This is a genomic window from Mesorhizobium sp. WSM2561 (assembly GCF_000513915.1).
Classification (GTDB): Bacteria; Pseudomonadota; Alphaproteobacteria; order Rhizobiales; family Rhizobiaceae; genus Mesorhizobium; species Mesorhizobium muleiense.
This window is the reverse complement of record NZ_AZUX01000005.1, coordinates 167,501-225,171: the sequence shown is the minus strand read 5'-3', so window position 1 is coordinate 225,171 and position 57,671 is coordinate 167,501. Positions and strand designations below refer to the sequence as shown.

47 protein-coding genes and 1 pseudogene (2 of these 48 running past the window's edge) are annotated in these 57,671 nt (G+C 60.6%); 20 read left to right on the top strand and 28 right to left on the bottom strand.

Annotated features, from left to right (window positions below; genetic code table 11):
- From cysQ to M727_RS0108965, 14 genes are all read right to left on the bottom strand, one after another.
- Positions 1 to 228, bottom strand: the start of a protein-coding gene (gene cysQ / locus M727_RS0109030; RefSeq protein ID WP_027152411.1) for a 3'(2'),5'-bisphosphate nucleotidase CysQ. It extends 558 nt beyond the left edge of the window; 228 of the gene's 786 nt are visible here — the first part of the coding sequence; it begins with the start codon at positions 226 to 228; its stop codon lies beyond the left edge, outside the window.
- A 10-nt stretch (positions 229 to 238) separates the two neighbouring features.
- Positions 239 to 2,176 carry a sulfate adenylyltransferase subunit CysN gene (cysN, locus tag M727_RS0109025; RefSeq protein WP_027152410.1) on the bottom strand — a complete coding sequence of 646 codons (1,938 nt, stop codon included), beginning with the start codon at positions 2,174 to 2,176 and terminating at the stop codon, positions 239 to 241.
- Between the two features lie 2 nt (positions 2,177 to 2,178).
- Positions 2,179 to 3,084 (bottom strand): sulfate adenylyltransferase subunit CysD, encoded by a 906-nt coding sequence (gene cysD / locus M727_RS0109020; RefSeq protein ID WP_027152409.1) that lies wholly within the window; start codon positions 3,082 to 3,084, stop codon positions 2,179 to 2,181.
- A 244-nt stretch (positions 3,085 to 3,328) separates the two neighbouring features.
- On the bottom strand, positions 3,329 to 4,642 hold the full coding sequence (locus M727_RS0109015; protein ID WP_027152408.1) for an O-antigen ligase family protein: 1,314 nt from the start codon (positions 4,640 to 4,642) through the stop codon (positions 3,329 to 3,331).
- Positions 4,639 to 5,898, bottom strand: a complete 1,260-nt coding sequence (locus M727_RS0109010; protein ID WP_036261858.1) for a hypothetical protein — start codon at positions 5,896 to 5,898, stop codon at positions 4,639 to 4,641. The genes M727_RS0109015 and M727_RS0109010 overlap by 4 nt, the downstream gene beginning before the upstream one ends.
- Positions 5,786 to 8,158, bottom strand: coding sequence for a polysaccharide biosynthesis tyrosine autokinase (locus M727_RS0109005; RefSeq protein WP_027152406.1), 2,373 nt, complete (start codon positions 8,156 to 8,158; stop codon positions 5,786 to 5,788). The genes M727_RS0109010 and M727_RS0109005 overlap by 113 nt, the downstream gene beginning before the upstream one ends.
- A gap of 52 nt (positions 8,159 to 8,210) precedes the next feature.
- On the bottom strand, positions 8,211 to 8,936 hold the full coding sequence (locus M727_RS0109000; protein ID WP_245268511.1) for a polysaccharide biosynthesis/export family protein: 726 nt from the start codon (positions 8,934 to 8,936) through the stop codon (positions 8,211 to 8,213).
- A gap of 65 nt (positions 8,937 to 9,001) precedes the next feature.
- Positions 9,002 to 9,811 carry a CpsB/CapC family capsule biosynthesis tyrosine phosphatase gene (locus M727_RS0108995; RefSeq protein ID WP_027152404.1) on the bottom strand — a complete coding sequence of 270 codons (810 nt, stop codon included), beginning with the start codon at positions 9,809 to 9,811 and terminating at the stop codon, positions 9,002 to 9,004.
- A 360-nt stretch (positions 9,812 to 10,171) separates the two neighbouring features.
- Positions 10,172 to 10,687 carry a hypothetical protein gene (locus tag M727_RS0108990; protein WP_027152403.1) on the bottom strand — a complete coding sequence of 172 codons (516 nt, stop codon included), beginning with the start codon at positions 10,685 to 10,687 and terminating at the stop codon, positions 10,172 to 10,174.
- A 331-nt stretch (positions 10,688 to 11,018) separates the two neighbouring features.
- Entirely contained in the window at positions 11,019 to 11,492 is a 474-nt protein-coding gene (locus M727_RS0108985) for a hypothetical protein (protein ID WP_156941504.1), read from the bottom strand.
- 113 nt (positions 11,493 to 11,605) lie between these two features.
- Positions 11,606 to 13,846: an AGE family epimerase/isomerase gene (locus tag M727_RS0108980; protein WP_027152401.1), complete on the bottom strand. Its 2,241-nt coding sequence runs from the start codon at positions 13,844 to 13,846 to the stop codon at positions 11,606 to 11,608.
- Positions 13,843 to 15,018, bottom strand: coding sequence for a glycosyltransferase family 1 protein (locus M727_RS0108975; protein ID WP_027152400.1), 1,176 nt, complete (start codon positions 15,016 to 15,018; stop codon positions 13,843 to 13,845). Before M727_RS0108975 ends, M727_RS0108980 begins: the two co-directional genes overlap by 4 nt.
- Entirely contained in the window at positions 15,015 to 15,989 is a 975-nt protein-coding gene (locus M727_RS36105; protein WP_051505567.1) for an SDR family oxidoreductase, read from the bottom strand. The genes M727_RS0108975 and M727_RS36105 overlap by 4 nt, the downstream gene beginning before the upstream one ends.
- A gap of 4 nt (positions 15,990 to 15,993) precedes the next feature.
- Positions 15,994 to 16,773 carry a class I SAM-dependent methyltransferase gene (locus tag M727_RS0108965; protein ID WP_245268510.1) on the bottom strand — a complete coding sequence of 260 codons (780 nt, stop codon included), beginning with the start codon at positions 16,771 to 16,773 and terminating at the stop codon, positions 15,994 to 15,996.
- A 763-nt stretch (positions 16,774 to 17,536) separates the two neighbouring features.
- Here M727_RS0108965 and M727_RS0108960 point away from each other — a divergent pair.
- From M727_RS0108960 to M727_RS0108920, 9 genes are all read left to right on the top strand, one after another.
- Positions 17,537 to 18,148 carry a cupin domain-containing protein gene (locus M727_RS0108960; RefSeq protein ID WP_027152398.1) on the top strand — a complete coding sequence of 204 codons (612 nt, stop codon included), beginning with the start codon at positions 17,537 to 17,539 and terminating at the stop codon, positions 18,146 to 18,148.
- A gap of 119 nt (positions 18,149 to 18,267) precedes the next feature.
- Positions 18,268 to 19,206: a substrate-binding domain-containing protein gene (locus M727_RS0108955; RefSeq protein WP_027152397.1), complete on the top strand. Its 939-nt coding sequence runs from the start codon at positions 18,268 to 18,270 to the stop codon at positions 19,204 to 19,206.
- Positions 19,207 to 19,281: 75 nt separating this feature from the next.
- Positions 19,282 to 20,079: an ATP-binding cassette domain-containing protein gene (locus M727_RS0108950; protein WP_027152396.1), complete on the top strand. Its 798-nt coding sequence runs from the start codon at positions 19,282 to 19,284 to the stop codon at positions 20,077 to 20,079.
- Positions 20,076 to 21,086, top strand: a complete 1,011-nt coding sequence (locus M727_RS0108945) for an ABC transporter permease (protein WP_027152395.1) — start codon at positions 20,076 to 20,078, stop codon at positions 21,084 to 21,086. Before M727_RS0108950 ends, M727_RS0108945 begins: the two co-directional genes overlap by 4 nt.
- 4 nt (positions 21,087 to 21,090) lie before the next feature.
- Positions 21,091 to 22,182, top strand: a complete 1,092-nt coding sequence (locus M727_RS0108940; RefSeq protein ID WP_036261853.1) for a phosphotriesterase — start codon at positions 21,091 to 21,093, stop codon at positions 22,180 to 22,182.
- Between the two features lie 37 nt (positions 22,183 to 22,219).
- Positions 22,220 to 22,990, top strand: a complete 771-nt coding sequence (locus M727_RS0108935; RefSeq protein ID WP_027152393.1) for a glutamine amidotransferase — start codon at positions 22,220 to 22,222, stop codon at positions 22,988 to 22,990.
- A gap of 3 nt (positions 22,991 to 22,993) precedes the next feature.
- Positions 22,994 to 23,902: a PfkB family carbohydrate kinase gene (locus M727_RS0108930; RefSeq protein WP_027152392.1), complete on the top strand. Its 909-nt coding sequence runs from the start codon at positions 22,994 to 22,996 to the stop codon at positions 23,900 to 23,902.
- On the top strand, positions 23,899 to 24,729 hold the full coding sequence (locus tag M727_RS0108925) for a BtpA/SgcQ family protein (protein ID WP_027152391.1): 831 nt from the start codon (positions 23,899 to 23,901) through the stop codon (positions 24,727 to 24,729). Before M727_RS0108930 ends, M727_RS0108925 begins: the two co-directional genes overlap by 4 nt.
- A gap of 417 nt (positions 24,730 to 25,146) precedes the next feature.
- Positions 25,147 to 26,376 carry a Fic family protein gene (locus M727_RS0108920; RefSeq protein WP_027152390.1) on the top strand — a complete coding sequence of 410 codons (1,230 nt, stop codon included), beginning with the start codon at positions 25,147 to 25,149 and terminating at the stop codon, positions 26,374 to 26,376.
- A gap of 117 nt (positions 26,377 to 26,493) precedes the next feature.
- Here the strand turns inward: M727_RS0108920 and M727_RS0108915 are convergent, their stop codons facing one another.
- The 4 genes from M727_RS0108915 to M727_RS0108895 form a co-directional block, all read right to left on the bottom strand.
- On the bottom strand, positions 26,494 to 27,477 hold the full coding sequence (locus M727_RS0108915; RefSeq protein ID WP_027152389.1) for an NAD-dependent epimerase/dehydratase family protein: 984 nt from the start codon (positions 27,475 to 27,477) through the stop codon (positions 26,494 to 26,496).
- 165 nt (positions 27,478 to 27,642) lie between these two features.
- On the bottom strand, positions 27,643 to 31,101 hold the full coding sequence (gene smc, locus M727_RS0108905; RefSeq protein ID WP_027152388.1) for a chromosome segregation protein SMC: 3,459 nt from the start codon (positions 31,099 to 31,101) through the stop codon (positions 27,643 to 27,645).
- A gap of 117 nt (positions 31,102 to 31,218) precedes the next feature.
- On the bottom strand, positions 31,219 to 31,965 hold the full coding sequence (locus tag M727_RS0108900) for a DsbA family protein (protein ID WP_091595939.1): 747 nt from the start codon (positions 31,963 to 31,965) through the stop codon (positions 31,219 to 31,221).
- A 130-nt stretch (positions 31,966 to 32,095) separates the two neighbouring features.
- Positions 32,096 to 32,596 (bottom strand): DUF721 domain-containing protein, encoded by a 501-nt coding sequence (locus M727_RS0108895; RefSeq protein WP_023802726.1) that lies wholly within the window; start codon positions 32,594 to 32,596, stop codon positions 32,096 to 32,098.
- 55 nt (positions 32,597 to 32,651) lie between these two features.
- On the opposite strand from M727_RS0108895, the gene mutY reads away from it, so the two are divergent.
- Both mutY and M727_RS0108885 read left to right on the top strand, forming a co-directional pair.
- Positions 32,652 to 33,764: an A/G-specific adenine glycosylase gene (gene mutY / locus M727_RS0108890; protein ID WP_027152386.1), complete on the top strand. Its 1,113-nt coding sequence runs from the start codon at positions 32,652 to 32,654 to the stop codon at positions 33,762 to 33,764.
- A gap of 46 nt (positions 33,765 to 33,810) precedes the next feature.
- Positions 33,811 to 34,422 (top strand): HAD family phosphatase, encoded by a 612-nt coding sequence (locus tag M727_RS0108885; protein ID WP_027152385.1) that lies wholly within the window; start codon positions 33,811 to 33,813, stop codon positions 34,420 to 34,422.
- 73 nt (positions 34,423 to 34,495) lie between these two features.
- Here M727_RS0108885 and M727_RS0108880 read toward each other — a convergent pair whose 3' ends face one another.
- Both M727_RS0108880 and M727_RS0108875 read right to left on the bottom strand, forming a co-directional pair.
- Positions 34,496 to 35,287 carry a transporter substrate-binding domain-containing protein gene (locus tag M727_RS0108880; RefSeq protein WP_027152384.1) on the bottom strand — a complete coding sequence of 264 codons (792 nt, stop codon included), beginning with the start codon at positions 35,285 to 35,287 and terminating at the stop codon, positions 34,496 to 34,498.
- 220 nt (positions 35,288 to 35,507) lie between these two features.
- Positions 35,508 to 36,026, bottom strand: coding sequence for a DUF1579 family protein (locus tag M727_RS0108875; RefSeq protein ID WP_156941503.1), 519 nt, complete (start codon positions 36,024 to 36,026; stop codon positions 35,508 to 35,510).
- A 254-nt stretch (positions 36,027 to 36,280) separates the two neighbouring features.
- Between M727_RS0108875 and M727_RS36100 the strand changes: the two are divergent.
- Positions 36,281 to 36,412 (top strand): annotated as a pseudogene (locus M727_RS36100) (PIN domain nuclease); the annotation flags it as partial.
- Between the two features lie 36 nt (positions 36,413 to 36,448).
- Here the strand turns inward: M727_RS36100 and M727_RS0108860 are convergent.
- Entirely contained in the window at positions 36,449 to 37,582 is a 1,134-nt protein-coding gene (locus M727_RS0108860; protein ID WP_027152382.1) for a site-specific DNA-methyltransferase, read from the bottom strand.
- Between the two features lie 175 nt (positions 37,583 to 37,757).
- Here M727_RS0108860 and M727_RS0108855 point away from each other — a divergent pair, with 175 nt between their 5' ends.
- Positions 37,758 to 38,447 carry an HAD family phosphatase gene (locus M727_RS0108855; protein ID WP_027152381.1) on the top strand — a complete coding sequence of 230 codons (690 nt, stop codon included), beginning with the start codon at positions 37,758 to 37,760 and terminating at the stop codon, positions 38,445 to 38,447.
- A gap of 39 nt (positions 38,448 to 38,486) precedes the next feature.
- On the opposite strand, the gene M727_RS0108850 is transcribed toward M727_RS0108855, so the two are convergent.
- A complete protein-coding gene (locus M727_RS0108850) occupies positions 38,487 to 39,161 on the bottom strand; it encodes a hypothetical protein (protein ID WP_027152380.1) in 675 nt (224 codons plus the stop codon).
- Between the two features lie 127 nt (positions 39,162 to 39,288).
- Between M727_RS0108850 and thrC the strand changes: the two genes are divergently transcribed.
- The 6 genes from thrC to M727_RS42975 all read left to right on the top strand — a co-directional run bounded on the left by thrC (position 39,289) and on the right by M727_RS42975 (position 47,845).
- Entirely contained in the window at positions 39,289 to 40,686 is a 1,398-nt protein-coding gene (gene thrC / locus M727_RS0108845) for a threonine synthase (RefSeq protein ID WP_027152379.1), read from the top strand.
- Positions 40,687 to 40,700: 14 nt separating this feature from the next.
- The gene (locus M727_RS0108840; protein WP_027152378.1) at positions 40,701 to 41,993 is read left to right on the top strand and encodes a pitrilysin family protein; all 1,293 of its coding nucleotides are present in this window, start codon (positions 40,701 to 40,703) and stop codon (positions 41,991 to 41,993) included.
- A 15-nt stretch (positions 41,994 to 42,008) separates the two neighbouring features.
- Complete coding sequence (locus M727_RS0108835; RefSeq protein ID WP_027152377.1) at positions 42,009 to 42,605, top strand: GNAT family protein; 597 nt, start codon at positions 42,009 to 42,011, stop codon at positions 42,603 to 42,605.
- Positions 42,606 to 42,607: 2 nt separating this feature from the next.
- Complete coding sequence (locus M727_RS0108830; RefSeq protein ID WP_027152376.1) at positions 42,608 to 45,496, top strand: EAL domain-containing protein; 2,889 nt, start codon at positions 42,608 to 42,610, stop codon at positions 45,494 to 45,496.
- Between the two features lie 253 nt (positions 45,497 to 45,749).
- Positions 45,750 to 47,003 (top strand): UvrD-helicase domain-containing protein, encoded by a 1,254-nt coding sequence (locus M727_RS42980; RefSeq protein WP_245268509.1) that lies wholly within the window; start codon positions 45,750 to 45,752, stop codon positions 47,001 to 47,003.
- On the top strand, positions 46,973 to 47,845 hold the full coding sequence (locus tag M727_RS42975) for a 3'-5' exonuclease (RefSeq protein ID WP_245268508.1): 873 nt from the start codon (positions 46,973 to 46,975) through the stop codon (positions 47,843 to 47,845). The genes M727_RS42980 and M727_RS42975 overlap by 31 nt, the downstream gene beginning before the upstream one ends.
- Here the strand turns inward: M727_RS42975 and M727_RS36090 are convergent.
- The 4 genes from M727_RS36090 to zorA are packed head-to-tail and all read right to left on the bottom strand — an operon-like array spanning position 47,838 to position 55,195.
- The gene (locus M727_RS36090; RefSeq protein WP_051505566.1) at positions 47,838 to 50,768 is read right to left on the bottom strand and encodes a DEAD/DEAH box helicase; all 2,931 of its coding nucleotides are present in this window, start codon (positions 50,766 to 50,768) and stop codon (positions 47,838 to 47,840) included. The two genes, M727_RS42975 and M727_RS36090, sit on opposite strands and share 8 nt — an antisense overlap.
- Positions 50,769 to 52,187, bottom strand: a complete 1,419-nt coding sequence (locus tag M727_RS0108815) for an EH signature domain-containing protein (protein ID WP_156941502.1) — start codon at positions 52,185 to 52,187, stop codon at positions 50,769 to 50,771.
- Positions 52,177 to 53,040: an OmpA family protein gene (locus M727_RS0108810; protein WP_027152374.1), complete on the bottom strand. Its 864-nt coding sequence runs from the start codon at positions 53,038 to 53,040 to the stop codon at positions 52,177 to 52,179. The genes M727_RS0108815 and M727_RS0108810 overlap by 11 nt, the downstream gene beginning before the upstream one ends.
- Before the next feature lie 13 nt (positions 53,041 to 53,053).
- Positions 53,054 to 55,195 (bottom strand): anti-phage ZorAB system protein ZorA, encoded by a 2,142-nt coding sequence (gene zorA / locus M727_RS0108805; RefSeq protein WP_245268512.1) that lies wholly within the window; start codon positions 55,193 to 55,195, stop codon positions 53,054 to 53,056.
- A gap of 476 nt (positions 55,196 to 55,671) precedes the next feature.
- Between zorA and M727_RS0108800 the strand changes: the two genes are divergently transcribed.
- Positions 55,672 to 56,079 (top strand): DoxX family protein, encoded by a 408-nt coding sequence (locus tag M727_RS0108800; protein ID WP_027152372.1) that lies wholly within the window; start codon positions 55,672 to 55,674, stop codon positions 56,077 to 56,079.
- A gap of 154 nt (positions 56,080 to 56,233) precedes the next feature.
- Here M727_RS0108800 and M727_RS36085 read toward each other — a convergent pair whose 3' ends face one another.
- A complete protein-coding gene (locus M727_RS36085) occupies positions 56,234 to 57,262 on the bottom strand; it encodes an oxygenase MpaB family protein (protein ID WP_084646674.1) in 1,029 nt (342 codons plus the stop codon).
- Positions 57,263 to 57,412: 150 nt separating this feature from the next.
- Positions 57,413 to 57,671 carry the 3' portion of a DUF4242 domain-containing protein gene (locus M727_RS0108790; protein ID WP_027152371.1) on the bottom strand. 5 nt of this gene lie beyond the right edge of the window, so only the last 259 of its 264 coding nucleotides appear in the window; its start codon lies off the right edge, out of view; the stop codon is at positions 57,413 to 57,415.

Genomic DNA, 57,671 nt, shown 5'->3' with positions numbered 1-57,671 from the left:
GTCGTCGAGGTCCGGCGGCACGATGCCGGCCGATGCCTCTTCCTCAGCCACGCAAGGGATATCAGGGAACGCCGCGCGCAGCCCGGCGAGAATGATCTTTTCGCTCTCGCGATCGGCTTCGGTCACTGGCGAGCTGTCAGATTTCTGGTCGACCGCGCAGCCGGCATCAAAAACACGCATCACCTCTCGCCCCGCCGCCAGGGCAAGGCGCTCGAACACGCCGAGCATCGCTTCGTCGTCAGATACCGCCGCCGCTGTCGTATTGGTTTTCGGCAATGTCGCGCTCGTTCAGCCAGAGTTCCAGGGCTTCTACCATCTCCTCGGCCGACTTGCCGAGTGTCTTGAGATGGATTTCGGGATTTTCCGGGGCTTCATACGGTGAATCGACGCCGGTGAAATTCTTGATTTCGCCATTCAACGCCCGCGCATAGAGGCCCTTCGGATCGCGTCTGGCGCATTCCTCAAAGGGTGTGTCGACAAACACCTCGACGAATTCACCGCTGGCCATCAATTCCCTGGCCATCCGCCTTTCGGCGCTGAATGGCGAAATGAACGAAACGATGACGATCAGCCCGGCATCGGCCATCAGGCGCGCCACTTCGGCCACGCGGCGAATGTTTTCGACGCGGTCGGCATCGGTGAAGCCAAGATCGCGATTGAGCCCGTGGCGGACATTATCGCCGTCCAGGATGTAGGTGTGGCGGCCGGTGGCGAACAGCTTCTTCTCGAAAAGGTTGGCGATGGTCGACTTGCCCGACCCCGAGAGCCCGGTGAACCAGAACACGGCAGGCCGCTGGTTCTTCAGATCGGCGCGGCCATGCTTGCCGACATCGAGCGATTGCCAGTGGATGTTTTCGGCGCGGCGCAGCGAATGCAGGATCATGCCGGCGCCGACAGTGGCGTTGGTGATGCGGTCGATCAGGATGAAGGCGCCGGTCGTGCGGTTCTCGGCGAAAGTATCGAAGGCGATCGGCGCCCGCGACGAGATGTTGCAAATGCCGACCTCGTTCATTTCCAACGACTTGGCCGCCTCATGGGCAAAATCGTTGACGTTGACGCGGTATTTCAGGTCGGTGACGGTAGCGCTGGTCTGATCGGTCTCGGTCCGCAGGATATAGGAGCGGCCCGGCAGCAGCGCGTGCTCGTCGAACCAGACGATGTTGGCGGCGAACTGGTCGGCGACCAGCGGCCGCGCCGCCGGCGACACCAGCATGTTGCCGCGCGAGACCTCGACCTCGTCGTCGAGAACTAGGGTGATGGCCTGGCCGGCCACCGCCTGGCTCAGATCGCCGCCATGCGAGACAATGCGCCTGACATGAGCGGACTTGCCGGATTTGGCGACAACGACCTCGTCGCCTGGTGAGACCGAGCCGGACGCAATCGTGCCGGCAAAACCGCGAAAATCGAGATTTGGGCGGTTCACATACTGCACCGGAAAACGGAACGGCAGTTCGACAACGGCTTCATCGACTGACACGGCTTCCAGATGTTCGATCAGCGTCGGGCCGGAATACCACGTCGTCTTATCCGAGCGGCTGGTGACGTTGTCGCCGTAACGGGCAGACATCGGGATTGGCACGATCGTCTCGAAGCCAAGCTTGTGCGAAAATTGCCGATAGTCCTCGATGATCCGTTCGAACACCGCCTTGTTGAAGCCGACGAGATCGATCTTGTTGACGGCGAGCACAATGTGCCGGATGCCGAGCAGCGAGGCAATGATCGAGTGGCGCCTTGTCTGGCGCAGCACGCCCTGCCGGGCGTCGATCAGCACAATGGCCAGATCGGCGGTCGACGCGCCCGTCGCCATGTTGCGCGTGTATTGTTCGTGGCCGGGTGTGTCGGCAACGATGAATTTGCGTTTTGGCGTGGCGAAAAAGCGATAGGCGACATCAATGGTGATGCCCTGCTCGCGCTCGGCCTCGAGGCCATCGACCAGCAGCGCGAAGTCGACGTCGTCGCCCGTCGTCCCGTGCTTGCGCGAATCACGCTCGAGTGCAGCAAGCTGGTCCTCGAAAATCTGCTTGGTGTCCGAAAGCAGGCGCCCGATCAACGTCGACTTGCCGTCGTCGACGGAACCGCAGGTCAGGAAGCGCAGCAGCGATTTTTGTTCCTGCACCGCCAGATAGTCGCGAATGCCGTCGGTGGGGGCGAGGCTCTCGGCCGTGATGTGGCGCATGCTCAGAAATACCCCTCGCGCTTCTTCTTTTCCATCGAGCCGGCTTCATCACGGTCGATCAGGCGGCCCTGCCGTTCGGAGGTGCGCGCCGTGAGCATTTCGCCAACAATGGCCTCCAGCGTGTCGGCGGCCGATTCGATCGCGCCGGTCAGCGGATAGCAGCCGAGCGTGCGGAACCGTACCAGCCGGTTCTCCACCGTCTCGCCGGGACGCAATTGCATGCGGTCGTCATCCCTCAGAATGAGCATGCCGTCACGTTCGACGACCGGCCGCTCCTTGGCGAAATAGAGCGGCACGATCGGGATGTCTTCCTGGAGAATGTACTGCCAGATATCGAGTTCGGTCCAGTTCGACAACGGAAAGACCCGGATCGATTCACCGGTCGCGACGCGGGTGTTGAATATCCTCCACATCTCCGGCCGCTGGTTCTTCGGATCCCAGACGTGGTGGGCATTGCGGAAAGAGAATATCCGTTCCTTGGCACGCGATTTCTCCTCGTCGCGCCGCGCCCCGCCGAAGGCTGCATCGAAGCCGTATTTGTCGAGCGCCTGGCGCAGCGCCACGGTCTTCATCACATGCGTATGGGTGTTGGAGCCATGGTCGAAGGGGTTGATATTGTCGCGCACACCATCGCCGTTGACATGGACCAGGAGATCGAAGCCGAGCTTTTGCGCCATCTGATCGCGAAAGGCGATCATCTCGCGGAATTTCCAGGTCGTGTCGACGTGGAGAAAGGGAAAGGGCGGCTTGGCCGGATAAAACGCCTTCATCGCAAGATGCATCAGCACGGAGGAGTCCTTGCCGACCGAATAGAGCATGACCGGCTTGGCGAAGGTCGCCGCAACCTCGCGAAAGATATGGATGGATTCGGCTTCAAGCCGCTGCAGATGCGTAAGCGCGATGTTCATGGACTTTAAGCGTTCTCTCGTGCCGCCCGGATCTTGCATCGATGCATCAGGCGCAATTTTTCAGCAGCCCGTCCAAGCTTCACCTCTGGACGATGTTCTTTTCGTGCAGGGGTTCTAGCAGATCGCCATTATCTATAACAATGCAAGACAGGCCTGCGCTGGAATGGTTCGAGAAAGAATTTTCCACGCAGGGACCAGAACCCGGAAATTCCTGCCTAGATCGCAGGGCCGTCGCCAGGAGGCGCTAGGACGGCGTTCCGAAGGGAACAAGTAATTTTTCACCGTTGTGGTCGATCTCGATCAATTCACTCTTCTGGCGGGCTGCAAATCCTTTGTGGAAGATAATGGCGTTCATAAAGGCAAAAGTCATTGCAAGCGCCTCGGTCCGCAACGGATAATCGACGAGTGAATGAATGAGAAGAAAAAACACGGAGAGAAACGCCGCCTTTTGAAGGGGATCGCGACGAACTCTCGCAAGCGCCATAAAAAGAATCACGAAATAAAGCGCCATCAATAGAACAGCAAGAACTCCGCCTTCGAAAGCGATTTCAAGATACTCGTTGTGAGCATGATTTACATACTGCCTGAAAATCATCCCTTCCTTTTCATATATCTGGTAGGTCTTTTGAAAATTTCCAAACCCGACGCCGGTTGCCCAATTCTCTTTGATCCCCTCAATGGTGGTGCGAGCAATCTCTCCTCGTCCGAAATCGGGGTCGATAGCTTCGGCCTCGATCTTCGTCCACGCGCCTATCGTAAACACCGAGAGTCCTATGAAAACTGCAAGGATGCTGAGTCCACCCACCCTGGAACGCGTTGAAAGGAAGACTATGGATAGCACGGTGATCGCTAACCCGATCAGAACGCCGGCACGCGAACCGACGGCCAAAAGGAGCAGCAAAAGCGTGGCCAGCCCGAGCGATCCCGACAAAAGATGTCCGCGGAATAGACCGTAATAAACGACGAAGGGAATAGATACAAAAAGTAACGCCGCAAAATGATTCTCGTTGGCAAAAAGCCCGGCGTTTATCGTGAACGGCAATAATCCCTTTATGGCAATGTCGTCCGAGAGCGAATATTGAATCGCGCCTGCCAAGCCGTTACAGATAACACCCATAAAAAAGAACGGCAGAAGCGCAGGGACTTGCTCGGCACGCAAACGCAAAACGCTCAAAAAAAACGCCGCCAACGCCACCAGATACAACAGACATTCGATCGTCCGTCCAACGCCGACACTGACGAAACGAAATTGGGATTCCCCTACAAGCTCGGAATCTGCGAGCAACAGTTCCGGTCGCAATCCGCTGAATATCGCCGCAGGCAGGGGAACGATTTGCAAAACCACCAGCGCCACAGCGAAGATAAGCAGCCACAGAACAGAATGGGGGGTCCTTTGGCCAGAGGCCTGTGAAAAGACCGCCGCTGCCGAGACAATTGCCGCAACCTCGATCAGCGTGTCCGTGTAAAGGCCACTCGCAGTGCCGCCGCCGGTCAGCAGCGCTATAAACAGAACCGATCCGAGGAGATATTTGTCCCATTCCGACGGACGGTCGCTCAAGATGAAAGTCTCTCGATGCTCAATTTGTGCATTACCAATGTGCCGACGTAGCGAAAGCGCCAGCTCTCGGCAATGGCGGCAGTTTCCAGCTTCAATAATTGCATGGGGCACCCAGCCGATCCAACCGAAAAATCCTGACTGAGCGCCTGACGATTATATGTACCCTCCGGAATATTGAACCGCGCTATTTCGCCGGCAGGCCCCACGCACCTAATCGACCAGAACAACTCCTTTGGAAGCTTCAGGTTTCTTGCGGACGCAGCCAAAGAAATCTTGTAGGAGCCTGGCGGCAGCTGGATATACTGCTGAAGAGCTGCGTTCTTGACCGGTGTATTCAGGAAGCGGACCGTCGCCCCCCCCTCACCTTCAACCGTATTTTGAGCCGTTGCAAGCGTAACTTCGAGACCCGACTGATCGCCGACCTGCCAATCAAAAGGCTTGCCGCTGGACACAGGCTCAAATGTGCTGTTGAAAATGTATCCGCCCAATTTCCGTTCTTGATCGGACAGACTGAAAAGAAACAACCGATACGCTTGTTCATATTTTTTCTGACCAAAATAGCTGTGGATCAGATGGGACACCTCGCTCGAGTTTGGTGGCGCACTTGACCCAGTCAAATCGAGCAGCAGCCGATTTGCGAAATCGAGCCCGTCGGGGGTTTTCGCGAGCGTGACCAACAGATTGGACCTCCAGGGCGCCGCGGCCCTGATGGCTGCCAGCACGGCCTGGTATCCATCGGGGTTCGAGAGGATTGTCGGCAGCCCCTCGGCGATCGCCGGAAATTGATCTGGCCATCGCCGCAGCAAAATATCGATCTCGCGGACGGCCCCGGACAGATCGCCTGTTTCGATGGAGCGGCCTATCGACCTCTGGAGCGCGAGGATTTCGGTCTTGGATAAATTTCGAGCTTGATCGAAAAACTCATAGGCTTGGTCTTTTTCACTCTTTCGGTACTTGATCTCGCCGATCAGGCTGTAGAGACGTGCGTCCGCAAGGTCAAAACGCAGCGCGCTTTCGGCCTTGACAAGCAATGCGTCGAGATCGGGAGCATTGCTTGTATCGTTCAGGTCGTGGGTAATCTCGCCTATCAAGGCATTGACGTTCAACGGATCCAGCGCGAGGGAAACGGTTGGCGTCTCGTTTTCAAGAAACCGACTTAGCCCGATCGACGAAGCCGCCAACACTAGAACGGATGCGGCGAACCAAACGCCTGAACGCCGGAGATTTTGCATAAGCGGGCTGGTCTGCTCCGTCATCGACTTTGCCCTCAAGCTTCGGGGTGCCGTAGTCGTAATACTGGTAGTTCATGTATTTGTAGGCGTAGTTGTAATCGAACTTGTTCACCGCAAACTTCGACATCGCGGCTCCGACCACATTCGCGCCGGCAGATCGCAAGCGCTTCAACGCCGTCTTCGCCGACTTGCGCGTTACCTGATTGGTAGAAATGACCATCAATGTGCCCTCGGCAAGCCGGCTGAGTATAGGCGCATCTGAAAGGCCGACGATCGGCGGGGCATCGATTATGACAAGGTCGAAACGCTTGCCGAGATTGGTAATGATCAGCGCCATCTTTGGTGAAGAGAGCAGGTCCGCAGGGTTCGGCGGGATCGTTCCGGAAGTCAGGACGGTCACATTAGGATATTTCGTCGCCCTGAAAATGCTTGCCAGATCATCCTTGCGGACGGTGTTCGTCAAGAGGTTGCTCAGTCCGATTGTGTTGTCGAGACCAAACAGCCGGTGAAGATTGGGTTTTCGAAGATCGCCGTCGACAATGAGGACCCTGGCACCGAGCGCGGCAAAATCCTGTCCGAGCTTGAACGAGGTGGTCGACTTGCCCTCGGATGGTTCCGAACTCGTGACCAGCAGCGATCGCGGCGCGCCTTCGGCCCCGGAAAACTGAAGCGATGTTCGAAGCGAACGGTAGGCCTCGGACAGTCCTGATTTTGGATCGGCGATGCTGGCAATCAATTCCCGGTCATCAACATGCGGCAGGATGCCGAGCATCGCCAATCCCAGCTCCTTTTCGATTTGCTCAGGATTGGTGAAGGTGTTGTTCAACAACTCAATTATGTAAATTATTGACGCGCTGAGCGCCAGGAAAAGAGCCAGAGCGATCGCAAGATTGATGGTCAGGCGTGGAGAATAAGGGCGATTGGGCAGCGTCGCGAAATCGACGATTGCGGCGCTTTGTGTCTTGAGCTCGGAGCTCACACCAACCTCGTTCAGCTTGGCAATCAAATTGTCATATTGCGAGCGGTTCGAATCAACTTCACGCTTCAAGATGGTGTATTTAATGTTCTTATCGTTGAAGATGACCTGCTGCGTCTCCATCTCTGCAAGTTTTGCCTTAAGGTCGGCCTCCTTGTTCTGAGCCTCCTGGTATTTCTGCCGCAGTGAATCGGTGATCGTCAAAACGCCGTTGTCATAAAGCCGCTGCAGCTCCTTGATCTGCGCCTGAAGCTGCTGCATCTCTGGAAAACCGGGCTTCAATATGCCCAGCTTCTGCTGATACTGGCTGGTCAAATCCGACAGTTTCTCGGTGATCTTCTGCAGACCTTCGCTCTCCAGGACTGGGCCGAGGCTCGCCGCGCGGCCCTTGTCTATCTGGTCCACCATTCGTCCAGCATCGAGACGTTCCTGGATTGCTGTCGCGAGAGCGGTGTTGAGTGTCTCGATGTTCGACCCTATCAGCGATTTTTCTTCGCCGGTTATCGTGATGCCCGCATCCTTTGCATAGGCGACAAGTTCCTCTTCGGACTTCTGAAGCTTTTGCTTTACCTGCAAAACCTGTTCCTGGATGAATTGCCGTGCCAGGTCCGACGTCTCGCTGGTCTGATCGAGGCGCTGGTCGATAAAACTCTGCGCGACCTGATTGGCTATATCACTTGCATATTTCGGGTTTTGGTCGGCAAATGTAATCGACAGCAGGCTTGTATTGGTGACCAGCGTGACCGTGAGGTCATCTAGAATACGTTGGATCGCAATTTCCTCACGTTCCTCTGGGGTTTTCTCCTCTATGGAAGGCGAATTGGAAATTCCGAACGCACGATAGAAAATATTGCTTGGCGAGAAGTTCGGGGTCGGAAACAGGAAATCCGGCTTTTCGCTAAGCCCCAGTTGGAACACCGCTCGCTGCGCCAAAGCCCGGCTCTTCAGCTTTTCCCGAGCGGTTTGAAATGCCCGCATGTCGCCGGTTTCAGAAACCACCTCAATGTCCTGGAACACCTTGGCCGAAGGAACCAGCACCTCCAATTGAGCGGTTGCCCGATATTTTGGCGTCTGCATCATGGTTACGACGACGCCAGCAACAAGTCCGCCCGCTACCATCATCAGTATCAGCCACCGATACTGGACAGCGTAAAACAAAAGTTTGAGTGGATTGAAGCGCTCGTCCCGCTCGGAGTAATCGCGACCATAGGGGCTATAGTTTTGCGCACCGTCATAATACAGGTCGGCAGACAAGGCTTGGCTATGTGCTGGGCCAGCAATTTGATGCTGTCTATTGCGATCGAGCATGGTGCGAAGCAATCCTACGGTTGTCTGCGTCCTGAATTCTGACGGGCAATGACTATATACCCGGGATCACCGCAATTCTGGCTGCACTCGAGGCGACGCCGAGGGCGTCCTTGAGGTTGTTCATTGCGATTTTCGATTTCGAGGCGAAGACGACAATCTTGTCGCCACCATAGATGCGTGGGTTGCGGCTCTTGCCGGCGCGAATCTGCTCCACATTGTAATTTGCGACCAGAGTGTTTTGGCCGACATTGCGATAGACAAAGACTTTTTTCGCGTCGCCAACGGCATTGAACCCTCCAGCAAGGGCAATCGCATCGATAAGAGAAGAATTGCTCGACACCGGAAAAATACCGGCCCTGGTGACTTCACCGTCGACGGTAATGCGCTGTCCGATCGATTCCTTGACGTAGACCGAGACATCGGGCGACTGCAGATAGTTGGCACCGTAGGCCGTTTCGATTTCCTGCTCCAACTGACGGACGGTCTTCCCGGCCGCGGTGACGGTTCCGATAAGTGGAAGCGAAATTTGCCCGCCAGCGTCGACTTGAACGGTTCTGTTCAGATTGTCGACCTGGAACACATTCACCTCCAGCACATCGTTAGGCGACAAGGGCTGCTCGTTGCCGTTCTGGCTGTTTTGCGCCGCAGGCAGTTCCTTTACGACCTGCAGGGCGCCGCCGCTGGAGAGCGGCGCCGACGATGACGTCAGTTGCAGCGCATCGACCGAAGTCGGCGACGACGATGATGTCGTCGACGAGGTGCTCGTGCAGGCAGACATCGTGAGCGAAGCGAGCAAGGCACATATGGCGCCCGTATAATTTTTTGCGAAATGAAACCCGCCCATCACGCTGCCCCACCCTTCAACAGGCGACCCAATCCTGCAAAGCGACCGGTGTTGCCGGGGCTTGGCTTTTTCGAGCGTGCCTTTCCGACCGGCTCGAGGGGCCGGTTCGCCAATATTTCGCCTGGGCGTTTCAACACCATATTGCCGGCCTCATCTTCCCCACATCGCTTCGCGGCAACGGCAACCGCCTGCGAAAGCCCAGGGCGCCGGCGGGTGGCGCCGTGGGCGTCCGAAGCGATAATATCTACCCTACCCTCGTCAATCAGCTTTTCCGAATAGTAAAGCGCCGTGCGTCCAAAAGCACCAACAATTGAGTCTGCGGTAAGTTGAATCAGGCAACCCACTGCATTCAAGTTCTCAACAATTTCGTAATTTGCCTTGATCCATGTCAGCCGCTCAGGATGGGTAAGAATCGGAACGAACCCGGCGTTTATGAGGCGCAGAGCGAAATCTTCCAGCCTTGGCGGCAGAACGTGGTGCGGCGGCTCGAATAAAAAATAGCGAGATCTGTTCAAGGTCGGCACACTGCCCAGCGCCAATTGCTCCGGCAGATCCGGAGCTATATGCACGTCGGCGCCAACGTAAAGCGCAAGCGGTATTGCGGCACCGCGCAGCGCCTGTTCCAATTCTTGAACTGCGCGGGCGATATTTGCCGATCCGTTTTCGTACATGCCTGGCACGATATGCGGCGTACACGCCATATGCGTCGTTCCATCGGCCACCGCCAGCCGCGCCATTTCCAGCGATTCAGCAAGACTGGGCGAGCCGTCGTCAAGACCGGGCAAGATATGGGAATGCAGGTCGATCATGGGTGGCCGCGCTGAAGCAAACTGACGACTTCTCCCAACCAAAAGGCAAAAGCGCCACCCGCACCAGAGCGAATGACGCATTTGTCAAGGTCGTGCAATACGGTAGGATTCAAGCTATTCGCTGACAGCTTGCAAGCCAATTACCAGCACTGCCGCACCACCCGTCACAGTGCCTCCCGGCGAGACGAATCCGCCCACGACGGAGCGCATTCAGGTTCGACTCAGGTGATAGAGCGGTATGGTTGACGAATTCCATCAATATCCCGACTCCAGCCGGCGCGCCAAGGCTACACAGAGGCACCGGGCATACAATATAGCAGAGCTAGTCACATGGCTCTGCTATATTGCCTACTGGGCGCCTTAAGGGCTGACGGCGCCGCCGCCGTCGCCGTCATCCTGCGTTGCAGCAAGGATACCAGCCGCACCAGCCATGCCCGCAAAAATACCGAGCGGCACCCAGGACCGGTTTCCGCCCGCGCCAATCTGACCCGTATGCTCGGAACTCACGGCGGCAGCCGTCTGCTCGGAACCCACAACTTTCAGGCAGATATTATTCTCGACACGGGAAATGTCGAGGCTTGAATTCGCAGGCACATCCAGGTTGCAGCCACCGACATTAACAGAGGCCGCCCCCTTGGCACCGACCACTATGCGGCTGCCGAAATCCAGCGCATTTCCCGCTTTGGCCGGGCCATAGCCGACGGCTTGCGAAACCATTACGTCACCATTGGCCTGCCCGATGGAACCAATCGAGCTCGCCGCTCCCTGATAAGGCGTCGTACAGGTGCAAGACGCATCCTGCGCGAAAGACGAAACCGGGCCGAAACCGATCGAGGCGACAAATCCGGCCAACGCAACTTTTACAGTAAGGTTCATTCGTTTCGATCCTTTTTGTCCCGCCGCACCTCGGCCCCACCCGGGCACCAAGGTATTGAACAAGCGCCTAACAGCTTTTAATGTTGATTCCAACCTGCTTCGCACATGCGAGATGATTTTTGGTTTCTCATGTGTTTCATTGGACACACTCGCTTGCATCTACCATTTTCGGGCCGGCCCCTGTGGAAATTGTTGGCAAGGCAAGTATATTTTGTGGCGTTTGAGGGTCATCGCGCCGATGCTTTGGTACAGGGATCGTGGTCGACTCTGTTTAACGTGGGGTGTTATCGCACATTCTGTCTTTCATTTTATGACACGCAGATGGCGAGAACTACGAACCTGACAAGCAAGATTTGTAGGTCGAACCGGCCTGCGCCGGCTGTCCGCACAAGATGCCATTCTCGGCAAGCTTGGCGGCCAAATCCGCGCCATCGGACGTGAGGCATTGCACAACGACGGCATCACCAAACTTTGAGGCGACATTGCCGTCGCAAGGCGTCCCCATGCCGACCGGCTTGCAAGTCAGGGCGAGCCCCTGGTAGTCCCGGCGCGCCGCGTCCGTTACGATGGCACGCAGAGATTGAGGCTTGGTAAACGCCACGCCGCATAGCACAATTTTGCGGTTGCCGACGCGAAGATCATCGACCGCCTGGATGAAAAGCTTGCCATCAAACGGCTCTACCGCGGCTTGTGGCTTTGGCGGTGGGGGGCGACGGGGCGTCCCTTTTTCCACGATGATGGCAAAGAAGCCAACCGCAAACGCCAGGGCAAGGAGTGCCAAAAAGCTTAGTTTCTTGAACGACAAAAATCCTCACTCCCGGCCAAGCACGTGTCTCTATCACCTCTAGCGGAGACGTCCAGACGACTCACCTCCGCCTGGTCGCATCCATTTCAATCGAAGAAATTGCGTCAACTGCCCTATCGTGCTTCGCCGACGGTGCTGTCAAGATATTGGGTCAGCGCGCAAACCAGATGATAAAAGATGCTTGCCGGCACATCGGTCGCCAGCGAGCGGCCTCGCTCGTCGATCCGGTCTATCCACAGGCCGAGCGGCGCCGGATTGATGTGCCAGCGGAACAGGCGGCCGACACGCGCTTCGATCTCGGGCTTGAGGTCGGGGCCGCCCGAACCGTCCAGTGCAATCGCCGCCTTGATTGCTTCCGCCTGCGGCCAACTGCGCGAGACAAGGTCGAGCGGCAAGCCTTGCCGCGAGACGGCGCCATAGGCGAGGCCGGTGGCGCGATTGAGGCCGTTGGCGATGGCCGACGCATAGAGCTTTCTGGCAAAGCCGGCCAGGTCACTCTGGCCGCTGCGCCCGGCGAAGTCGACCAGCAGCGAGGCCCATTCGAAATGGTGGCCGGGTTCCGTCCAGGCACCTTTCTCGCCCTCCGCCGGCCTCCACTCGGCATCGAAATACTCGCCCAGCGTCCAGCTTTCCGGATCGAAGAAATGGCTGCGAAACAGATCGACGATGCGCGCGGCGCGACGAAGATAGGCGAGCTCGCCGGTCGCCTGATGCCAGGCCAGGAAAGCCTCGAGCAGATGCATGTGCGGGTTGGAACGGCGTTCGCCCACGCCGCTCGACGTTTCGAGAAAGCCGGTCATGCGGTGGTCCTCGAGATGCGCGTCGAGGAACGAAAAGGTTTCTTCGGCAAGCCGCAATGCATCAGGGTTGCCGACCATATGGGCATGCGCCAGCGCCAGCAGCACGCAGGAATGATCATAGGCGTCCTCGGCTGCGTCGGCGACCGTGCCGTCGACATTGAGCGTGCGCACCCAGCCGCCATTGTCGGTGCGGCCGTTCCTGGCCATGAATTCGAGGCCGTGGCCGATCAACCGGTCGGCGGGCCCGTCCCAGCCGCGCGCCCTGGCGACAGCGAAGGCGTAGACTTGCCTGGCCATGGTGCGCATGCGCTTGGGCTTCTTCAGCGGAGTGGCGTCAAAACCAAGCGCCTCGTGAAAACCGCCATGGCGCTCATCGACCCCGACCGTGGACCACAGCGGCACCGTCTCTTCAAACAGCCAGTGATGCACTCGGCGCCGCCAGGCGCCGCTTTCGATCACGCGATCGCCGGCGGGCGTGAACCTGGTTTCCAGCCGGCCGCTCTTTTCGAGTTGCTCGACGATCTTCTTGACGTTCTGGCTGCGGCTGACCGGGGCGACGAAGGTTGCATCGGCGGTCGAGACGATGGCAACGTCCTTCAAGCCGATGGCCGAGAGCAGGCGACTGTCGCTGCGGATGTAGGAGTTCTCGCAGTCGATGGCGACAACATCGCCGACGATGACATTGCCGTCATTGTCTGAGGGGCCGACATCGAGCAGCGATTGCCAGGAACCGAGATCGTTCCAGCGGAAGCCGGCCGGCACCATGGCGATATGGCTGGCGCGCTCCATGATCGCATAGTCGATCGACGTCGACGGAATGGCGGCGTAGAGTTCCAGAGGCATATAGAGACCGGAAAGATCTGACGTCGCCGCCTGATAGGCATTTTCGGTGGCCTTCCAGATTTCGGGCTCGAAAGCCGTGAAGGCGTCGCGCATGGCGCTGGCGCGAAACAGGAAGATGCCGGTGTTCCAGTAGAAGTTGCCGGCCGCCAGATAGCTCCGCGCGGTCGCGAGGTCCGGTTTCTCGACGAAACGCGAGACGTCGCAGATGCCATCCTTCTCGCCGGCGATCTCGATATAGCCGTAACCGGTTTCGGGGTGGCCGGGCTTGATGCCGAATACCACCAGCCGGCCGGCACGCGCCGCAGCGGTGCCGTTTTCCACGCTCTGCCAGAATTGTCGCGCGGTCGTGATCTCATGATCGGACGGCACCACCAGCACCAGGCTGTCGCCAAATTCGGAGAGGGTTCGCAGGGTCGCCAAGGCGACGGCGGCGGCGGTGTTGCGTCCGGTCGGCTCGAACAAGGGGCCGCCGCCGGAAAGGTCGATGCCGGCGAGATCAGCGTGGACGCGATCGGCATGCCGCTCCGAGGCAATCAGGAAGACCGGCGTTTCGCCGTCCGGCCGCGCCGTAAGCCGCCGCAACGTCTTGACCAGCATCGAGCCATCGCCGGAAAAATCATGGAACTGCTTGGGATTGTCCTCGCGCGACAGCGGCCACAGCCGTGAGCCAATACCGCCGCTCATGACAAAACTGACGATCCGCTCGGTCATGGGGTAACACCTCTGGCATTTTCGAACAAAGCAAGGAGCGCTGCGGCATAGTCTCGGCGGCGCATTTGTTGCCGACTTTGCAGCACGGCGACACTGTCGCGGGCCAAGCGGGGGCGCCGCCCAGCTTCGAGGAGACGCTGTGCCAGCGCTTTCGCACTATCGGGTGCGAAGAAGAGCGATTCCGGCGCCTGCTCGCGATGCAGTGGAATGTCGGACAGCAGCATCGGCGTGCCCAGCGACTTCGCTTCCTCGACCGTGGTCGACCACCCCTCGAAGTGTGAAGGATTCAGAAGGTAGTCAGCAGCGCCGATCAGGGCGACGACATCGTCATAGGGAATCAAGCCGAGGTGTCGAAAATGGCTTCCAAGTCCATCTGTTTCAGCAAGGCCCATCAGACGCTTGAAAAATGTCGGATCGCGGGGATCCGTGGTGCGGCCGGAGAGGATTACCGGCGGCAAGGGGGCCAGCGCTCCGATCTGATTTATATGCTTCAATGCCTCTATGACCAGCCTGTGGTTCTTGTGGACCCAGAACTGATTGGGGAGAAAGAAGAAACGCCCGGGCAGCCCATGCGCCTGGCGCGCCGCATCGGCACGCGCCAGGATGGCGCCTGGATCGAGATCGATAGCGAAGCGTACGACGGCGGTCTTGTTGCGCGAGGCTGGATAGAATGTTTCGCAGTCCGCCAGCGCATCGCCACTCGAGAGCATTATGGTGCGATTTCCCGACGTCTGCAGGCGGTAGCCGAGATCCCTGCGCCACCAGGCGCTACGCGGAAAGAGGTGCGGCAGGCGACGGTGCTGGAAATCCGGAATCCAGGAAACAACCGGTATTGGAAACCGGTTGCCGAACCACTGGGCGACTTCAAACACAACATCGATACCTTGCGCAGCGACAAGGTCCACGAAGGCACGGTCACTTCCGCCAGCGAGTGCGATCAGCCCTCGCCTGCCGAGGCCGGCGCCCGTGACCCGGTTATCAACGATAGCGGGCGCGGCCAACATATGATCGAAGGACGCGCCAATGCTTGAATGCTGCTCGGGTGTGAGAAACAGTTTCGCCTGCACCTTGCCACGCAGCTCGGAGGCGATGACGCTCAGCATGTTGCGTAGATAGGACTCGCCGCCTGACCAAGTTCCGCGGCCGATGAGAGTGAAGCCGACGGTAATCAAGGCGCGGAGCGTCGCAAATGGCCGACCGGCTCGGCGAGAATTTCAGCGCGATACCAATCGACATAGCCAGCAATGCCCCTGCTGAGTGGCACCCGCAACTGAAGCCCATCCGGGACGCCGGATGGATCTGAGATCAGATTGACAGGGTCGCCCAGACGGGATTTTCCAGAAAACGAGAGGCGATGGTTCCCTCCCCAGGCCTCCAGAACCATGCTGGAAATCGTGCTGACGGGTGCAGCAGCGCCCGCACCGCCATTATAGATGGCGAAGCGCGGTTCGCCGGCAGGCAAAATGTGATGGATCAACCGCACAACGTCCGAGATATGGTGCCAATCCCTCATTTCCGTACCCGTGCCGCCAAGCACAATGTCGGTTTCGTCTGCCGCGAGCCTGCCGCAGAGATCCCAGAGCAGTTGCTTGCGCAATCCTTCTCCATAGACCGAAAAGAGGCGAGCCACCGAGACCGGCTGGCCGTATGCGGCACAATACGACCGGCCAAGCTCCTCAACCATTCGCTTGTGATGACCATAAGGTGAGTACGGCTCGAGTGCGGCATCGACGCTGATGGGGCCGAAGTGGCCGCCGCCATAGACGGCGGCGGAGGATGCCAGAACGACTGAGGCATCGGGTGCGTGGCGACGCAGGAAATCGAGGACACAAGCCGCGGAAACGACGCTTTGTTCAAAATCCTTCAGCGGATCGGCAATCGACTGCCCGACGGTAGCGCCGCCAGCCAGATGGTAAACGGCTGCCGGGCGGCCGTGTACAGCGAGAGCCGCGTCCATCGTTTGCGCGGTCACTCCGCCGGAAAAGAATGCGCCGCCGGTCGCCGCCGCGAACCCAGGGGCTTCGCTTCGGCCGAAGCCGAGGACATGATGGCCTTCTCCGGCAAGAAATCGCGATAAATGCAGGCCAATGAAGCCGCCGGCTCCAGTCACCCAAACAGGCCTCGCCTCTTTCAGCTGCGCCACCAGATCAGCCCTTCCCTTGCTTGTAGCAAAGGAAAGAGACCAGGCGCCCAGGCCGGCGGTCCAGCAATGCCGCTGCTCGGGCAACGGCACCGAAAGGCAGTGGGGACAGGGCCGTGCGGACCAGCCCCGACACTGGGCCGAAGACTGCCGCGAGCCTTTCGCGAATTTCGGAGGCCGTCATCGGATCATAGTTCACAACCGATTGGAAAGAGTTCATTTCGCGATCGATCGTAAGCCCCGCCCCCTGCAACGCAGCGCGGTAGGCCGCCAGCGTGAAAGCGTTCTCCCCGCCGTAGAGGTGATGCAGCGGATGAGAGCGCAGAAACGGTTCCAGCTGTTGCGGCCCGGATATCACATGGTCGCGCAATGACAGGAACGTCGCGCCCTCGCGAGAGAGGCGCGCAACCTCACCGCAGAACGCCGGAAGATCATGCGCGTGATGCAGCACTTGCCTGGCGACGACCAGGTCATAGCCGGCGGCGGTCAACGGGATAGCCTCGCCGAACGCTTCGATCACATCGATGCGCGTGCCTGTTTTGTCGGCAAGCGTCCGGATTGCGGCGGCACCGACAAGGGCGCTGGGATCGGGCTCGACGGCGGTTACCGACCAGCCCTCGCGCGCCAGGGCATAGGAGAGGATGCCATTGCCGGCGCCAAGGTCGAGAGCACGGCCGACCTTGCGCGGGATCATGCTGCGAACCGCATCGAACTCTGCGCTTTCATGATAGCGCTGCGCGGCCACGACCGGATCGTCGAAATAGGCGGCGCGGGCGAGCTCTTTCATCGAAGGCTCGCTCATGCACCAGCGGACGGCGTCTTCCCAAGTCATGGCCGCTTCAGGCATCGAGAGAAACCATATGCTGGATCAATCCCCGTGGTTTTCCGGCAACAACTGCGTGAGGCGGCACGTTCTTGGTCACAACGATCTCGCTCTCCCGTCGATATCTCGGATACGCCCACAACAGCCGCCATCAATGCTCAGCTTGACGAGCGCGACAACGCTTTCGCGTCACAGGCTTGCATGCTTTCCCGTCCGTCATTCAAGGCAGGTTGTTTCCGGCGCTCGTGAGACGTAATACGCTGCCCATCGCCTCAAAGCGGCACATCGTCGATCACACTTCGGCCAGGACGTTATTCCAGCGAACAGCTACGCTACCGTCTGTTGCCTCGTCAAGTTCAGATCACGAGAATTCGAATCGCGCGAATTTCGTCCGCGCAAAACGCCCTTGCACCCCTTACCTGCATTGAGTGCCCGCCAAGCGCCTGCCGCGAGGATTGCCCTTGGCCGGCGTATGAACCAGCCCCTTAGAACATCGGGGACGGTTGGAGAACAACGCAGGAACGCTTTTTGTTCCAGTTGGCGCCGGGTTCGATCGAGGGACGGCCGATGTCGCTGTGGACGGCGTGTTTGACGCTGGGTTGCTTTATCCGTGCTATCAAAAAAACCGGCCAGGTCGAAATTGACAGATCACCACTTGCAAATCGGTCGCGGCTGTCTTTTGCTCGCGCGACAGTTGTCCCATGACTGTTGAATGGTTGGCGAACGGATGAACAAAATCGATCGGCGACGGCCGGAGTCCGAAACGGAGGCCACCGTAAATGCCGCGCGGCTTGGAACGCGGTTGCGCCTCGCCCGCCAGACGCGGGGCATGACGCTGAAGACGCTGGCGACAGCTGCGCACTGCTCTGAAAGCCTTTTGTCCAAGATCGAGAACGGCAAGGCTTCGCCATCCCTGCCCATGCTTCACCGCCTGGTCGAAGCTCTGGAGACCAATATCGGCTGGATGTTCGAACAGGTCGACGACGACGAGGCGATCGTGTTCCGCGCAGGCGCGCGACCATTGATCTCGCTCGACGCGCTGAGGCGCGGCGAGGGCATCTCGCTCGAACGCATCATTCCATACTCGCCCGGACACCTGTTGCAGTGCAACATCCATCATATCGAGGCAGACGGCGAGAGCGAAGGTCCCATCCAGCATGCCGGCGAAGAAGTCGGCTATGTGCTCGCCGGCCGGATCAAGCTGATCGTCGATGGCAAGAGCCATGATCTCGCCACCGGAGATGCGTTCGTGTTCAGGTCGGAGCTACCGCACCATTACCGCAACATCGGCAAGGAGAGAGCCAGCATTTTCTGGGTCAACACGCCGGCGACCTTCTGACGGGCGCTCAGGGATCAAATCCGTTGACAAGTATTCAAGTCTCTTGAATGTTTGCCTCGCGCCTGTAGCACCAATGGTCCAGCCGAACAGGTTTGGCCCGCAAGCAAGGGGAACCATAAATGCGTCCGTTCAAACTTCTCTTCCGTTGTGCCGCCGTCATCGCCATTTGCTCGACAGCGATGGGATCGGCGTTCGCCGATACGTTCGCTCTCGTCAACATCAACCAGCAGGCCCTGTTCTTCAACCAGATCAACGAGGGCGCGCAGAAAGCGGCCGACGCCGCAGGCGCCAAGCTGGTCATNTTCAATGCCAACAACGTGCCGAGCGCGCAAAATGACGCGATCGAGAACTACATCACACAAAAAGTCGACGGCATCATTCTGGTCGCCATCGACGTCAACGGCGTCAAGCCTGCTATCACCGCCGCGAAGGCGGCCGGCATCCCGGTGATCGCCATCGACGCGCAGATTCCCGACGGCGACAACGTTGCGTTCATTGGTGTCGACAACGCCAAGGCCGGCGAGGATATCGGCAAATTCTATGCCGATTATGTGAAGTCGGAGATGGGCGGCACTGCCAAGATCGGCATTGTCGGCGCGCTCAATTCGTTCATACAGAACCAGCGGCTCGACGGCTTCAAGAAGGCGGTCACCGACAGCGGCCTGGCGATCACCTTCCTCGACACGGTCGACGGCCAGAATGTCCAGGAGACCGCAATGAGCGCTTCGGAAAATTTGATGACCGCCAATCCGGACATGACGACGCTCTATGCGACCGGCGAGCCGGCGTTGCTCGGCGCTGTTTCGGCCGTAACCAGCCAAGGCCGCACCGGCGACGTCAAGGTGTTCGGCTGGGACCTGACCAAGCAGGTCGTTCAGGGCATTGACGATGGTTGGGTGGTGGCAGTCGTCCAGCAGGACCCGGCCGGCGAAGGCAAGGCCGCTGTCGAAGCATTGGTCAAGCTCAAGAAGGGCGAAACGGTCGAGCCGATCATCAATATTCCGGTGACGATCGTGACCAAGGACAATGTCGAACAATACCGCGCGATGTTCCAGTAGACTGCATCGATGACCCGTCCGCGGCGCCGCGAAGGGCTACGCCGCGGACGCTTTGCAATCCCGTGGGATCCAAAGATGAGCAGTGGCGAGACCTATCGGGTGCGGATGAGCGGCATCTCAAAGCGCTACAATGCCATTCAGACGCTCGACGACGTGTCGCTGGTGCTGAGGCCGGGCGAGGTCCTCGGGTTGGTCGGCGACAATGGCGCCGGGAAGTCGACGTTGAGCAAGGTGCTGTCGGGAGCCGTGGTTCCCGATGCCGGCACGATCGAGATCGATGGAACGCCGGTGACCTTCAACTCGCCGGCGGACGCGCGTGCGGCGCGCGTCGAGATGGTCTATCAGGATCTGTCGCTCTGCGACACGGTCGACGTCGCCGGCAATCTCTTTCTCGGCCGCGAACCGCGCCGCCGCATCGCCGGCATTTCCTTTCTCGACAAGAAGCGCATGCATGAGCAAACGCGCCAGATGCTCGACCGTCTCGGCATCATTATCGCCGACACGCGGCTCAAGGTCGAAAACCTGTCCGGCGGACAGCGACAGTCGATCGCGATCGGCCGCGCCGCCTCGTTCGAGCCGTCCGTGCTGATTATGGATGAGCCGACGGCGGCGCTCGCCGTCGCCGAGGTCGAGGCTGTGCTGGACCTGATCCGCACCGTCAGCGCCCGCGGCGTCAGTGTCATCCTGATCACCCACCGGCTTCAGGATCTGTTCCTCGTATGCGACCGCATTCAGGTCATGTACGAAGGACGCAACGTCGCCGAGCGACTGATCGGCGAAACCAATATCGAGGATGTCGTCAACCTGATCGTGGGTCGCAAGTTCAACGCTCGTTCGGCCACCAACGCCTATCGCGATGGAGCGCCAGCATGAGCGAAGCGACTTCGACCCGCTCCGCGCAGTCTCGAAGGGTCCGCGAATCCACGTGGCGAGATGCGGTGCTCGCCAACGGCAGTGTCGTGTCGATCGCGCTGTTCTTTCTTATCGTTAGCGTCATCTTCTCGGTGGCGACGGACGCCTTTCTGACGTCGCCCAACCTGCTAAACATCCTGCGGCAGTCGGCACCGCTGCTGATCGTCGCCGCGGCGATGACCTTCGTCATCACCACCGGCGGCATCGACCTTTCGGTTGGCTCCGTGCTGGCACTGGTGGCAACGCTGTCGGCGACGCTGCTGCAACTGGGTTTGCCATGGCCGCTGGTCATCCCCGCCATGCTTGCGCTGGGCGCCTTGCTTGGCGCGGTGCAGGGCTATTTCGTCGCTTATGAGGGCATCCCGGCCTTCATCGTCACGCTTGCCGGACTTTCGGTGATCCGCGGCGTGGCGCTGCTGATCACCGGCGGCTACTCGATCCCCATCGAGCCGGGCAGCCCTTTCACGGTGCTGGGCCGCGCCTGGTTGCTTGGCGTGCCGGCGCCGGCGTTGATCGCGCTGGCGATCCTGGCGATCGCCTATATCGCCTTCAACGAGACGCCGTTCGGCCGCTACGTGACCGGCATCGGCGCCAACGCCGAAGCGGTCAGGCGCGCCGGCGTGAACACGCGGCTGACGACGCTTTTCGTTTACGTGATTTCCGCCGCCGCGGCAGCTCTTGCGGGGATCATCATTGCTGCCCGGCTCGGATCCGGATCGTCGAATGCCGGACAAGGATTTGAGCTCGAAGTCATCGCTGCCGTCGTGCTTGGCGGCACCAGCCTGTTCGGCGGCCGCGGAACGATCGTCGGCACCGTGCTCGGTGCGCTTACCGTGGCCGTCATCGGCAACGGTCTTATCCTGGCGCATCTGTCGCCATTCCTGACGCCGATCGTGACCGGAACAATCATCCTGATCGCCATCTGGCTCAACTTCCGCCTGTTCCCCGGCGCCGTGCGGAGCCGTTGAGCCCATGAGTGATCTTTTCGATGACGCGGCTCCCAGGCAGCGGCTGGCGATCGGAGTCGAAACCGGTCATGTGATGACCGTGCTCGGCCCCGTTCCGGTCAAAGAAATGGGCGTCACGCTGATGCACGAGCACATCTTGCTCGACGGTGCGCGCAGCTGGAAATGTCCCTGTCATCCCGAGGACATGGCGCTCGCCGAGCAGCCGGTGAACATCGAGATCATCGGCGAATTGCGCATGAACCCTTACGTCAACCGCGACAATGTTTCGCTCGAGGACAGTGACCTGGCGCTGTCTGAGCTGCAACGCTATCGCGCGCTGGGCGGCCACACCGTCGTCGACGCGACCAATATCGGCATCGGCCGCGAGCCGGAAAAGCTCGCCCGCATCAGCCGCATGTCCGGCCTGAAGATCGTCATGGGCACCGGCTTCTATCTGGAGCACACCCATCCCGAATGGCTGAAGGCGATGGATGTCGACGCGGTGACCGAGTTCATCGTCAACGACGTCGGCGGCGGCGAGACGCAGCCGCCGATCCTGGCCGGCCTGATCGGCGAGATCGGCGTCAGCAAGGATTTTACTTCGGAGGAACGAAAGTCGTTGCGAGCTTCGGCGCGGGCCTCGCGCATCACCGGCGTGCCGCTGTCGATCCACCTGCCCGGCTGGGAGCGGCTGGCGCACGATGTGCTCGATGTCGTGGAGGCCGAGGGCGCCGATCTTCGCCACACTGTGCTCTGCCACATGAACCCCAGCCACAACGATCTCGACTATCAGACAAGCCTCGCCCGGCGCGGCGCGTTCCTGGAATACGACATGATCGGCATGGACTATTATTATGCCGATCAGGACGCGCAATCGCCCTCCGACGAAGAGAACGCGCGGGCAATCGCCACACTTGTCGAGGCCGGCTTCGGCGATCGCCTGCTCTTGTCGCAGGATGTGTTCCTCAAGATCATGCTGACCCGCTTCGGCGGTTTCGGCTACGGCTACATCCTCAAGCATTTCATACCGCGCCTGAAACGGCATGGCGTCGAGCAGCCAGCCATCGACTGCATGCTTATCGCCAATCCGAAAGCCGTGTTCTCGCGGCAGAATTAAGCCCAGACTTACGGCTGAGACTTACGACGGAGTTCAAATGTCCAAGAAAAAGATCCTGCTTGCCGGTGAATCCTGGGTGTCGACCGCCACCCATATCAAAGGCTTCGACCAGTTTCCGACGGTCACCTACCACACCGGGGCGGACGAATTGCTGACGGCGCTGAAAGCGACCGACTTCGACGTGACCTTCATGCCGGCGCATGAGGCACAGCGCAGCTTTCCGCAAACAATGGAGGCGCTTTCGGCCTATGACGCGGTGGTGCTCTCCGACATCGGCGCCAACACGCTGCTTCTGCATCCCGACACCTGGGTTCACTCCAAGCCGACGCCGAACCGCCTGCGGCTGCTGCGCGATTATGTGCGCGACGGCGGCGGGCTTTTGATGTTCGGCGGCTACTATAGCTTCCAGGGCATCAATGGCGGCGCGCGCTACCGCAAGACGCCGGTCGAGGAGGTGCTGCCGGTCAACTGCCTCGCCTTCGACGACCGCGTCGAGGTGCCGGAAGGGTTTTCGCCTGTCCCGAAAGGCTCCTCGGACCATCCGATCCTAAGGGGTCTCGGTTCCGATTGGCCAGTCCTGCTCGGCTTCAACGAGGTGACGCTGAAAGACGGGGCGGAAGTCCTGGCAACCGTGTCGTCGGATTATGGCTCGCTGCCGCTGCTCGTCACCGGTCACTATGGCAAGGGCCGCACTGTGGCCTGGACATCCGATGTCGGGCCGCATTGGCTGCCACCGGAGTTCATCGCCTGGAATGGCTACAAAACCCTGTTCGAGCAGATGCTGGGCTGGGCGACCGGTGAGAACTGAGCGATGCATGTCCATGTCGTCGGCAATGCTTGCGTCGACACAATTTTTCGCGTCGGCCGCTTCCCTGCCGCCGGCGAGACTTTGAACGCCAGCAGCTACGCCGACGGCCTCGGCGGCAAGGGAGCAAACCAGGCTGTTGCGGCCGCGCGCACGGGTGCTGCGATAACGTTTTGGACGGCGCTCGGCAAGGACCGCGCAGGCGCATGGATCAGGAGCCGCCTCGACAGGGAGTTGTCTGACCTCGAGGCGATTGAATTCGACCTGCCAAGCGACCGCTCGACCATCGTCATTGGGGCCGGCGGCGAGAACTTCATCGTCAGCGGCGTCGCCTGCAGCGAGGCGTTCGATCCGATCGCACAAACCGCACTTGCGGGCCGAATCGCGTTTGGCGACATCGTTGTCTGCCAAGGAAACCTGCGAGGCGCCGCGATAGATGCCTGCCTGCGGGCAGCACAGGAAAATGGCGCACGCACCGTCCTGAACGCCAGCCCTATCGATGCGGCGGCTCTGCCTGACTTCGGCCTGGCGCAGGTGTTGGTGGTGAATCAATCCGAGGCGAAAGCACTGACCGGCCAGCGTGACATGGCAGCCGCAGCCGACGTGCTGGCGGCCAAAGGCGCCGGGACCGTCGTGATCACACTTGGCGCGGAAGGTTGTCTCGTGCTTGACCCGGACCAGGGAGGATCGCTTCGGTTGCCGGCGCCACGTGTCGAGGCGCTCGACACCAGCGGCGCCGGCGATGTCTTTTGCGGCTGTCTGGCCGGCGGGTTTGCCAAGGGAATGTCGGTTGCCCCAGCGCTGAAGTTCGCGCTCGCGGCTGCCGCAATTGCGGTGACTCGCCCGGGCACATTGATATCCTGTCCTTCCGCGTCTGAAATGGCGGTGCTCATCGATCAAACGGAGCTCTCATGACCCAACTCGGTCAATCAGGCGGCGACGCGCTCGTAGACCTTTTCGGCCGCACCAAGGTGGTGATCGGCGTCGTTCACCTGTCGCCGCTTCCCGGCGCGCCGCGCTATGACGGCGAGGCGGTCGAGGCGATCTATCAGCGCGGTCTGGACGATGCGAGATCCTATCTCGATGGCGGATGCGACGGCGTGATCGTCGAGAACCATGGCGACATCCCGTTTGCCAAACCTGACGATATCGGACCGGAGACAGCGGCCTATATGGCGGTTATTTCCGACCGTATCCGCCGCGAGTTCGGCAAGCCGATCGGCATCAATGTGCTCGCTAACGCCGCGATCCCTGCCCTTGCGATCGCCAGCGCCTCCGGCGCGGGCTTTATCCGCGTCAATCAATGGGCGAATGCCTATGTCGCCAATGAGGGTTTTGTCGAGGGGGAGTCCGGTCGCGCAGCACGCTACCGCGCCAGGCTGCGCGCCAACGGCATCCGCGTCTTCGCCGATGCTCATGTCAAGCACGGCGCGCACGCGATCGTTGCCGACCGCCCGGTGGAGGAACTGGTCAAGGATCTGGTCTTCTTCGACGCCGACGCCATCATTGCGACCGGTCAACGCACCGGGCACGCTGCGGATCTGAGCTATATCAGCATGATCAAAGAGGCCGCCGGCCTGCCGACGCTGGTCGGCAGCGGCGTGACGCCCGACAATGCCAACGATATCCTTGGCATCGTCGATGGGATCATCATCGCCAGTGCGCTGAAGCATGACGGCGTCTGGTGGAACCAGGTCGACCCTGCCCGAGTAAAGACCTTCATGGCCGGGCTGAGGCGATGACAAGCCATTGAGACACGCGTGAATCGAATCAATCGCTTCGCGCCCTTGGGCTTGGTTACGGAAGGGCTGACCTGCAGAGCCCATCCGGCTGCTCGAAGCTGCGGGGCTTCGAATGGAGGCGACGACCGGTTCGCCGCAAACGGCTGGAGGAATCAATCGAGAACCGTCGACGAAGACACGCGGACAACTCGCCCGGGCAAGCGGTTCGTCTGCGATGGCGCGACCGTCTGGCGCCGCTCGGCAACTTATGATTTCCAGGAGCCAGTCGCGCCCTGCCCGGCCGCCCACTTGGGACATTTCGGGTTCGCGGCTTGATCGCCGGCCTGAGATCGGCAACCGATATCGGCAATTATGCTGACTTATGGCCTAAAATGCCTTACATTGCAGGTGATTGAGAGACAATTGAGATCGGCAAGAATGCTTGAAACACCTACCCGCATTGAGCCGCTGTTTTTTGACGACGCGGTACCGACCGTCCTGGCCGATCTCGCGATCGAGACGCAAAAGGCGGCCGATGAACTCGGACGAGCCCTGCATCCGGAATCGGCTGCCGAACTGGCCGATCTCGTGCGCGTCATGAATTCTTATTATTCGAATTTGATCGAAGGTCACAAAACCCGACCTCGGGACATCGAGAGTGCATTGGCCGGAGCCGAGATTGACCCTGAACGCCGATCTCTCGCCTTGGAGGCCAAGGCGCATGTCGAAGTTCAGAGGATGATTGATGGCCTCGGTTTGCGTGGGGAGTTGCCGAGCCCGACTTCGATCGATTTCATCCGGCGGGTTCATCGCGTCTTCTACGACGAGATGCCGGAGGAATTCCGGTTCGTCGACAAACCCGACGGCACCAGGGCCGAGATCGTGCCTGGCGAGTTCCGGTCGTCTCCAGAGCATGATGTTGTTGTTGGCCGCCATCAGCCGCCATCGTCTGACAGGGTGTTGGCCTTTATGGAGCACTTCGAGAAACGGTACGCGATGACCGAAAAGCAGGCCAGCCTGCGCATCATCGCGATTGCGTCAGCTCATCACCGCCTCAACTATATCCACCCTTTTCCAGACGGCAACGGCCGCGTCAGTCGCCTGATGTCTCACGCTATGGCGCTCAAGGCCGGAATCGGCGGCAATGGCCTATGGTCGATATCTCGTGGACTCGCTCGTGGGCTGAAAGATCGCGGCGAATACAAGCGCATGATGGATTACGCAGACAGTCCCAGACAGGGCGACCGCGACGGCCGAGGAAATCTTTCGGAATCAGCACTCAAGGATTTCGTCGAATGGTTCCTGACAGTCGCGCTCGACCAGGTGCGGTTCTCGATCACCATGTTCGACCTCAGACGGCTTGAGGCCCGCTATCGCGCCTTGGTGAAGGATATCGTTGACGACAAACGGGCGCCTGATCTGGTGGCGGCGGTATTGCGGCACGGCAGGCTGCCGCGTGGCGAAGCCAATTTGGTGCTGAAGACATCCGAGCGCACGGCACGGAACACGTTGTCGGAACTCGTCGACCGCGGTTTCCTGAAATCTGATACTCCGAAGGCACCGGTCCGGATCGCTTTTCCTCTCGATTTCAGGGAACGGCTGTTTCCGAATCTCTTCACCGATGCCGAAGTCGATGTCCCAGAACCACCGTCACTGTCTTTCAGGTGAGTGGAATTTCAGGAACCAACCATTTCTATTAAAGGATGACAGTGATGGCCGTGACGAATCGAGGCCCTTGGGGTCGTAGGAAGAAAGGCGCGTACCGCGACGACCCGCAGGCCGCAGTCACCTTGTCGTTGATCCAGCCCATTCCGACCGGTACCAGTCGACGAATTTTTTCAGCCCGTCTTCTGTCGAAACGCTCGGCCTGAAGCCGAAATCGCGCTCCAGCGCAGTCATGTCGGCATAGGTCCGCTCGACATCGCTGCTTTGCATCGGCTCACTGTGGCGGATCGCTTTTACGCCGAGCAGTTTTTCCAGAGTGTCGATGAAATCGCCGAGCCGCACCGGCCGGTTGTTGCCGACATTGTAGAGCCTGCTCGGCGGAACTTCAGCCGATGGCGGCTTGTCGAGCACGGCAACGACAGCTCTCACCACATCCTCGACATAAGTGAAATCGCGCCACATCTCGCCATTGTTGAACACCCGGATCGGCTTGCCTTCGAGCATTGCCTTGGTGAATATCCAATAGGCCATGTCGGGCCGGCCCCAGGGACCGTAGACGGTGAAAAATCGCAAGCCGGTCTGCGGCACCCCGAAGAGATGTGCGTAGGTGTGGCTCATCAGTTCATCGGACTTCTTGGTGGCGGCGTAGAGCGAGACGGGCTTGTCGACCTGATCGGTCTCGCTGAACGGCACCTTGCGGTTGCCGCCATAGACCGAGCTCGACGAGGCATAGACCAGATGCTCGAATGCGGGCTGCGCGCGACAGAATTCGAGCACTTCGAGATGGCCGACGACATTGGAACGGACATAGAGCCTCGGATTGTCGAGTGAATAGCGCACACCCGCCTGAGCGGCGAGATGGACGATCCTGACTATGCCTTGCCCGGCCAAAGCGTCGGCAAGAGCGCCCTGTTCGGCGATGTCGATCTGGTGAAATGAAAAATCCTTGTAAGGCTGCAAGCGGGCGAGGCGCCCCTTTTTGAGCGCCAGGTCGTAATAGTCGTTCATGTTGTCGACGCCGACGACCGCTTCCCCCCTGCTCAGGAGATGATGGCAAACATGGCTGCCGATGAATCCTGCGGCTCCGGTGACAAGTACAGGCAACAAGGTTCTCCACGCATATGCTGGCACATGATCGCGAAATCGAGATCGATTTCGGAGAGGATCATGGCAACATCAAAACGCTCATCAGAATGAACGGAACCGACCCAGTCCAATTCGTGTTTTAGCCGAAAGCCCCAATAGGCGCTACCGACAAGCGTCGACGCGTCAGCTCGCCTCGCGCAGGGCCTCGGCCGCCTGCAGGTCCACCGACACGAGTTGGCTGACGCCCTGCTCGGCCATGGTCACCCCGAACAGCCGGTTCATGCGGGCCATGGTGATCGGGTTGTGCGTGATGATGACGAAGCGCGTCTCGGTGGTGGCCGCCATTTCGTCCATCAGATTGCAGAAACGCTCGACATTGTGATCGTCGAGCGGTGCGTCGACTTCGTCGAGGACGCAGATCGGCGCGGGATTGGTCAGGAACACGGCAAAAATCAGCGACATCGCCGTCAGCGCCTGCTCGCCGCCGGAAAGCAGCGTCATCGTCTGCGGCTTCTTGCCGGGTGGCCGCGCGAGGATTTCGAGACCGGCCTCGAGCGGATCGTCGGACTCGATCAGTTGCAGCTCCGCCGTGCCGCCGCCGAACAGATGCGAAAACAGCCGCTGGAAATGGCCATTGACCACGTCGAAGGCAGCCAGCAGCCGTTCGCGGCCTTCGCGGTTCAGGCTCTGGATCGCCTGCCGCAGCTTGCGGATGGCCTCGATGATGTCCTCGCGTTCTGAAACGATGGTCTCCAGCCGGTCGGACAGCTCCTTCTGCTCTTCCTCGGCGCGCAGATTGACGGCGCCGAGCCGCTCGCGCTCGATCTTCAGCCGGTCGAGCTGACGCTCGATCTCAGTCATCTCCGGCATCGGGCTGTCGGCCTCCAGGCCGGTGTGGCGGATGACCAGATGCGGCGGCGTGTTCAGCGTTTCCTGGATGCGCGCCTCGACCTCGAGCCGTCTTTCATCGGCAGCGGTCAGCCGCTCTTCGGCGCGGACGCGGGTTTCGCGCGCCTCGGCCAGCGACTGGATCGCTGATGTCGCGGCCTTGTCCAGTTCGGACTGCTTGTTTTCCGCTTCCTGCAACCGGTCGCCGGCGGCCTGGCGCAGGCTTTCGGCCTCGGCAAGCTGCGACAGCAAGGCGCGCCGCTTGGCGTCGATCTCGTCGGGTGCGTCGGCCAGCCTTTCGCGTTCGGCTTCGGCCTCGGCCTTGCGTTCGCCGAGTGCGGCGATCTGCGTCGAGGCGTTTTCGGCGCGCTCCAGCCAGTTGCCGCGCTCCGCGCCGATGGCGTCGAGTCGGCGCGTGCGCGCTTCCGCCTCCCGCCTCAAGCCTTCATGGACGGCGCGGGCATCGGCAAGGGTGGCGCGGTCGCGAGCGACGTTGGCGGCCGACTGATCGAGCTGCACCTGCAGATCACCGAGATCGGGAGCGCTTTGCAGCAGCATCTCGGCCTCGACGAAAGCCGCGGCCGTCTCTTCATGGCTGTCGACGATGCGCGCGCGCGCCTCGTCAAGTGCGGCGCGCCGGCTCGACAGCTCGCCGCCGGCCTTCTCGGCCTCGGCCAGCGCGTTGCGGGCGGCGTCCAGCCCATGCTGGGCATCACGCCCGGCCTGACGGGCGTTGCGCTCGGCCTCGCTCGCCTGGGCAAGCGCCTGCTCGGCATGGGCAAGGGCCTCTTCGGCCTGGCGCAGGATGCGGTTCGCGTGGACCGCCTCGGCGTCGAGCTCGGACAGCCGGTTTTTCTGCGCCAGTCGCTGCGCGGCGGCGGTCGGCGCGTCGGCGCTGGCGGTGAATCCGTCCCAACGCCAGAGCGCCCCTTCGCGGCTGACCAGCCGCTGCCCGGGAGCAAGCTGCGCCTGCAACCGTCTTCCCTCAGCAGTGTCGACGATGCCTATCTGCGCCAATCGGCGGGCGAGTTGCGCCGGCGCGCGGACGACGCTGGCAAGGCTCTTGATGCCTTCGGGCAGAGCGGCGTCGCCGGGCTGGACCTCGCTTTGGCCCCAATGCACCGGCGCGCTGCGGTCGAGCGGCACGTCGAGATCTTCGCCAAGGGCGGCGCCCAGCGCGGTCTCGTAGCCGCGCTCGACGCTGATCTGCTCCAGTACGGACGGGAAGAGGTCGCCGCTCGCGGCATTCACGATCTTGGCCAGCGTGCGGGCCTCGGTTTCGATTCGCGCCAGCTCGGCCTTTGCATCCTGAACCGGCGGGCGGGCGGCGCTCTCCGCCGCGCGCGCCTCGGCGACAGCCTGTTCGGCGGCAATCGCCGCGGCTTCGGTTTCCTCGAGCAGCGCCAGCGCCTGTTCAACCAGAAGTTGCTTCTCGGCGGGATCGGCCAGGCCGGCGACCCTGGAGGCGATATCGGACAATTCCCGGTCGACATCGGCGAGCTGGCGGGCGAAACGGTCGCGGCGCTCCGCGGTGTCGCGCAGCATTCGTTCAATCTGGTTGCGGGAAGCGGCGGCCTCCGCCCGTTCGGCGGTCAGCCCGGCGAGTTTGGCTTCACTGGCGGCAAGCGTCGACGCAGCCTGTTCGACCGCCGCGCGGGTGCTGGCCTCGCGGTCGGCGGCGCCGGCGTTCTCGGTGTTGAGCGCAGCTTCTTCGGCGGCGAGACGCTCAAGAATATCCGCATTGTCGCGGACCATCCGCTCCTCGCGGACGATGTCGCCGTCGAGCTGCTGGAGCCGGCGGTCGAGCTCCAGTTGGCGGGCGCGGATGCGGCCCGCTTCTTCATCGATCTGCGTCTTGGCGATCGACAGGCGCTGGAAGGCGGCGGCGGCGGCGGCTTCAGCATCGCGCAGCTCCGGCAACCGATGGGCGCCGATCCCTTGCTCCCTGGCGGCAGCCATCTGGGCAGCGGCGCGGTCGCCCACCAGTGCCGTGGCGATCGCCAGCGCCGAGCGCGCCTCGCCTTCCTGCGTCTTGGCCAGCGTCCAGCGCAGATGCAGCAGCGTCGCTTCAGCCTTGCGGATGTCGGCCGACAGGTTCTTGAAGCGCGAGGCCTGGCGGGCCTGGCGCTTCAGGCTTTCGATCTGGCTTTCCAGCTCGCCGACGACGTCGTCCAGCCGTTCCAGATTCTGTTCGGCCGCTTTCAGACGCAGTTCGGCCTCGTGGCGACGTGTGTGCAGGCCCGAAATGCCGGCCGCCTCTTCCAGCAGCGCGCGGCGAGCCTGCGGCTTTGCCTGGATCAGCTCGCCGATGCGGCCTTGTCCGACCATCGAGGGCGAGCGAGCGCCGGTCGACTGATCGGCGAAAAGCAGCTGCACGTCCTTGGCGCGGGCTTCCTTGCCGTTGATGCGGTAGAGCGAACCCGCCTCGCGCTCGATGCGGCGCGAAACCTGCAACTCGTCCGCGTCGTTGAAGGCCGAGGGCGCGCTACGGTCGCTGTTGTCGAGGAAAAGCGTGACTTCGGCGGTGTTGCGGGCCGGACGCGTTCCGGAACCGGAAAAGATGACGTCGTCCATGCCGGACGCGCGCATGTTCTTGTACGAGCTTTCGCCCATCACCCAGCGCAGTGCCTCGACAAGGTTCGACTTGCCGCAGCCGTTCGGCCCGACGATGCCGGTCAGGCCGCGTTCGATGACGAACTCGCCGGGTTCGACGAACGACTTGAAACCGAGCAGGCGAAGGCGCGAGAACTTCATTCGCGCCGCCCCATAGGCGGGTTCTGCAAAAGTGTTCCGCGGTGTTGCCAACAGAACCCGCGGCGCAACAAAAAGTCGCGCACGCCGAAGCGCAGCCGCTTCGGCGCTGCCGAAACGTCAAAGCAGAGGGTCGATAATGGCCGAGATTTCCTCAATCGACAGCGCCCCCTTGTAGGTCTTCCCGTTGATAAAGAAGGTCGGCGTCGAGTCGACCTTGAATTCATCGGCGCCGCGCTTCTGGACCGACCTCACATCGTCCAGAAGTTTCTGGTCCGTCAAGCAGGCCTCGAACGACTCCTGTGTAAAACCGGCCATCTTGGAGATTTGCAGCAGGGCGTCCTTGGTATTGGCGACACCTGCCCAGTTCGCCTGCTGCTTGAACAGAACGTCCACCATTGGGAAATAATTGTCCTTGGAGCAGCGCGCCAGCATGAAACCGGCCTCGGCGCTGGGATCGAAGGGGAACTCGCGCAGGATAAGGCGGGCCTTGCCGGTATCGATGTATTTCGTCTTCAGCGCCGGGAGGGTGGTTTCATGGAAATGCGCGCAGTGCGGGCAGGTCATCGAGGCATATTCGACGATGGCGACCTTCGCGTCGTCCTTGCCGAGCTGCATGTCGGGCAGTGCGCCGGGCTTCAGCAAGGCAGCCATGTCCACCGTGCCCTGGGCCTCAGGCGCCTTGGCCGCGGCCGGAGCGGCCGGCTTTGCCGGATCGGCCGGCTTCATCGCATCGGCGGGGGCCGCAGGCTTCACATCCTCCGCCACGGCTTTCTCGCCCGAGTCGCTGCAGGCGGCGAGCAGAGCCACCGCCGGAATGGCGGCCAGTGACGACAGGAGGTTTCTGCGGGACAAAAGACGGGGCATACGAATCACCTGACAATGGTTGGATTTTGCAATGCAAAGGCTAGAAAAGGCGAGAGTTGGCGCGAATTAAGGCATCGCCGTCCCCATTCCAATCGCCAAAACTTGGCTACGCGATCACGAAAGCGCGAGATTATGTTTTCTTTTGACCGAGAATGGTGGCGCCAAGCCGCTCCAGCGAGGCGCGCAGCCCATCATCCTCGATCATTCCGACAGTGCCTGACAGCTTCACCTTCTCGGCCGCGGTCAGCGGCCGGATGCTTGGTTTAAGCCGCCCTTTGTCAACCGTGACCGGCTTTTGCACGATTCTGATCCGGCCGATAGCGTTGAAGCCGAGGAAGGCGTTGACCCGGTTGATGATCTCGCCGGTCTCGTGCTGCAGATGGAGCGCCGCCATGCCTTCGCAGGCGATGACCAGCACCGCCGGCTCGAACGGATCATCTTCATGCATTCGGCGCGGCCACTGGATCTTTTCAGGGCGCGAACGGCTGGCAAGCCGCGGCCCGGCAATCTCCTCCCACGACTGGACGAGCCCGATCGACATGCCGGCCCGCTTGCGCAGCACCGGATCGAGGATCTGGGTTGCGAGATCACTCACCGGAACGGGATTGCCGAAGGGCCTTTTCCCTGCCATGTGCGTTCTCCAGTCACGACCTTCACCATGCATAGGTTAGGCCAGTCCTCGATCAATGGCACTGCACGACCAGACCCGCAAGACCGCATCCGGCGACAGCGGCGAGATCGCGTCCCGCCTGCTCGCCTGGTACGACGCGCATCATCGCGACTTGCCGTGGCGCATTGCGCCGCGCGAGTTGGCACGCGGCATACGGCCCGATCCCTACCGGGTCTGGCTTTCCGAAGTCATGCTGCAGCAGACCACGGTCGAAGCGGTAAAATCCTATTTCCGGGCCTTTGTCGAGAAATGGCCCGATATCGAGGCGTTGGCCGCTTCACCGACCGAAGATGTCATGAAGGCCTGGGCCGGACTCGGCTATTATTCCCGCGCGCGCAATCTCAAGGCCTGCGCCAATCTCGTCGCGCGGCAAGGCGGCAGGTTTCCGGATACGCAAGCTGGCTTGAGAGAGCTGCCCGGCATCGGCGCCTACACGGCGGCGGCGATCGCCGCGATCGCCTTCGACCAGCCCGCCGCGGTCGTCGACGGCAATGTCGAGCGGGTGGTTTCCCGGCTGTTTTCGATCGTCACGCCGCTGAGCGAGGCCAAGAGCGACATACGCACCTATGTCGAGCGCATGGTTCCAGCGACCAGACCCGGCGATTTCGCCCAGGCGATGATGGATCTCGGCGCGACGATCTGCACGCCGCGGCGGCCGCGCTGCGGGCTCTGCCCGCTGCGCGAGGATTGCAGCGCCATTATTTCCGGCGATGCCGAACGCTTCCCTGTCCGCCTGCCGAAGGGTGAGAAACCATTGCGGCGCGGGGCTGCTTTCGTTGCCGTACGCGGCGATGGCGCCATCCTTTTGCGCAAACGTGGGGATAAGGGCCTGCTCGGCGGCATGACCGAAGTGCCGACGACCGGCTGGACCGCGCGGATCGACGGCGGCACCACAGCGGCGGCGGCGCCCTTCCCCGGCAACTGGCGGCCAGCCGGGAAGATTGGCCATGTCTTCACCCATTTCGCGCTCGAACTCGAAATCTTCAAAACGATGACCGATGGCGCCGCCCCAGCGGGTCATTTCTGGTCGCTGGCCGACGAAATTTCCGGCGAAGCACTGCCCACCGTCATGAAAAAGGTAATCGAAGCAGCGATACCGGGCGCGACGAAGAAGCAGCGCGCACATTGAATCGCCCACATCGCCCCCCATTGAACTGCGTTGAACGAGGACAAGAATGACCGAAATCCGCCACATCGTTTTCGACATCGGCAGAGTGCTGATCCACTACGATCCGAACCTGCCGTTCAGCCGTATCATTCCGGATGCCGAGGAGAGAAAGTGGTTCTTCGACAATGTCTGCACGCATGACTGGAACATTGAGCAGGACCGCGGCCGCACCTGGGAAGAGGCCGAGGCGTTGCTGATCGCCGAATACCCGGACCACGCCGAAAACATCCGCAACTTCCGCCGCCTCTGGCACGAGATGGTTCCGCACGCTTACGATGACAGCGTCCAACTCATGGACAAGCTGATCGAGAGCGGCCACGACGTCACCATGCTGACCAATTTTGCCGCCGACACGCTTGCCGAAGCCCGGCAGCGTTTCGATTTTCTCAACCGTCCGCGCGGTGTGACCATTTCGGGCGAGATCGGCATGATCAAGCCGGATCGCGGCATTTACGACCATCACGCGACTGCTTTCGGCCTCGAGCCCGCGGCCACGCTGTTCATCGACGACAGCCAGAAGAATGTCGACGGCGCCAAGGCGGCCGGCTGGCAGTCGGTGCTGTTCACTGACGCAAAGACGCTCGCGGCGGACCTCGATCGCCTGGGGGTCAGAGTGTGATCACTGTGACGGGCCTGACCGCAGTCGCTGAGAAGCGCGGTCCACGGCGCTGCCATTGGATCCGTCTCGCGCGCTACTTGACGTGTGAGGCGTAGATGCGATCGAACTCACCCGTCGCCTTGGCAAGATGCAACCATTGGTCGACATAGGCCTTGAAGACAACGGCACCCTCAGGAAGCATATAACCCATTTCGCCATATTGGAGCGGCTTCTCGGGGTTGATCGCGCAAAGGCCGGGGTGAAGTTTCTCCTGCAACTCGGTTTCGACCGATTCGGCGATCATGATATCGGCTTTGCCGTCAAGGATTTGGCGGAAGATCGTGACGTTGTCCGGGTAGATCTCAATTTTAGCGTCACCGAGTTTTTCACGCACGAATTTCTCGTTGGTCCCGCCGGGATTAACAATCACAGTCACATCCGGCTTGTTGATGTCGGCAATCGATTGGAATTTCGCCTCGTCCTCGCAGCGCGCAATCGGTGCCTTGCCGTTGACGAGATAGGGCTCGCTGAAGAACACCTGCTTCTGGCGTTCCAGGGTCACCGAAATACCGCCCATCGCGATGTCGCACTTGCCGGTCGTAAAATCGGCAAGCAATTTTTTCCAGGTAGTCGCCACGAAGTCCGCCTCGACCCCTAGTGAACTTGCCAGAGATTTTGCGAGATCGATATCGATGCCCTGGTAGTTGTTCGCGGGCTTGTCATGAAAGGTGAAGGGCTTGTAGTCGCCGGTCGTACAGACGCGCAGCTTGCCGTTCTTGATAACCGCATCAAGCTGGTTTTCTGCGCCGGTGTTCTGCGCAATCGCCGGAGAGGCCAACAAACCCATGACGAGGGCCGCGACAAACGGCGAGGCAAGAGCTTTCATGGATCTGGTCTCCGATGGATAAGAGAATCGAGCATTCGAGAAACGGTGGGCAAAGGTCAATAACTCTTCCTGGGGAATCGCTCACCGTGATCCTCCGGCGGCGCCGAAAACCCGAACCGGCTACCCGCGCTAGTGGTACCCACCTGACCTAAGAGTCCGGCTCGGGATTCCTCTTGGCTGCACGCGAAGGAGCGGCATTTAGTTTGGGCCACTCAGTCTGTCACCGTCGTGAAAACTTCGAGTACCAATTCCATTCCCACGTACTGCCTGCATCAGCGGAGAACGCACGGCTGTAAATCGGGGTTTTCGGGTTGCGCTTATCCCAGTGGAATTTCACGATAACGTCCTTGCCGGCCACAACCTCACGGCCGAAGAATTCGCCTTCGTCGCCATTGAACGAGCCCACCTTTCCGTCGTCGAGTTTGCCCGCGTTGCTGTCGGCCCAATAGATCGTCCAGAGACGCGTCTTTGGATCGAACAATCGCACGGTGAGGCCCTCGAACGGTTTTCCTCCCAACTCCGTATGAAAAATGTCGAAGTTGCCCAAACCCACTAGGATTTGGCGGAACTCCTGGGTCGCGTCGAATTCCTCCCACTCGTTGCTGCCGGCCAGTGGTTCCTTCAACGTACGATTCCTGATGTTCCAGTTGCCCACCAAATAGTCGAAATCATTTTTGGACGACGTCTCGCTCGCCGTTATCGCGAGTTTCCCGTCCGATGAAAGAGAGAACGCACTCATCTACTTTCCTCTGGATTGACGTCGTGCCAGCACTCCCATCGCCGCGGACATGACGAATGTATGGGCGTTTTCTTCGATGACTGCGGCGCGCTTCGCATGTCCGATCGCGGCAACAATTGGATGGGAACCCAACCGCGCGTCGTGATGCACGCGCGCCGTCACCTCCATGTGGCAACGCGTAAGCCGAAGACCCGTTCCGGGCACGATTCGCTTCGGTTAGCTCCGCCACTCGGTCGCGAAGTCGCGTTGCTCCGCGGGGCATCACCATCCGCAGGACAGTCGATATGATTATCGGCACGTTCTGCATCCTGGGCGGACACGCGCTGTTGCATGATGACCGAGACTTCGACCCGATGGTTCGTTACCTCGGCCTGCGCGCCGCATGAGAACGATGTGCAACGAGACCTCTGTAGCGGTTATCGTCAGGCCCCTGCCCGCTCCATGCCGAGGCGGGCGATGCGGCGAAGCTCGTCGATCGGGGTCAGGCCGCCGCTGCGCTCATAGTGCCAGAAGGTCCAGCCGTTGCAGGCATCCAGCCCCTGCACTTCCGCGCCGATCTTGTGGATCGATCCGGCGCTGCCGCCGACCGCCACAGTGCCGTCGGCGCGCACCCTGGCCGCCCAGCGCTTCTTGGCGTCGTAGAGCGTGGCGCCCGGCAGCATCAGCCCGGTGTCGATGAGGCTGACGAAAGCAACGCGCGGCTCGGCGCGCTTGCCGGCAAGCACAGTAAGAGCAGCGCCGTCCAGCGGCCGGACTGCATCGATGCGCTCGTTGGCGGCGTCGATATAGGCCTGCTCGCGCTCGATGCCGACGAAATGGCGGCCGAGGCGCTTGGCCACGGCGCCGGTGGTGCCGGAGCCGAAGAAGGGATCGAGCACGATATCGCCGGGCTTCGTCGAGGCCATCATGATGCGGGCGAGCAGCGCTTCGGGCTTCTGCGTCGGGTGCAGCTTGTCGCCATTTTCGTTCTTGAGGCGCTCAGCGCCGGTGCAGATCGGAAACAGCCAGTCGGACCGCATCTGGATGTCGTCGTTCGACGCCTTCAGCGCTTCGTAGTTGAAGGTGTAACCCTTCCCCTTCTGATCGCGCGAGGCCCAGATCATCGTCTCATGGGCGTTCTGGAAGCGGCGGCCGCGGAAATTCGGCATCGGATTGGTCTTGCGCCAGACGACATCATTGAGGATCCAGTACCCCAGATCCTGCATCTTGGCGCCGACCCTGAAAATGTTGTGGTAGGAGCCAATGACCCAGATGGTGCCGTTGGGCTTCAACACGCGGCGCGCCGCCAGCAGCCAGGCCCGGGTGAAGGCGTCGTAGACCTCAAAACTTGCGAACTGGTCCCAGTCGTCGTCGACGGCATCGACCTTGGACTGGTCGGGCCGGTGCAGATCGCCGTCGAGCTGCAGATTGTAGGGCGGATCGGCAAAGATCACGTCGATGGATTTTTCGGGCAGCCGGTCGAGCGCGGCGACGCAATCGCCCTTCAGGATCGTATCGAGCCATTCGGATTGCTGGGGAGCATGGGAAAGCTCGTCGAGAAGACGCACGGCAGACATTGTTACACCCAAAGCACGCGTTACTGTTTACTCCCTGTTATGGTTACCGATCAGCGTAAATATTCGGTGAAGGCCTGGGGTGCGGACCCCGGGTAATTTGCGAAGATCGGCCTGTTGGTGTATGCCGCGCCGCCTGAACCGTCCCAGCCTCCTCCCTCCCGCTTTTCGGATCGCTATGCCCCAGCCAGACCTTGTCATCTTCGATTGCGACGGCGTGCTCGTCGATTCCGAGATCATCGCCGCGCGTATCGAAGCCGAGCTGTTGACGTCGGCCGGTTACGAGATTTCGGCTGAGGAGATTTCCGAAACCTATGCCGGGCTGACCTTCAAGGACATCATGATGCGGGTCGAGGAAAAATCCCGCGTCCCATTCCAGGCCTCGCTGATCGATCGCGCCGAAGACCTGGTCGACCGCCGCCTGCGCAGCGACGTGCGCGCCGTCGACGGGGTGCACGAGGCGGTCGCCGCGGTGACGGCGCCGCGCTGCATCTGCTCGAATTCGCGCACCGAGCGGATCGAATTCATGCTGGAGAAGGTGCATCTGCTGCCGTTTTTCAGCGGCCGGATTTTTTCCTCGCTGGAAACACCAAGCGGGAAGTCCAAGCCGGCGCCCGACGTGTTTCTCTTTGCCGCGGCAAAGCTCCAGGCCGATCCGGCGAACACTTTCGTCATCGAGGATTCCGTGCATGGCGTGACCGGCGCCAGGACAGCCGGCATGCGTGTGATCGGCTTCACCGGAGCGGCGCACAGCTATCCCGGGCATGCCGACGCGCTGACCGAGGCCGGCGCCGAAACGGTCATCCGCCGCTGGGCGGAACTGAAAAGCGTGATCTCCGCCCTGTCGGAGTGGTCGGCGGATGCGTGAAGCAGGCGTCCAAATGGACGCGCAGATCCAAAGCCGCGGCTATTCGGCCGCGGCAACCTTCTTGTCGGTCTTCTTCGGCGGGCCTTCGTCATAGCCGGCGAACACCTGATAGTCTCGCGCGGTGGGCTCGGGAACGACAACGTTCGAATCGGTGAAGACGAACTGGGTGGCACTCGAGGGATTGGTAACCTGGACCTGATGTTGGTGAAGCTGCGAGTAAAGGACCTCCTTGCCATGCATCACAGCGATACGGATCGGCATGGTGATGGTGCCAGGGCTGAACATCGGTCCCGGGACGACCTTGCCGGCGACGGCGATCTTCATCGTCAGCGAGCCGTTGGCGCGGATGCAGTCGCGGGTCACATCGGTGATCGAGGCCTGATAGACGATCTTGGCGGAATCATCCTGCTGGCCGCTGCTCGCGTCAAGCGCGGCAGCTTCTGCATCCAGGGTGGCGGCTTTTTTCTTGGGCTTTTGACTGCCCTTGGCATAGGTGTTGAAGAAGGCGGTGCCGTCGCGCAGCGTCACTTTCGGACAATAGGCCAGCAATTGGCTGGCGAGAACCTTGGGGTCCGGCGGTGGTGGCGGTGTCGTGTCCTTCTTTCCGAAGCCCAGCATGCTGCTGCCGCCTGATTGGCAGCCGGCGGCGGTAAGCATAAAGCCGGCGAGCGCCAGACCCGCGACAAAACGACCGTTAAATGTATGAAACGCCATGAACTGCACTTCCCTCTCGCAAAGCGGGTGACGTATATCAACCGCGCGGCAAAAATGCGACTGAGCAAGTACGGAAATTAACCACTTTGCCGCGGACACTACCGCCCGGCAGCAATGGAACATGACGATGCGCTATGTGAGTACCCGCGGGGAAGCGCCCGTGCTTGGATTTTTCGACGCTGTGCTGGCGGGTTTGGCGCGCGATGGCGGACTTTATGTCCCTGAAACCTGGCCGCAGTTTTCGGCAGCTGAGATCCGCGCGATGCGCGGCCTTGCCTATCCCGACCTCGCCATCCGCGTGCTGTCGCCGTTTCTCGGCGGCGAGATCGCGATGCCGGTGTTCGAACGCCTGGTGCGCGAAGCCTATGCGACGTTCCGTCACGAGGCGGTCTGCCCGCTGGTGCAGACCGGCTCGAACATGTTCGTTCTGGAACTCTTCCATGGCCCGACGCTTGCCTTCAAGGACGTCGCCATGCAGCTTCTCGCCCGGCTGATGGACCATGTGCTTGCCGAACGCGGCCAGCGCGCCAGCATTGTCGGCGCCACCTCCGGCGATACCGGCGGGGCCGCCATCGATGCCTTCGCCGGGCGCAACCGCACCGACATCTTCGTTCTTTTCCCGCACGGCCGGGTCTCGCCGGTGCAGCAGCGGCAGATGACGACGTCCATCGCCGCAAATGTCCATGCACTGGCGGTCGACGGCAATTTCGACGATTGTCAGGGCCTGGTGAAGGACATGTTCAACGATCACGGTTTTCGCGACCGAGTATCGCTGTCCGGCGTCAATTCGATCAACTGGGCCCGCATCATGGCCCAGATCGTCTATTACTTCTCATCGGCGCTGTCGCTCGGCGCGCCCGACCGGCCGATTTCGTTCACCGTGCCGACCGGCAATTTCGGCGACATCTTCGCCGGCTACGCCGCCAAGAAGATGGGGCTGCCGATCGAGCGGCTGATCATCGCAACCAACGACAACGACATTCTGGCGCGCACGCTGTCGAGCGGCGAGTACCGCACGAAAGGCGTCTTTTCGACCACGTCGCCGTCGATGGACATCCAGGTCTCTTCGAATTTCGAGCGCTTGCTGTTCGAGGCGGCCGGCCGCGACGCCTCGACCGTGCGGCGCTACATGAGCGGCCTCAAGCAGTCCGGCGCCTTCACCATCGAAGCGGGCGAGATCGCCAGGATCCGCTCCGAATTCGACGCCGGCCGCTCGACCATGGACGAAGTCGCCGCCACGATCCGCTCGACGCTCGCAGCCAGCAACTATCTGCTCGACCCGCACACGGCCGCGGCCATGCACGTTGCGGTTGCAAGAGCCACCAATGCCGTGCCGATGGTGGTGCTGGGCACCGCCCATCCGGCAAAGTTCCCGGCCGCCGTCGAAGCGTCCAGCGGCGTGTCGCCTGCCCTGCCCGCATGGCTAGGCGGGTTGATGACTTCAGAGGAAAAATACACGGTACTTCCATCCGACCTGAAAATGGTGGAAGATTATGTTAGCCGCCACACGCGGGCGGCAAATTAGGGAGTATCAGCTATATGGGTGTTGAGGTAAGCCGTCTGTCGAACGGCCTGACAGTCGCCACCGAAACCCTTCCAAGCCTCGAATCCGTCGCTCTTGGCGCCTGGATCAAATCAGGCGCCCGCAATGAGCGTAGCGAAGAGCACGGGATGGCCCACCTGCTTGAACACATGGCGTTCAAGGGAACCAGAAGGCGCAGCGCCTTCGAGATCGCCTCCGAAATTGAGGATGTCGGCGGCGAGATCAATGCCGCCACCAGTGTCGAGACCACCTCCTATTATGCCAGGGTGCTGAGCGACGACGTGCCCCTGGCCGTCGATATCCTGTCCGACATCCTGCAGGAATCCGAGTTCGACCCCCAGGAGCTGGAGCGCGAGCAGCATGTGATCCTGCAGGAGATCGGCGCCGCACACGATACACCCGACGACGTCGTCTTCGACCACTTCACCGAGACGGCCTTCCGCCACCAGACGATCGGCCGCTCCATCCTCGGCACGCCGGAAACCGTCAAATCCTTCACCTCGAAGCAATTGCACAAATTCATCGAACGGCAATATGGCGCCGAGCGCATGGTGGTCGTTGCCGCCGGCGACATCAAGCACGACAACTTCGTGCGCGAGGTCGAGAAGCATCTCGGCGGTTTCCGCAGCAAGTCCGACAACACCATGCCGCAATATGCGCAATATGTCGGCGGCGATTTCCGCGAGGACCGCGACCTGATGGACGCGCAGATCGTGCTGGGGTTCGAGGGCCGCGCCTATCATGTACGCGACTTCTACGCCTCGCAGGTCCTGTCGATGATCCTTGGCGGCGGGATGTCGTCGCGTCTTTTCCAGGAGGTCCGCGAAAAGCGCGGGCTGTGCTATTCGGTCTATGCCTTCCACTGGGGTTTTTCCGATACCGGCATATTCGGCGTCCATGCCGCGACCGGGCAGAGCGATATCGCCGAATTGGTGCCGGTGGTCATCGGCGAGTTGCAGAAGGTCGGCGAGACCATCCTGCAGGAGGAACTCGACCGGGCACGCGCCCAGTACCGTGCAGGCCTGATCATGTCTGCCGAAAGCCCAGCCAGCCGCGCCTCGCAGATCGCCCGGCAAATGCTTCTGTTCGGCCGGCCGATCGCCAAGGAAGAGCTGATGGAACGGCTGTCGGCGTTGACGGTCGAGCGGTTGACGGACCTGTCGTCACGGCTGTTTTCGACCAAGCCGACGCTGACTGCCGTCGGACCGGTGGGCACGCTCGCTCCCTATGAGGCGGTCCTCGAGTCGCTTTCGGGCACGCAGACCACGGCCCGAAAGCTCGCCGGCTAAGTCCATCAAAGCGTCATGTTCGCGCTCCCTTTCTTTCGCCGTGACCTGCCGGCACTGAAGGGTGACCGGGTCACGCTGCGCGTGCCGCTGACCAACGACTATCGTGAATGGTCGGTGCTGCGCGGGGAAAGCCGCGCCTTCCTGGAGCCGTGGGAGCCGCGCTGGAACCCCGACGAGCTCGACCGCACGGCCTGGCGGCATCGCCTCAGCCGCTATCGCGAAGACTATGCGCAGGGAACGGCCATAGCCTTCTTCATCTTCGACAAAAGCAACGCCAAGCTTGTCGGTGGAATCACCCTCGGCAATATCCGCCACGGCGTCGCGCAAAGCGGCCATATCGGCTACTGGATCGGCGAGCGCTACAGCGGCCGTGGCCTGATGACCGACGCGGTCAAGGTGGTGACGCGCTTCGCCTTCGATACGCTGAGGTTGCACCGGATCGAAGCTGCCTGTATTCCCGACAACGCCCGGTCGATCCGCGTGCTTGAAAAAGCCGGATTCCGGCGCGAAGGACTTCTCCGATCCTATCTCAGGATCAACGGCATCTGGCAGGACCACTACCTCTACGCCCGGATCGAGGACGATCCGCCGGGCGCGGAAACGAAGGACTGATTTTGACGAATTTCCTGCGAATCGGGTCGTTGTTCGCCTTTGTGCTGACGGCAATCGTCGTGCTCTGCGCGGCGTCCTCGGCCTTCGCCGTCGAACCGATCAAGATTGCCCGCGACGATGTGGCGCTCGACCTTTCGGGCGCCGTCGAAATATACCGCAACCAGGGCGAGAATTTTCAGGTGTCGACGGCTCCGGGACCGGACGGCATCGTGCGGCGCATCGAGGTCGAGGCCAATGATGCGCGCTCGACCGGCGACTGGGCGGTGTTCGCGCTTGCCAACACCACCGACCAGCAGCTCGACAGGCTGATCGTCGCACCGCATTTCCGGCTGGTGAATTCCGGTATCTTCTGGCCGGATCTCGGCTCGACCCGCATTGCCGCGATCACGCCCAGCGAGGGCTTCGCGCTCGACCGCCAGAGCAGCCCCGACGCTGATGTGTTCCGGGTGACGCTGAACCCCGGAACGGTGATCACCTTCATTGCCGAACTGGCGTCGCCCAAACTGCCGCAGGTCTATCTTTGGGAGCCGGAATCCTACAAGGATTCGGTCAATTCCTACACGCTGTTTCGCGGCATCGTCATCGGCATCGCAGGCCTCCTGGCGCTGTTCCTGACCATCCTTTTCGTCGTCAAGGGGACCTCGATGTTCCCGGCAACTGCAGCACTCGCCTGGGCGGTGCTCGCCTATATCTGCATCGATTTCGGCTTTCTCAACAAGGTCCTGGAAATATCGCCCGGCAACGAGCAGATGTGGCGGGCCGGAACGGAGGTGGCGCTTGCGGCGACCTTCGTGGTGTTCCTGTTCGCCTATCTCAACCTTAACCGATGGCACGGCCATTTCAGCTACGGCGCTCTGGTCTGGATTCTGGGGCTGCTGCTGATCGCCGGCGTCGCAATCGTCGACCCGGCGGTCGCCGCCGGCATCGCCAGGCTGTCCTTCGCCGCCACCGCGCTGACCGGCCTCGGCCTGATCATCTTCCTCGGCATACGCGGCTACGACCGTGCCATCATGCTGGTGCCCAGTTGGGTCATGGTCCTGTTGTGGCTATGCGGGTCGTGGATGGCGATCACCGGCATGCTCGACAACGACATCGCCCAGCCGGCACTGGGCGGCGGGCTGATCCTCATCATCCTGCTCATCGGCTTCACCGTCATGCAGCACGCCTTTGCCGGCGGTGCGCTGCATCAGGGCCTGTTCTCCGATCTCGAACGGCAGGCGCTGGCCGTGGCCGGATCGGGCGACACGGTGTGGGACTGGGACGTGATGCGCGACCGCGTCGTCACCAGGCCGGATGTCAGCATCCAGCTTGGCCTTGCGCCCGACAGCCTGGGCGGCGCTGCCCGCAACTGGCTGCCGGTACTCCATGCCGACGACCGCGACACCTTCCGTACGACGCTCGACGTGGTGCTCGAACACCGGCGCGGCCGGGTGTCGCAGAATTTCCGCCTGCGCGGCGCCGACGGGCACTATCACTGGTTTTCGCTGCGCGCCCGGCCGGTGATCGGATCGGACGGCGAGGTCATCCGCTGCGTCGGCACCATGGTCGACGTGACGGAGCAGAAGAAGTCCGAGGAGAGACTGTTGCACGATGCCGTGCACGACAATCTGACCGGCCTGCCGAACCGGGAATTGCTTATGAACCGGCTGGAGGCGATCATCTCGATCGCGCGCACGGAAGAGAAGGTCCGTCCCACCGTCTTCGTCATCGACATCGACCGCTTCAAGCAGGTCAATGACGGGCTCGGCATCTCTGCCGGAGATACCATCCTGCTCACTGTTGCGCGCCGGCTGCACCGGCTGCTCAAGCCGAAGGATTCTCTGTCGCGCTTTGCCGGCGACCAGTTCGCGCTGATGCTGCTTTCCGAGCAGGACCCGGCCCGCATCGCAGCTGTTGCCGATGCCATCAAGCATGCGATCAACAATCCGATTACCTTTGCCAAGCGCGAGATCGTGCTGACCGCCTCGATCGGTCTGGTCACCTGGACCTCGGCGCAGAGTTCGGCCGAGGACATGGTCAAGGACGCCGAGCTTGCCATGCACCAGGCCAAGCGTTTTGGCGGCGACAGGATCGAACCGTTCCGACCCGCCTTCCGCACCGTCGGCACCGACCGGCTGCAGTTCGAGTCCGACCTGCGCCGCGCCATCGAACGGCGCGAATTCACACTCGCCTACCAGCCCATCGTGCGGCTGGAAGACGGCAGCGTTGCCGGCTTCGAGGCGCTTTTGCGCTGGGATCATCCGCGTCGCGGCATGATCCCGCCAGGCGATTTCATCCCGGTCGCCGAGAGCTGCGGCCTGATCGTGCAGCTTGGCTTGTTCGCCATGCAGCAGGCCGCCGAAGATCTGGCGGGATGGCAAAAGCAGATCGGCGACGCGCCGCTGTCGGTTTCGGTCAACCTGTCCAGCCGACAGCTCATCCGCCGCGATCTGGTCAGCGACGTCCGCTCGGTGATCGCGCGGGCCAATCTGAAGCCGCGCTGTTTCCGCCTCGAGCTCACCGAATCGCTGGTGATGGACAATCCCGAGCAGACGGCCCACGTGCTGAACAAGCTGAAGAAGCTTGGCATCGGCCTGTCGCTGGACGATTTCGGCACCGGCTACTCATCGCTGGCCTATCTGACGCGCTTTCCCTTCGACACGATCAAAATCGACAAAAGCTTTGTCGACGACACCACACCGAAGCGCGCGGTGCTGCTCAAATCGATGGTCAACATGGCGCATGAACTCGGCCTTTCGGTCGTGGCCGAGGGCATTTCGGACGAAAGCGATGCGCTCGAGCTGCGCCAGATGGGCTGCGAATATGTGCAGAGCTTCATGTTCGGGGCGCCGATGCCCGGCGATCAGGTGCTGAGGACGCTGAAGGAACAGTATCCGCTGACCCGGGCTTGATCTAATGCAGGTCGTTGTTCCAAAACCGCTGCCCATTTTGGGCGCCATGCACTGGGGGTGAGAGCCTAGTACCCGCTTGGAATGGCAGAGTACGACTTCTTTGCCGTTCTTTCTGCCAGCCTTTACTACAGTCCGTGACCCTACCCGGACGTAGACCAAGCCATATTGGATGTCGAATTGAGCGAGCTGATGAATGTCTCGCTTGCCTCGTGAGCGATATCAGTATGAGATCGGCCACTTCGCAAGGGTAACCATGACCACCATCCTCGGCGCCAGCTTCCAATCCGCCCTCGCCCGTCTCAGCAATGACGAGCAGAAGCAGGCCCGCCTGACAGCTTACGAGCTTCTGACCGAGCCTGATCGTCCGGGCCTCCAGTTCCACCGCATCGACAAGTCGCGTGATCCGCATTTCTGGTCGGTGCGGGTCAGTCGCGACATTAGGATTATCGTCCACAAGACCGGCAACAGCCTGATGCTCGTGCATGCCGGCCACCATGACGACGCTTACAAATGGGCCGAGCGGCGCGTGATCGATGAGCATCCCACGACGGGCGCGATCCAGATCCGGGAGGTGCGCGAGCTTGTTTCAGACGTTGTCGTTCCATCCTCCGAGAAGGAGGCGGCATTGCCTTTGGAAGCGCCCGCAACGGCGCCGGTTCAATTGCTGTTCGATCGTTTGAGCGACGACGAGCTTCTCTCGATCGGCGTGCCGTCCGATTGGCTGTCCGATGTCCGCGAGGCTGACGAGGACCACTTCTATGCCTTATCGTCGCATCTGCCGCAGGAGGCGGCGGAAGGTCTGCTGAACTACGCTGCTTCAGGAGTGCTGACGCCCGCTTCGCCGCCCGTCACCGATCCGCTGGAACATCCGGACACGCTGCGCCGCTTCCGAGTGCTCGACGGTTTGGAAGAGCTCAAGACGGCACTGGATGCGCCTTTCGAGCAATGGGCCGTGTTTCTGCATCCAAGCCAGCGCGGCGTCGTCGAGCGCAACTATTCCGGGCCGGCGCGGGTGGCGGGCTCGGCCGGCACCGGCAAGACGGTGGTCGCGCTGCACCGAGTCTTTCGCATTCTTCGTGAGAATCCGAAGGCCAAAGTTCTGCTTACCACCTTTTCCGATACGCTGGCTCGCAACCTTTCGGCCAAGCTTAGATTGCTCTGTGGCGAAGATTCGCCGTTGCCGCAACGGGCCACCATTAGCTCGCTCGACACCGTCGCCAGGGATTTGCTGTCACTGGCCACCGGGCGGGAACCTCGTCTCGCGAGCGCGGACGTGATTCGGTCCATGCTGGCGAAAGCGGCGGACGAAGCCGACGTCTACGAAGTTACCCCCCAGTTCCTCAATTCGGAATGGACGCATGTCATCGATGCCTGGCAGATTCCGAATGCGGACGCCTATGCGTCCATACCCGCATGGGGCGCAAGAACCGGCTCGGGCCAAAACAGCGCGAACGGCTTTGGGGAGTGTTCGGCCCCATGCGGCGGCGGCTCGCTGCCAGCGGGTTGATGACGACGGCCGGCGTGTTCGCGGCGGCAACAGAGCATTTCGGCGCTCAACAGAACAAGCCTTTCAGCCACATCGTCGTGGACGAGGCACAGGATCTCGGTGTTGCCGAGCTGCGATTTCTCGTGGCAATAGCGCCGGCCACGTCCGACGCGCTTTTCTTTGCCGGCGATCTCGGCCAGCGCATCTTCCAGCAACCCTTTTCATGGAAGGGCCTCGGCGTCGACGTGCGCGGGCGCTCCGCCACGCTCAAGGTGAACTACCGCACCTCGCATCAGATTCGACGTGCCGCCGATCGGTTGCTTCCCGCCAAAGTCCGCGATGTCGACGGAAACGAAGATAGGCGGTCCGGGACGATCTCGGTGTTCGACGGGCCAGAGCCGATCAAATTGATCGAGAATGACGAGGCTGCAGAAATCGAGGCTGTCGGGAACTATTTGAAGGCGGCACTTTCGGAAGGTTTCAAGCCCAGTGAGATAGGGCTCTTTGTTCGCTCTGAGGATCAACTCGGTAGGGCCAGATCAGCCGCAGGTGTTGCGGCACTTCCTATGCGCACCTTCATTGATCACCGCGATGAAGATGCTGCAAGCGCATTGGTCGGGATAATGCAGCTGGCAAAGGGACTGGAGTTTCGTCTCGTGGTGTTGATGGCATGCGACGAAACCGTTCTTCCTCTCAAAGAGCGTGTGGCGGACGTGGCTGACGATTTCGAGCTAGATGAGGTCATCACCACGGAACGGCAGTTGTTCTACGTGGCTGCGACCCGAGCACGAGACCGATTGGTCATTTCGGCTGTCGCGCCCGGATCGGAGTTTATCGAGGATTTTGTGGGACTGGTCAGTTAACGACAGTGGCCGAGAACAGGTCATCGATATCGGCGTCCCATACGGGCGGCACCAACATATCGCGCGACAGAGCGCGCTTCCGCTCCAGCAACGCGTTGAGTTTGACATCGAAAGAGCTGTCACCGAACACGGGATGCCGTGCAATCGGCAGGTGTACTGTCACGGCTTTGTCTTGGCCAATGCGGAAAGCCCGATCGTTGCACTGGTCTTCCACCGCTGGATTCCACCACCTGCTTAGATGGATGACATGATTGGCCGCGGTAATCGTCAACCCGATTCCGGCAGCCTTGGGTGATAACACGAGCAGGCCGAAGCCTGGCTTTGAAGCTTGGAATCGGTCCACAACGGCCTGACGCTTGTCGCCGTCGAGACTTCCATTGATGATCGAAGGTATTGACGGCAAGTTGAATTCTTCGGCCACGACGGCCGCAAACGTTGCCTGCACGGCACGATCTTCGATGAAGACCAGCGCCTTCTCGTTGTTCGCTTGAATTCGCCGCAGGATTTCCATGGTCTTTGTCACACGCGCCGATGCTTCGATCCATTCCCGTCGCGCAGCAGGATCAGTGATATCAATGTCGCCGCCGCCGTTGGGATGCAGCGATATGCCCCGCATATCGTGGATGGTCTTCAACATGTCATTCTTACTGCCGCGTTGTTGTTGCGCCGCTCGGACGACCGCTTCATATGCCTCGGCTTGCGGTCGGGGCATTTCGGAAGGCTGATGATCAAAGGCTCTGTTGGGAAGGCCCGGCAGATGGTCGGCCTTCATTCGACGAAGCATTACCGGAGGTCGCTTTCCCACCCATTGATCCAGCCTCTGCTTTAAGTCTTTGAGAGCGTCGGCATCTTCACCACCATATGTCTTCGAGAAAGCCTTCAGGCCACCTAAGTAGCCAGGAGATACACGATCCATGATACACCAGAGGTCTTCTATACGGTTCTCAATCGGCGTACCCGTGAGCCCGATAACGAAATTGGCGTTCAGCGTTTTGGCGGAATGGGTGTTGATCGTATCGGGCGCCTTGATCTTCTGCATCTCGTCGAAGATGACGATCGAATAGGGTATGCGTGCGAATGCCCGATGGTACGTCGCGAGGGTCTCGTAGGTTGTGAGTATCCAATCCGCTGATCGCAAAGCGTGGGCGTCGAGTGCATCCTCAGGCGTCCATTCTCGCCCCACTGGTATCTTCAGGGATTTCAGGCGTGAGCCAAATGCCTCAAGGCAATCGCCAAGAGCATCGCCGATCAGATGCGTGTCGGCTTCCTTCCTCCAGTTGCGAAGAAGAGCAGTTGGAGCGACGATCAGGATCGGACCGGCGATGTCCCGCACCGACCCCGCGATTGCCGCGCGGTTTGCCCTGAACCAGGTCAGGAATGCAAGCGCCTGCAGCGTTTTTCCGAGACCCATATCGTCGGCGAGCAAGACCCCGGGAAAACCTTCAGCCCACGCCTTGACGAGCCATTGAAAGCCGCGCTGTTGATGCTCTTTCGGCTTGGTGGAGACCACGTCGGATGGAAAAACAAGCGGCAGTTCCATCCGGCGCTGCTGAGTGCGGGCGTCCTTCGCCTCTTCGATGTGATCGTCAATCAGCAGCACCTGATGGTCGTCTTCGGGCCTTTCCCGAGGACGATCGGCCGGCTCGGCTGGCGCACTATCTTCATCGAATTGCCCGCGCAAGCCGTCGAGCGCCGCTTCCACCTCGAGCCTGGGATAGTCCACGCCCCTAAAAGAAACCAGCGAAGCGTCGCCTTCCGAAGCTCGTTCGGCCGCCAGCGCAAGATCGTCAATTCCCTGCTCGTCCACCTCCACAGACGCCTGGCCAATGCGGATCACGAATCCCTCCGGCAGCCATCCGCTGCTTTTTCGCGTCAGCCACGTCAGCTTGGGCTTCTCCCACAGCCCCAAGCCTCGGACCCGCTCCGAATACTGATGGGTTTCGACAAAAATAGTGCCGGCCATCTCCCCAAGTTCTTGGAGTGCACTGCAGAGGTAGGTCCGTGGGTTCTTCAGAAAATCACGGCGCTCCGCTTCGTGGGCGGTCCTCATACGCTTAACGACGTCAAGTGCTTCCCGAAGATCGGGCTCCAAGACGAGATACGTGTTGCGACCAAGAGGATAAGCCGGCCTGGTCGGCAGGTTGTCGGCGCGAAACGCCTTTGCGAACGCCAGATGGTCCTGCTGCTTGAGGAGTGCATCTTTCTCACTATCGCGCAGGTCCGCGTCAATATCCTCTGACTCAGGAGTGTCGTCCAGCAGGCTTCGACGCTTGCTCACGCCCATCAGGATTGGGTCGAAAGTCGGGCCCCCGACAGCCTCGCGTACATCGAGGCCGAACGCGCCCGCCTGATGAATGCGCAGGCTCGTTAGCAGCCGGTCGGCCCGCACCCTTCCATCTGTCAAGTTTCCCAGCAGTTCCTGCACGGGGTGCCAATGCGGAATGCGGTCGATCCGCCCAATGGTCTTGTTGTAGGCCTCGATCGCCCTTAGGAGATTATAGCTTGACCCAGTCAGACGCCCGCGGCCGTTGGCGGTCTCTATTATAAGGCCCTTAATCCTCGGGTTGAGCCGCCGGGATAGAGGATCCTCCCAGAGGACCCTAATAAGACCATCGGGCGACTCCGCTCTGCCAGACAATTCGAGGCGGATCACAACGCCGGCGACTTCGGGTAGCCCCGCGCGCATCAGCACAGCGCCCGGCAATGCCAGCAAATCTTCGTTGGGTATCGTTAGTGTGATTCCATCCGTCGCCGCCAACTCTGTATCGATCAGAGCAACCAATCGCCGGACCGTGGCTTGCAGCTCCTGTGGTGCTTCGCCCCAATGATCGACCGGGACGAGTCGTTTACCCAAAAGGCGTGTCTCTGCGAGCGTTATCCTGCTTTCGGCAGGGCCGGACTCGCAAACGAATGCGAAGGACATCTATCTTAGCCTGTAAACGGCTTCGGGAATGCGCATTCCAGTGATCGAACCTAACCTTCCAGCGATCTTTTGCTGCCAGGAGTGGTTCTCGGAGCCCCCATGCCCCCAACTAAGCTCCTTCGCAGTCTCATGGTGGCCCGGACCGGTGAAAATCTGGACGTCGTTTGAACCGTACTGGCGTTCATAAAGCTTGGGTGCGCCGCGTTGCCCCGCCGAAGTCCATACGTGGCATTTGCCGTTATGGTTCCAATCCGCGACGAGGCAATCACCCACGCGAAAGAGAAGAACGGCATGATCGCTATGGACGTTCTTTCCATCCGTATGAAGCGAAGCGAATTCTGCATTCTTGAAGGCATTGTGGGCTACTCGATTGCCTTTCGGCCCAAATGCAACCCAAGCCGCAACTGAGAACCCGTTGCGACGATAAAATTCGTATACGCCTTCCCAGAAAGCTCTGCGATATTTCCACATCCGCTTGGCATCCCGATCGATTGTGGTGTCATCGACCACATCCAAGAATTGCCGCAGCGACTGTCGGGTCAGCCAGCCTGTTACTATTGCCTTGTGCGGTAATCCGACCCAGTTGCCCTGTGCGAGCCGAGGATCACCGAAGGCTTTCACGATTACGCGAATATACTCGTCCTGAGTCGACTCATCTGGAGACCAGTCCGCGAATGGTCGCAATAGAGCGTCGACGATCTGGTATCTCTGGCCCTCGAAAAGTGGAAGCCCATCGGCCTTAAGCGCGAATCGCTTGACCTTTTCGAGCCTGACCAGATGGCTTCGTTCGGCGCCTTCGGCCAGCTCGATCAAGAGGGCATTAACCACAGCTTTAGTGAAATCGCCTCCCGCGTTCATCGCGCCAAGGCCGGCGTCGCTCAGGATTTCGGCCGGAGAGCGATTGCTGGCGTGGACCTCCAGTGCCAGCAGCCGTGGACCCTCTGAGAGATCGAAAATGGAATAGGCACTGTGGAGAAATCCCCAAACGCCCTTCCATTTCAGCGCCAGTCGGGAGAGCACCGCGGCTACTGCACCGCGCCCAGCCTGCTGCTCGCCGTAGGCGGACATGAAGGCGGTGGCCAAGGTCCGGAATGGCCGTGCGCTCGTGGCATCAGAGGTGATGCGAAGCAGTCGCTCCAGAAGTCCGGCATCCTCGGCGAGCGCCGGCTGCGTTTTCCAGAGGCACCAAGGCGCCTCTCGCAGCTGTTTTCGCGACAGTTCCTCACCGGACGCGAGCCGAATAGCGATTTCTCGCGCCATGGTGTTCAGGTCAACGGCGCTTGGTGTGCGTATGGTCTCCGGCAATGCCTGGAGCATTTGAAATACTTTGGCTGTCGTTGGGACTTCAGGCAGCCGGGCAAGCGGCAGATTCCCAACCGCCTCTGCCGCCAGGCATGCGAGCTTGAAGTTAGTGGACACCGACGTCGTCCAGGGACTTTTGCAGGAACTGAAGCTGGTCCTGCATGGTGTCGGTCAGTTCAAGCACGTCACGTAGCCGGTCAAGATTGTTGGCGTCCATGACGAAACGAAGGTCGATTCTGCGCTGCCTCCCGTCCTCGTTGCTGAATTCCCTTATTGGCCGCGTCGAGGAATAGCCAGCCACCGACAGCACTTCCGTACCCGCAAGGTTCATAAGCGTTCTAAGCTGGGGCTCCGCCTCTGTAAGACCTCGAAACGTATTCACGGCCCTTTCCGTCGACAGGGGCCAGTTGTTTGGGTCGCCACCTGTACTGTCCGTATGTCCTTCTACAAACACCGTCTCAAGATGCGCCGGCAGTTCTGTACCGATTCTGGTATACTTCGGCAGCACCTCGGCAAGGACTTTGGCCAAAATTACAACGCGTTCCGATGCCGTCGCGTCCAATGCCGCGCTGCTGCGCGGAAAGTTGATCGCGTTATTACCCAACCTGACGACGCCGCTCACTGGATCAATGGTGACGATCAGCCCTTGCGCCCTCAGCTTGCTCTGGATTTCTTCCAACAAGGCGGCCCGCACACGGTCGGTGGCACTGATCGAATCGATCTCAGAGCGCACGTCCTTCTGGATTTCTTCGAGCTTTGCAGTCACCGATCGAGCAGCGGCGGCGGCGGCCTCCAACTTCCTGATATGATCTTCTGATGTCTCCGTCTGCTGCCTGAAATTGAGTGCAAACACCATCAGCAGGATTATGAAGATAAAGAGGATCCCGACCATCATATCGGTCATCGAGATGAAATAGTTCTCGTCCTCCTCGGCATGAGCTTCCGCCTGATGAAAACTCAAGTCACTCATAGGCTCTCACCTGTCACTCGGCGGCCATCGGGCGCACATTGGCCACAAGCTTTTCGACGCTGTCGCTTAGGTCCGTTGTGCTCTCGCTGATGTCGGATACGAATTTCCCCAATCGCGAAACCGCATCGCCCAGGTTCTTGTCGGTCTCGCGCGTAAACCCTGCCAGTCGCTCCGATTGCGCGGTTGTGGCGTCGGACAGCGCGGCAATCGCCTTGGCCAGATCCTGGTCGACCTTGTCGAACTGCGCGCGATATCCCTGCCAGAGCTCGGTCAACCCTTCGATCTGTCCAGTGAGCGTTTGCGAAAGTACACCGGATGCTGAATTCGCGGCTTCCATGCTGGACACCGTGCGCGTCACGGCCGCATTAATCTCACCGGTAGCCTGCGCGATGCGGTCGGCCGACTGGATCAGTGGTGACGCCGCTACGCGCACCTGTTTCGCCGTTTCAGCAAATGCATCCGCCACCGCTCGCGTCTGACCTGTCGCATCGCCGATTGCATTCGCTTGATTGGAAAGCGCGATCTCACCTCGACCCATTGCGGCCTGGAAGCGATCGATCTCAGAAGCAATGCGGCCGAGGGCATCGGCCATGCCGGCCTTGAGAGCCTCAGCCGCTTCCGACGACGCGGACGCCATCGAGGCGACGATGCCGTCCTGAGTCTCGCGGAGTTTCGCCCGCGTTTGCTCGACCCCGTCAGCGGTGCTGGCCTGGAAATCACCCAGCCCCTTCATGAGCGACCCGACTTGGCTTTCCAGACGCTCAAGCACTCGGCCCATAGCCTCCTCCACCTTGCCGGAAGCACCGGCAGCCGCATTGCCGAGTTCAACCTCGACACGCGCGTTGGCGGCGTCCATCGTTTGCTTGAATGCAGCGACCACATCGGCCAAGCCGGCTCGGCTTTGTTCCGCGCTCCCTTCCAGTCGGATACCGGCCTCTCCAACAAGGCGATTGAGGTTCTCGGCTGCCTCCGAAAGTCGACGTGAAAAGTCCTCGCCGCCGCCCCGCAACCCCTTGTGCGTCTCGACGAGCGAGACCTGGATTTCGCGAAGCGCCTCCTGCAATCCCTTCATCTCTGCACCTGCATTGCCGTGCAGCGCAGCCGCAAAGTCTTTTGTCATGTCGGCGAGCCCGGTTTGGCTGGTCGACTTCAGCTGCTCTACAGCGGAGGCGATATTGGCGGTCACCGGCGTCATCGCTCGCGACATCGCGTCTTCTAACAGCGGACCCACGGCGTCAGCGAGCTTGCTGAAGTAGCGGTCGCTGTTGATCTCCTTCAACTGATCTCGTTGCTCCTTGCCGACCTCGTTCATTTCGGCGGTGATCGACTGTGGAGCCGTGTATTGTAGCTGATGCTCGACGACCTCGCAGAATTTGGCCAGCGCCCCCTCTATGCCGATGATCAGAAATCTTGAAACAAGCGCAAACACGATCGACGTGAAAAGTCCCGCGATCGACGTCGCAAACTTGAATGAGGCAACGCTTAGAAGATTGAACATGGCACTCTTCATCACGTTGATGTCGTTGCTGCTCGCCCCTTTAGCGGCCTCGTGGAGAGCCAACACGATCCCGATAAACGTGAGCAACAGGCCAACGCCGACGAAATAGCCGGAGACGCTGCCGATCACTTTCAAGCCGGGCAGTTTTTCTCGGACCAATCCGTAGTTGATGAAACTTTGTGGCCGGATCGTATTTTGAATGGGACCGCCAGCTTCAACTTTGCCTTTTAGAAGCGTTTCGTCGAACTCCTTCCACGCGGCGCCGATCAAACGATGACGAAGCAACCGAGGTAGAATCTCGACCTCATAGTCACGCGCAAAACGAACGGCGCTGTCACGGCTGCTCAGCAGCCGCCGCACTCGCAAAAGCGATACGGTGACTGCGAGGGTATGCATCACGAAGAATGCGACAAGCAGACCCGCGCCAGTAAAGAAAATGAACAGTGCGAGCGAGTAGATGAAGTTGTGATCCCGCGCAATCGCAATAGCCATCTCGTCATTGCCGGCCGCGATGCCGTTTGAGATGCCTTCAAAGGCTGTGAAGACCAGTGTCAGGTTGTACCAAGGCAGCCACAACGAAGCGACGCAGATAACCGCTATGGCGATAGCCCAGAAGGCTACGAAGCGAAACGCAGATGACCAAAATATCCTGTACACGAACTGCAACAACTCCCCCTTAGCCGCGGCCCGATTAATTGCAGATGTATTAGTCTAACGCAATCGCAGGGGCCGAACTTCACCTGTAGCGACCGATCGTGGCATCATATGATTCGAAGGGTCCTATCCTAAGAATTGGTCGGAAGCGGCATTGGAGGGCGGGCCACTTGAAGCGTGGTCCTGACGACGGGCATTCGCTTTGGCGGCTCTGCTTGTGGAGTGGCGCGACTTGCTAGTCCCACGCGCCTCGTCGGCGCTCGTCACTTGCGGAGGCAGCGCCTCGGCAAGGTCTCAGTTCCCGCGGCTTGGCATTCCATCAATAGTACGACCGGAAGTCACGCGACTGTGAACTGGGAGTATTGGTTTACGCCTCGCGCTGTGCATCATACCCACTTCGCGAAATCGGTGCGAAGAGCAGACCCGCTGACAATTCAGCCTGCTGGCCGGAATCACCGGGTCATGTTGGAGGCCAACCGATGAATTTCGACAAGATTTCTGCCTGGGCTCCGGTGTGGTTAAGCGTCGTGAGGATCATGTCGGCGCTGCTGTTTCTGGAGCACGGAACTCAAAAGCTCTTCAATTTTCCGCCCGCTCCCGAGCCGATGCAATTGTCGGGGCTTATTGTGATCCAGGCATTGATCGAGCTGATCGGAGGCGCGCTGCTTGCCCTCGGACTCTTCACCCGGCCCGTCGCGTTCATTCTGTCCGGCAACATGGCGGTCGCCTATTTGATGGCGCATGCGCCGCAAAACTTCTTTCCGGTTGTCAACGAGGGCGACTCGTCGATCCTCTACTGCTTCATTTTCCTGTACTTCTTTTTCGCGGGAGGCGGCGCGTGGAGCGTCGATGCGGCCCGTCGCGGGACCGGCCTCGCGACGCCCTGAACAGGATCGCGAGGGAACTTCCTGGGCGGCTACCAGCGGAGCATGTCCGACAGCCTGCCAGGTCGAAATGATAGGAAGTTCCGGCTCCGCTGATCGTCGCTTTCGGGCCCTTCGCTGGACATTCCCCAACACGAGATACGCGCCCAGGCTTCTCTTAGGGCGGCCATTGCCGCACTTTCAACCCGTCGCTTTCCCTTATGCGGACATCAAATTGATGACCCGAATGATCGCGACCGTACTGCTCGTGTCTGGGTGCCTTCTGTCGGCGGTAGAGATAGTTCTCGGGAAGACCGAGGCGACGGCACGACTGGACGGCCGGAGATGAAGGGAGCACCATGCTCTCGCAGATTGCAGCCGTCGTCTTCACAAAAGCACGCTCCCACGGCTTCAACGTCCAGTGGTCGCCGAGTGCCAACCGCTTGCGGACCCAGCGGGGCAGGATCTCGACAGCCGCCTTCAGAAATGGCCGCTGAAGCGGTTGAGCCACTCCCGGCAAGACGGGAACGTCTTCCATGATCTGCAGGAATTCCAGGACGATCGGCGATGCGACGAGTCTTTGCCTCATCGCGTCGAACAGCGCGTAAAGCTCGGCCTGCGACGTGGGCGCGTCAACCGCACCATAGAGAAGCGCGACGGGGCGAGCCTCGGCGAACATCGCATCCCGTTCGAAAAAATGCAGTCGATGCACATAGATGTGATAGGCCTCCATGAAACCAAACCCGGCCGTCGCTTGCACCCAGTCCAGCAACTCCGGGTCGGTGGCGTGGTATGGCTCACCTTCGCTGGTTCGGCCTGAAACGCGCCCATGCCTCCTGACCACACCTTCAATCATGGCCTTGGCCTTGGTCCGGGGACCGTAGACCGTGACCAAGGCGGCGAGGCCCGTGCGCCGTAATCGTCGGAGCGCGTCGGAGCGGAATGTGCTGTGCTGCCAAATGGCGTCGCGAACCCGCGGCTCTGCCAATTCGAGCAGCACCGCCGTAACCCCGCCGATGAACAGCGCAACCGGGTTCTTGAAAATACGCCACGACACCGAGCTGGGCGGCAACAGCGCCGGCTCGCCCTGCGGGGTCGAGAAGTCCATCTGAGATCCGAGCCGCTGACGCATGAACGACTGCGCAAGGGTGTCTACACGACGCTCAAGCGGGCGAGGCAGAGGAAGGGTGCCCGAATTGCCAAACATGCTCCGACTCTCCTGGCAACGCGTGTGGCTGGCGGATGCAGCACGAACGACTTGGCCCTTCCGTCGTTCCAAAGATTCAAACTGGCGCGCTGCATAACTCCGCAAGAACACCGGGCCCGGATAGCCATCACGAGCCCGGTCGCGCCGGCCCTATGGGGTAAGATCGAGCGCCGGCACGATTCTGTGATAGGGCAGCCCCGTCTCGTCGTTTAGACGCTTCACGTCGATATCGGAGGCAGCGTCGAACAGGCACATGCAGCGCCCGTCCTGCGGTGCGAAGGTCGAGCGCAGGTAGCTGATGTCGGTGCCTTTGGAGGTCATCTCGGCGGCTTTGCTGATCGCCGCCTTCTGCGCATCTCCCAGCGCTTCCATGCTGATGCCCTTGAGATCGCGTTCCACCATGTAGACG

What these genes read in the sequence shown, in the direction of transcription:
- M727_RS0108880 (WP_027152384.1), bottom strand. Translation starts at nt 35,287, where the DNA reads ATGAAAGCTCTTGCCTCGCCGTTTGTCGCGGCCCTCGTCATGGGTTTG.
- smc (WP_027152388.1), bottom strand. Translation starts at nt 31,101, where the DNA reads ATGAAGTTCTCGCGCCTTCGCCTGCTCGGTTTCAAGTCGTTCGTCGAA.
- M727_RS0108990 (WP_027152403.1), bottom strand. Translation starts at nt 10,687, where the DNA reads ATGAACCTTACTGTAAAAGTTGCGTTGGCCGGATTTGTCGCCTCGATC.
- M727_RS0108965 (WP_245268510.1), bottom strand. Translation starts at nt 16,773, where the DNA reads ATGAAAGAGCTCGCCCGCGCCGCCTATTTCGACGATCCGGTCGTGGCC.
- M727_RS0108885 (WP_027152385.1), top strand. Translation starts at nt 33,811, where the DNA reads ATGACCGAAATCCGCCACATCGTTTTCGACATCGGCAGAGTGCTGATC.
- M727_RS0108980 (WP_027152401.1), bottom strand. Translation starts at nt 13,846, where the DNA reads ATGACCGAGCGGATCGTCAGTTTTGTCATGAGCGGCGGTATTGGCTCA.
- M727_RS0108920 (WP_027152390.1), top strand. Translation starts at nt 25,147, where the DNA reads ATGCTTGAAACACCTACCCGCATTGAGCCGCTGTTTTTTGACGACGCG.
- M727_RS36085 (WP_084646674.1), bottom strand. Translation starts at nt 57,262, where the DNA reads ATGTTTGGCAATTCGGGCACCCTTCCTCTGCCTCGCCCGCTTGAGCGT.
- M727_RS0108850 (WP_027152380.1), bottom strand. Translation starts at nt 39,161, where the DNA reads ATGGCGTTTCATACATTTAACGGTCGTTTTGTCGCGGGTCTGGCGCTC.
- M727_RS0108860 (WP_027152382.1), bottom strand. Translation starts at nt 37,582, where the DNA reads ATGTCTGCCGTGCGTCTTCTCGACGAGCTTTCCCATGCTCCCCAGCAA.
- M727_RS0108875 (WP_156941503.1), bottom strand. Translation starts at nt 36,026, where the DNA reads ATGAGTGCGTTCTCTCTTTCATCGGACGGGAAACTCGCGATAACGGCG.
- M727_RS0108925 (WP_027152391.1), top strand. Translation starts at nt 23,899, where the DNA reads ATGACCCAACTCGGTCAATCAGGCGGCGACGCGCTCGTAGACCTTTTC.
- M727_RS0108950 (WP_027152396.1), top strand. Translation starts at nt 19,282, where the DNA reads ATGAGCAGTGGCGAGACCTATCGGGTGCGGATGAGCGGCATCTCAAAG.
- mutY (WP_027152386.1), top strand. Translation starts at nt 32,652, where the DNA reads ATGGCACTGCACGACCAGACCCGCAAGACCGCATCCGGCGACAGCGGC.
- M727_RS0109000 (WP_245268511.1), bottom strand. Translation starts at nt 8,936, where the DNA reads ATGTCTGCCTGCACGAGCACCTCGTCGACGACATCATCGTCGTCGCCG.
- M727_RS0108840 (WP_027152378.1), top strand. Translation starts at nt 40,701, where the DNA reads ATGGGTGTTGAGGTAAGCCGTCTGTCGAACGGCCTGACAGTCGCCACC.
- thrC (WP_027152379.1), top strand. Translation starts at nt 39,289, where the DNA reads ATGCGCTATGTGAGTACCCGCGGGGAAGCGCCCGTGCTTGGATTTTTC.
- M727_RS0108940 (WP_036261853.1), top strand. Translation starts at nt 21,091, where the DNA reads ATGAGTGATCTTTTCGATGACGCGGCTCCCAGGCAGCGGCTGGCGATC.
- M727_RS0108810 (WP_027152374.1), bottom strand. Translation starts at nt 53,040, where the DNA reads ATGAGTGACTTGAGTTTTCATCAGGCGGAAGCTCATGCCGAGGAGGAC.
- M727_RS42980 (WP_245268509.1), top strand. Translation starts at nt 45,750, where the DNA reads ATGACCACCATCCTCGGCGCCAGCTTCCAATCCGCCCTCGCCCGTCTC.
- M727_RS0108960 (WP_027152398.1), top strand. Translation starts at nt 17,537, where the DNA reads ATGAACAAAATCGATCGGCGACGGCCGGAGTCCGAAACGGAGGCCACC.
- M727_RS0108930 (WP_027152392.1), top strand. Translation starts at nt 22,994, where the DNA reads ATGCATGTCCATGTCGTCGGCAATGCTTGCGTCGACACAATTTTTCGC.
- M727_RS42975 (WP_245268508.1), top strand. Translation starts at nt 46,973, where the DNA reads ATGCGGCGGCGGCTCGCTGCCAGCGGGTTGATGACGACGGCCGGCGTG.
- M727_RS0109005 (WP_027152406.1), bottom strand. Translation starts at nt 8,158, where the DNA reads ATGCTCGATCGCAATAGACAGCATCAAATTGCTGGCCCAGCACATAGC.
- M727_RS0109010 (WP_036261858.1), bottom strand. Translation starts at nt 5,898, where the DNA reads ATGACGGAGCAGACCAGCCCGCTTATGCAAAATCTCCGGCGTTCAGGC.
- M727_RS0108900 (WP_091595939.1), bottom strand. Translation starts at nt 31,965, where the DNA reads ATGCCCCGTCTTTTGTCCCGCAGAAACCTCCTGTCGTCACTGGCCGCC.
- M727_RS0108945 (WP_027152395.1), top strand. Translation starts at nt 20,076, where the DNA reads ATGAGCGAAGCGACTTCGACCCGCTCCGCGCAGTCTCGAAGGGTCCGC.
- M727_RS0108995 (WP_027152404.1), bottom strand. Translation starts at nt 9,811, where the DNA reads ATGATCGACCTGCATTCCCATATCTTGCCCGGTCTTGACGACGGCTCG.
- cysN (WP_027152410.1), bottom strand. Translation starts at nt 2,176, where the DNA reads ATGCGCCACATCACGGCCGAGAGCCTCGCCCCCACCGACGGCATTCGC.
- M727_RS0108800 (WP_027152372.1), top strand. Translation starts at nt 55,672, where the DNA reads ATGAATTTCGACAAGATTTCTGCCTGGGCTCCGGTGTGGTTAAGCGTC.
- M727_RS0108935 (WP_027152393.1), top strand. Translation starts at nt 22,220, where the DNA reads ATGTCCAAGAAAAAGATCCTGCTTGCCGGTGAATCCTGGGTGTCGACC.
- M727_RS36090 (WP_051505566.1), bottom strand. Translation starts at nt 50,768, where the DNA reads ATGTCCTTCGCATTCGTTTGCGAGTCCGGCCCTGCCGAAAGCAGGATA.
- M727_RS0108835 (WP_027152377.1), top strand. Translation starts at nt 42,009, where the DNA reads ATGTTCGCGCTCCCTTTCTTTCGCCGTGACCTGCCGGCACTGAAGGGT.
- M727_RS0108895 (WP_023802726.1), bottom strand. Translation starts at nt 32,596, where the DNA reads ATGGCAGGGAAAAGGCCCTTCGGCAATCCCGTTCCGGTGAGTGATCTC.
- cysD (WP_027152409.1), bottom strand. Translation starts at nt 3,084, where the DNA reads ATGAACATCGCGCTTACGCATCTGCAGCGGCTTGAAGCCGAATCCATC.
- M727_RS0108855 (WP_027152381.1), top strand. Translation starts at nt 37,758, where the DNA reads ATGCCCCAGCCAGACCTTGTCATCTTCGATTGCGACGGCGTGCTCGTC.